At 44.0% G+C, this 57,671-nt stretch carries 47 protein-coding genes (2 of these 47 only partly in view); 24 read left to right on the top strand and 23 right to left on the bottom strand.

Annotation, left to right across the window (positions count from 1 at the left end; genetic code table 11):
- Positions 1 to 1,209, bottom strand: the 5' portion of a protein-coding gene (locus F0232_RS01465) for an alpha-amylase family protein (protein ID WP_105058356.1). It extends 192 nt beyond the left edge of the window; only the first 1,209 of its 1,401 coding nucleotides appear in the window; its start codon is at positions 1,207 to 1,209; its stop codon lies beyond the left edge, outside the window.
- Positions 1,210 to 1,495: 286 nt separating this feature from the next.
- On the opposite strand from F0232_RS01465, the gene F0232_RS01460 reads away from it, so the two are divergent.
- Complete coding sequence (locus tag F0232_RS01460; protein ID WP_105058357.1) at positions 1,496 to 2,395, top strand: DMT family transporter; 900 nt, start codon at positions 1,496 to 1,498, stop codon at positions 2,393 to 2,395.
- A 95-nt stretch (positions 2,396 to 2,490) separates the two neighbouring features.
- Here F0232_RS01460 and F0232_RS01455 read toward each other — a convergent pair whose 3' ends face one another.
- Positions 2,491 to 2,910 (bottom strand): VOC family protein, encoded by a 420-nt coding sequence (locus F0232_RS01455; RefSeq protein ID WP_061032287.1) that lies wholly within the window; start codon positions 2,908 to 2,910, stop codon positions 2,491 to 2,493.
- A gap of 395 nt (positions 2,911 to 3,305) precedes the next feature.
- Between F0232_RS01455 and F0232_RS01450 the strand changes: the two genes are divergently transcribed.
- From F0232_RS01450 to F0232_RS01425, 6 genes are all read left to right on the top strand, one after another.
- A complete protein-coding gene (locus F0232_RS01450; protein WP_105058358.1) occupies positions 3,306 to 3,926 on the top strand; it encodes a heme-binding beta-barrel domain-containing protein in 621 nt (206 codons plus the stop codon).
- 579 nt (positions 3,927 to 4,505) lie between these two features.
- Positions 4,506 to 5,591: a DUF692 family multinuclear iron-containing protein gene (locus F0232_RS01445; RefSeq protein ID WP_061032285.1), complete on the top strand. Its 1,086-nt coding sequence runs from the start codon at positions 4,506 to 4,508 to the stop codon at positions 5,589 to 5,591.
- Positions 5,588 to 6,376, top strand: coding sequence for a DUF692 family multinuclear iron-containing protein (locus F0232_RS01440; RefSeq protein WP_105058359.1), 789 nt, complete (start codon positions 5,588 to 5,590; stop codon positions 6,374 to 6,376). The genes F0232_RS01445 and F0232_RS01440 overlap by 4 nt, the downstream gene beginning before the upstream one ends.
- A 534-nt stretch (positions 6,377 to 6,910) precedes the next feature.
- Positions 6,911 to 8,152: an MATE family efflux transporter gene (locus tag F0232_RS01435; protein ID WP_105058360.1), complete on the top strand. Its 1,242-nt coding sequence runs from the start codon at positions 6,911 to 6,913 to the stop codon at positions 8,150 to 8,152.
- A 142-nt stretch (positions 8,153 to 8,294) separates the two neighbouring features.
- Positions 8,295 to 8,564 carry a DUF3081 domain-containing protein gene (locus F0232_RS01430; RefSeq protein WP_105058361.1) on the top strand — a complete coding sequence of 90 codons (270 nt, stop codon included), beginning with the start codon at positions 8,295 to 8,297 and terminating at the stop codon, positions 8,562 to 8,564.
- A 6-nt stretch (positions 8,565 to 8,570) separates the two neighbouring features.
- Entirely contained in the window at positions 8,571 to 9,182 is a 612-nt protein-coding gene (locus tag F0232_RS01425; protein WP_105058362.1) for a CIA30 family protein, read from the top strand.
- A gap of 136 nt (positions 9,183 to 9,318) precedes the next feature.
- Here F0232_RS01425 and F0232_RS01420 read toward each other — a convergent pair whose 3' ends face one another.
- Positions 9,319 to 10,344 carry a zinc-binding alcohol dehydrogenase family protein gene (locus tag F0232_RS01420; RefSeq protein WP_105058363.1) on the bottom strand — a complete coding sequence of 342 codons (1,026 nt, stop codon included), beginning with the start codon at positions 10,342 to 10,344 and terminating at the stop codon, positions 9,319 to 9,321.
- A 192-nt stretch (positions 10,345 to 10,536) separates the two neighbouring features.
- On the opposite strand from F0232_RS01420, the gene F0232_RS01415 reads away from it, so the two are divergent.
- Entirely contained in the window at positions 10,537 to 11,469 is a 933-nt protein-coding gene (locus F0232_RS01415) for a LysR family transcriptional regulator (protein WP_105058364.1), read from the top strand.
- A 120-nt stretch (positions 11,470 to 11,589) separates the two neighbouring features.
- Here F0232_RS01415 and F0232_RS01410 read toward each other — a convergent pair whose 3' ends face one another.
- From F0232_RS01410 to F0232_RS01380, 7 genes are all read right to left on the bottom strand, one after another.
- The gene (locus F0232_RS01410; protein WP_004737837.1) at positions 11,590 to 11,970 is read right to left on the bottom strand and encodes a hypothetical protein; all 381 of its coding nucleotides are present in this window, start codon (positions 11,968 to 11,970) and stop codon (positions 11,590 to 11,592) included.
- A 129-nt stretch (positions 11,971 to 12,099) separates the two neighbouring features.
- On the bottom strand, positions 12,100 to 12,864 hold the full coding sequence (gene fecE, locus F0232_RS01405; RefSeq protein WP_061032278.1) for a Fe(3+) dicitrate ABC transporter ATP-binding protein FecE: 765 nt from the start codon (positions 12,862 to 12,864) through the stop codon (positions 12,100 to 12,102).
- Positions 12,865 to 12,866: 2 nt separating this feature from the next.
- On the bottom strand, positions 12,867 to 13,838 hold the full coding sequence (locus F0232_RS01400) for an iron ABC transporter permease (RefSeq protein ID WP_105058365.1): 972 nt from the start codon (positions 13,836 to 13,838) through the stop codon (positions 12,867 to 12,869).
- Positions 13,838 to 14,872: an iron ABC transporter permease gene (locus F0232_RS01395; RefSeq protein ID WP_061032276.1), complete on the bottom strand. Its 1,035-nt coding sequence runs from the start codon at positions 14,870 to 14,872 to the stop codon at positions 13,838 to 13,840. Before F0232_RS01395 ends, F0232_RS01400 begins: the two co-directional genes overlap by 1 nt.
- Positions 14,869 to 15,810 (bottom strand): Fe(3+) dicitrate ABC transporter substrate-binding protein, encoded by a 942-nt coding sequence (locus F0232_RS01390; RefSeq protein ID WP_105058366.1) that lies wholly within the window; start codon positions 15,808 to 15,810, stop codon positions 14,869 to 14,871. Before F0232_RS01390 ends, F0232_RS01395 begins: the two co-directional genes overlap by 4 nt.
- An 87-nt stretch (positions 15,811 to 15,897) precedes the next feature.
- Positions 15,898 to 18,027, bottom strand: coding sequence for a TonB-dependent siderophore receptor (locus F0232_RS01385; protein ID WP_105058367.1), 2,130 nt, complete (start codon positions 18,025 to 18,027; stop codon positions 15,898 to 15,900).
- A 149-nt stretch (positions 18,028 to 18,176) separates the two neighbouring features.
- Positions 18,177 to 20,213 carry a TonB-dependent siderophore receptor gene (locus tag F0232_RS01380; RefSeq protein WP_105058368.1) on the bottom strand — a complete coding sequence of 679 codons (2,037 nt, stop codon included), beginning with the start codon at positions 20,211 to 20,213 and terminating at the stop codon, positions 18,177 to 18,179.
- A 240-nt stretch (positions 20,214 to 20,453) separates the two neighbouring features.
- Between F0232_RS01380 and F0232_RS01375 the strand changes: the two genes are divergently transcribed.
- From F0232_RS01375 to F0232_RS01355, 5 genes are read left to right on the top strand one after another with little or no spacing between them, the layout of a single operon-like run.
- Positions 20,454 to 21,665: an acetyl-CoA carboxylase biotin carboxylase subunit family protein gene (locus tag F0232_RS01375; RefSeq protein WP_061032272.1), complete on the top strand. Its 1,212-nt coding sequence runs from the start codon at positions 20,454 to 20,456 to the stop codon at positions 21,663 to 21,665.
- Positions 21,662 to 23,473: an IucA/IucC family protein gene (locus F0232_RS01370; RefSeq protein ID WP_105058369.1), complete on the top strand. Its 1,812-nt coding sequence runs from the start codon at positions 21,662 to 21,664 to the stop codon at positions 23,471 to 23,473. The genes F0232_RS01375 and F0232_RS01370 overlap by 4 nt, the downstream gene beginning before the upstream one ends.
- A gap of 6 nt (positions 23,474 to 23,479) precedes the next feature.
- The gene (locus tag F0232_RS01365) at positions 23,480 to 24,688 is read left to right on the top strand and encodes an MFS transporter (protein WP_105058370.1); all 1,209 of its coding nucleotides are present in this window, start codon (positions 23,480 to 23,482) and stop codon (positions 24,686 to 24,688) included.
- Positions 24,660 to 26,525, top strand: coding sequence for an IucA/IucC family siderophore biosynthesis protein (locus F0232_RS01360; protein ID WP_171750656.1), 1,866 nt, complete (start codon positions 24,660 to 24,662; stop codon positions 26,523 to 26,525). The genes F0232_RS01365 and F0232_RS01360 overlap by 29 nt, the downstream gene beginning before the upstream one ends.
- Entirely contained in the window at positions 26,518 to 27,720 is a 1,203-nt protein-coding gene (locus tag F0232_RS01355; RefSeq protein ID WP_105058371.1) for a type III PLP-dependent enzyme, read from the top strand. The genes F0232_RS01360 and F0232_RS01355 overlap by 8 nt, the downstream gene beginning before the upstream one ends.
- A gap of 130 nt (positions 27,721 to 27,850) precedes the next feature.
- Here F0232_RS01355 and F0232_RS01350 read toward each other — a convergent pair whose 3' ends face one another.
- A complete protein-coding gene (locus F0232_RS01350) occupies positions 27,851 to 29,044 on the bottom strand; it encodes a benzoate/H(+) symporter BenE family transporter (RefSeq protein WP_105058372.1) in 1,194 nt (397 codons plus the stop codon).
- 102 nt (positions 29,045 to 29,146) lie between these two features.
- On the opposite strand from F0232_RS01350, the gene F0232_RS01345 reads away from it, so the two are divergent.
- The gene (locus F0232_RS01345; protein WP_105058373.1) at positions 29,147 to 29,707 is read left to right on the top strand and encodes a helix-turn-helix domain-containing protein; all 561 of its coding nucleotides are present in this window, start codon (positions 29,147 to 29,149) and stop codon (positions 29,705 to 29,707) included.
- Positions 29,708 to 29,794: 87 nt separating this feature from the next.
- Entirely contained in the window at positions 29,795 to 30,634 is an 840-nt protein-coding gene (locus tag F0232_RS01340) for a patatin family protein (RefSeq protein ID WP_105058374.1), read from the top strand.
- Positions 30,635 to 30,743: 109 nt separating this feature from the next.
- On the opposite strand, the gene F0232_RS01335 is transcribed toward F0232_RS01340, so the two are convergent.
- Together F0232_RS01335 and F0232_RS01330 are read right to left on the bottom strand one after the other, a co-directional pair.
- Positions 30,744 to 31,937, bottom strand: coding sequence for an acetate/propionate family kinase (locus F0232_RS01335; RefSeq protein ID WP_105058375.1), 1,194 nt, complete (start codon positions 31,935 to 31,937; stop codon positions 30,744 to 30,746).
- Between the two features lie 659 nt (positions 31,938 to 32,596).
- Complete coding sequence (locus tag F0232_RS01330) at positions 32,597 to 34,621, bottom strand: DEAD/DEAH box helicase (protein ID WP_105058376.1); 2,025 nt, start codon at positions 34,619 to 34,621, stop codon at positions 32,597 to 32,599.
- Positions 34,622 to 34,929: 308 nt separating this feature from the next.
- Between F0232_RS01330 and rnb the strand changes: the two genes are divergently transcribed.
- Positions 34,930 to 36,936 (top strand): exoribonuclease II, encoded by a 2,007-nt coding sequence (rnb, locus tag F0232_RS01325; protein WP_105058377.1) that lies wholly within the window; start codon positions 34,930 to 34,932, stop codon positions 36,934 to 36,936.
- Between the two features lie 165 nt (positions 36,937 to 37,101).
- Positions 37,102 to 37,932, top strand: coding sequence for an AraC family transcriptional regulator (locus F0232_RS01320; protein ID WP_061032261.1), 831 nt, complete (start codon positions 37,102 to 37,104; stop codon positions 37,930 to 37,932).
- Between the two features lie 97 nt (positions 37,933 to 38,029).
- On the opposite strand, the gene F0232_RS01315 is transcribed toward F0232_RS01320, so the two are convergent.
- Entirely contained in the window at positions 38,030 to 38,392 is a 363-nt protein-coding gene (locus F0232_RS01315) for a DUF3024 domain-containing protein (RefSeq protein WP_061032260.1), read from the bottom strand.
- Between the two features lie 270 nt (positions 38,393 to 38,662).
- Here F0232_RS01315 and F0232_RS01310 point away from each other — a divergent pair, with 270 nt between their 5' ends.
- Positions 38,663 to 39,478, top strand: coding sequence for a phosphate ABC transporter substrate-binding protein (locus F0232_RS01310; RefSeq protein ID WP_105058378.1), 816 nt, complete (start codon positions 38,663 to 38,665; stop codon positions 39,476 to 39,478).
- A 92-nt stretch (positions 39,479 to 39,570) separates the two neighbouring features.
- On the opposite strand, the gene F0232_RS01305 is transcribed toward F0232_RS01310, so the two are convergent.
- The 3 genes from F0232_RS01305 to F0232_RS01295 all read right to left on the bottom strand — a co-directional run bounded on the left by F0232_RS01305 (position 39,571) and on the right by F0232_RS01295 (position 44,872).
- Positions 39,571 to 40,248 carry a MaoC family dehydratase gene (locus F0232_RS01305; protein WP_105058379.1) on the bottom strand — a complete coding sequence of 226 codons (678 nt, stop codon included), beginning with the start codon at positions 40,246 to 40,248 and terminating at the stop codon, positions 39,571 to 39,573.
- A 320-nt stretch (positions 40,249 to 40,568) separates the two neighbouring features.
- On the bottom strand, positions 40,569 to 43,721 hold the full coding sequence (locus tag F0232_RS01300; protein ID WP_061032257.1) for an efflux RND transporter permease subunit: 3,153 nt from the start codon (positions 43,719 to 43,721) through the stop codon (positions 40,569 to 40,571).
- Positions 43,722 to 43,732: 11 nt separating this feature from the next.
- Complete coding sequence (locus F0232_RS01295; RefSeq protein WP_061032256.1) at positions 43,733 to 44,872, bottom strand: efflux RND transporter periplasmic adaptor subunit; 1,140 nt, start codon at positions 44,870 to 44,872, stop codon at positions 43,733 to 43,735.
- Positions 44,873 to 45,131: 259 nt separating this feature from the next.
- Between F0232_RS01295 and F0232_RS01290 the strand changes: the two genes are divergently transcribed.
- The gene (locus tag F0232_RS01290) at positions 45,132 to 45,575 is read left to right on the top strand and encodes a dCMP deaminase family protein (protein ID WP_004737813.1); all 444 of its coding nucleotides are present in this window, start codon (positions 45,132 to 45,134) and stop codon (positions 45,573 to 45,575) included.
- Positions 45,576 to 45,661: 86 nt separating this feature from the next.
- On the opposite strand, the gene F0232_RS01285 is transcribed toward F0232_RS01290, so the two are convergent.
- From F0232_RS01285 to pepT, 3 genes are all read right to left on the bottom strand, one after another.
- On the bottom strand, positions 45,662 to 46,504 hold the full coding sequence (locus tag F0232_RS01285) for a mechanosensitive ion channel family protein (RefSeq protein WP_105058380.1): 843 nt from the start codon (positions 46,502 to 46,504) through the stop codon (positions 45,662 to 45,664).
- A 427-nt stretch (positions 46,505 to 46,931) separates the two neighbouring features.
- On the bottom strand, positions 46,932 to 47,399 hold the full coding sequence (locus F0232_RS01280; protein ID WP_105058381.1) for a DM13 domain-containing protein: 468 nt from the start codon (positions 47,397 to 47,399) through the stop codon (positions 46,932 to 46,934).
- 76 nt (positions 47,400 to 47,475) lie between these two features.
- Positions 47,476 to 48,708 (bottom strand): peptidase T, encoded by a 1,233-nt coding sequence (gene pepT / locus F0232_RS01275; protein ID WP_105058382.1) that lies wholly within the window; start codon positions 48,706 to 48,708, stop codon positions 47,476 to 47,478.
- Positions 48,709 to 49,061: 353 nt separating this feature from the next.
- On the opposite strand from pepT, the gene F0232_RS01270 reads away from it, so the two are divergent.
- From F0232_RS01270 to F0232_RS01255, 4 genes are all read left to right on the top strand, one after another.
- The gene (locus F0232_RS01270; protein WP_162884312.1) at positions 49,062 to 49,205 is read left to right on the top strand and encodes a hypothetical protein; all 144 of its coding nucleotides are present in this window, start codon (positions 49,062 to 49,064) and stop codon (positions 49,203 to 49,205) included.
- A 343-nt stretch (positions 49,206 to 49,548) separates the two neighbouring features.
- Complete coding sequence (locus F0232_RS01265; RefSeq protein WP_105058383.1) at positions 49,549 to 50,601, top strand: aldo/keto reductase; 1,053 nt, start codon at positions 49,549 to 49,551, stop codon at positions 50,599 to 50,601.
- Between the two features lie 184 nt (positions 50,602 to 50,785).
- The gene (locus F0232_RS01260) at positions 50,786 to 51,520 is read left to right on the top strand and encodes an RNA methyltransferase (RefSeq protein ID WP_017631333.1); all 735 of its coding nucleotides are present in this window, start codon (positions 50,786 to 50,788) and stop codon (positions 51,518 to 51,520) included.
- Between the two features lie 141 nt (positions 51,521 to 51,661).
- Positions 51,662 to 52,687, top strand: coding sequence for an IS110 family transposase (locus F0232_RS01255; protein WP_105058384.1), 1,026 nt, complete (start codon positions 51,662 to 51,664; stop codon positions 52,685 to 52,687).
- A gap of 383 nt (positions 52,688 to 53,070) precedes the next feature.
- Here the strand turns inward: F0232_RS01255 and fdxA are convergent, their stop codons facing one another.
- A complete protein-coding gene (fdxA, locus tag F0232_RS01250; RefSeq protein WP_061032251.1) occupies positions 53,071 to 53,394 on the bottom strand; it encodes a ferredoxin FdxA in 324 nt (107 codons plus the stop codon).
- A 256-nt stretch (positions 53,395 to 53,650) separates the two neighbouring features.
- On the opposite strand from fdxA, the gene F0232_RS01245 reads away from it, so the two are divergent.
- Entirely contained in the window at positions 53,651 to 55,282 is a 1,632-nt protein-coding gene (locus F0232_RS01245; protein ID WP_061032250.1) for an NAD(P)/FAD-dependent oxidoreductase, read from the top strand.
- Positions 55,283 to 55,388: 106 nt separating this feature from the next.
- Here F0232_RS01245 and F0232_RS01240 read toward each other — a convergent pair whose 3' ends face one another.
- Positions 55,389 to 56,852, bottom strand: a complete 1,464-nt coding sequence (locus F0232_RS01240) for a hypothetical protein (protein WP_105058385.1) — start codon at positions 56,850 to 56,852, stop codon at positions 55,389 to 55,391.
- Between the two features lie 199 nt (positions 56,853 to 57,051).
- Positions 57,052 to 57,671, bottom strand: partial view of an ABC transporter substrate-binding protein gene (locus F0232_RS01235; protein ID WP_105058386.1) — the 3' end only. 1,036 nt of this gene lie beyond the right edge of the window; 620 of the gene's 1,656 nt are visible here — the last part of the coding sequence; the start codon falls outside the window, past its right edge; its stop codon occupies positions 57,052 to 57,054.

The following is a 57,671-nucleotide window of genomic DNA, read 5'->3' as shown; positions in this document are numbered from 1 at the left end:
CTTGAACAACAAGGTGCACTGGTCACTTGAAATCATGGTCATTGTTTTGCCTTGCATCGCATTATGGAAGCTCAACATGTTTTTCATTATCGAACTGTTCCACACATTACCCCAACGACCATTATCCTTGTCTTCAGAATCAGGAAGATCATCACTGTAGATCAGCGGCGTGCCGCCATCTTTACCAAGGATATACGCATAAGCAAGCTGCTCATCTTGCGGGTCCATAATTTGGTAACGGAAGCCGTCGTTGGTTGGAATGTCATGTGTGATAGTAAAGGTAATGGCACGGCTATCATCCAATGCTTGACCGTAAGCTTGTGGATCGTGCAATTGGTTTAATCCGCCTCCCATAGAAAAAGCTACTCGAATAGAAGCAAACAACGGGAAATCGTACGCTGAGTGGTTGGTGTTGTTTAAGTAAGGGGCTAAGAAAGACTCATAGCCGCTGTTCCCTGCCCCACCACTGGTAATCACCTCACCAAACACATGCATGTTCGATGTGATTTCAGGCGTAAATACTTGATCGATTTGGTACTGGCTCATGTGTTTCACCGCATCAATGCGGAAGCCCTTGATACCCATCTCTTTTAGCGCCTTCAAATACAAACGTTGCTGTGACACTACCCAGTTGTTTGGGTCGAGATCGGGTAGCCCGGTATCGCCATCAGCACCACACAAACGCCAGTATTGAACATGACCCGGATCGTTCCAGTCTGTAATACAGCCTGCGGCATGAAAATCATTGGCCGAAACAAAACCTTGCGCCAAGTTGCCAAAGAGAGTCTGGTCAGCATAGTAGCTTGAGCGGCTGGCATACTCGTTTAGCACTTCTGTACCAGGGTAGTTCAAGTCACTTCGCTTCCAGCTTTCATTCGCCATGTGGTTAAGTACAACATCCGCGTAAACATCAACACCGACACTTTTCAGCGCAGCAATCATTGCCGCTAAATCTTGTTTATTCCCCAATGGAGAATCAATCGTGCGTAGATCTTGTGGTTGATAACGCGCCCACCACTGTGTCCCACTAGATTTCATTGCCGGAGCAACCAGTACTTTCTTGTAACCAGCTTCGGCGATTTTATTAGCATTGGCTGTCACATCTGAATATTTCCAGTTAAATGCATGCAAAATGGTATCGGCATAAGTCGCTGAACTAAAAGAGCAAAGCGCGAGTGTGGATATGAGTAAGGTATTTATTGGTTTCATAGAACATATCTCTCATTATAAATTCACAAGAATGATATGAGCGATAGAGGTAATTTAAACGACCGATAAATCAGAGTTGAATTAGCGTCACCTTCTGTTGATGTTGATTTTATAAAATTGAGCTATAACCGATATTATGCGAGGCGTTTTGCGGTGTTGTTCTCGTATACGCAAAGAGTGGAAATCAGAATGAATTGAATCAAGTTGACGAGAAAAAGACAAAGGCTTTGGTCGGGTCTCCTAAACTAAGCTATCATTCCTTCTCCCTCAACCGATTGATATTTTTATGCCTTCTTTCTCTTTTTCAATGATCCCTGTTGGGGTTCGATTCATGCTCCTCTCCGCTTTTGGGTTCGCACTGATGTCAGCCTGTGTGAAATACATCAGCAACTATGGCATACCTGTATTTGAGATCGTTGCAGCAAGGGCGTTAGTGTCTTTGATCATTAGCTATATCGACGTAAAACGAAAAGGCATTTCTATCTGGGGTAACAACAAACCCCTGTTGTTTGTTCGGGGTGCAGTCGGCACTGCAGCGCTGATGTGTGTGTACTACGCAGTTACTACGTTACCGCTAGCAGAAGCAACCATTCTACAGTACGTACACCCCGTTTTTACTGCCCTACTTGGCGTGTTATTCCTCAAAGAACGCGTCCAAAAATCGACTATGATTTGCATTGCGTTCTGTCTAGCGGGATTATTGGTGATGGTACAACCAAGCATGAGCAGCAATACAAGTAGTGAGTTACCGTTATTCAGTATTATGGTGGCATTGCTTGGTGCATTTGGTAGCTCAATTGCTTATGTGATTGTCCGAAAGCTGAGCCAAACAGAAGATAGCTCAGTCATCATCTTCTACTTCCCATTAGTAGCTTTACCAATATCGACAGCGCTTATTTGGAACGACTTTGTAATGCCAAGCCTATTCTTAACCGTGATGTTGGTTTTGGTTGGGGTATTCACTCAAATTGGTCAATACGGTTTAACCAAGGCAATGCAAACTCAAGCAGCAGGAAAAGCTTCGGCTTACTCTTACGTTCAAATCGTCTTCTCTGCATTGTTAGGCGTATGGATCTTCAATGAGCTCCCATCAATATGGACATATCTTGGTGGTGGTCTGATTGTCACTGGCGCGCTTATTAATGTGTTTGGGAAACAGCTATTGGTGCCGTTCAAAGCTAAGTAAAACACCGAGCGAAAGAATAGTTAGCTAATCAATCTAAAAAGGCATTGCGGAGTGTTCCACAATGCCTTTTTCAGTTTTCCTACCTAACGATTCTGCTAACTTGTAGCATTTCTCAGCTTAGGATCATCACTCAGATATTCAACGAACTCGATTTCAAAGCCAGCCGGATCTACAAAGTAGACATTTTTTCGATAAGGTTCTTCAGCGCCGGGTTTGGCAATCGGGAAGCCCGCATCGATAAGACGTTGAGTTACGCTTTCGATATTATTGGTAACATAGGCGAAGTGTGCTAGACCAACAGAGTGACCATCTAAATCTCGATTCTCACCCTCACCATGATCACTCATTGCGATATACTGATACTCATCTCCGAAGTGTAACCAGTTACGTGGCTTACCTGACCATTCGCCCTTACCTTCGTCACGAACATACCAATGAGGGAACGCCGCTTTGTAGAAAGTCAGCATTTCTGGGATGTCTTTAACGACTAAATTTACATGTTCAAGTTGGATCATTCTTCTCTCCTTAAAGTATTCTCGTAAGCAACGTTGCATATCCTAATACCTCAAGTTAAGTTGAGGTAAAGCACTAATTTGCATTTATTTCGAGAACGTTTTTAGAGCCCAAACTGTCATATTTTCTGAAATACAAACTTTAAGTTTAGACGACCTCAAACCAGATAACTGGCCTCTACTTCAAGAGAAAAGTAAACCTACTAGATTCCCTCAAATTTGGATAAGAAACCAAGTTTCCTGTTCAATATTTAAACGTATTAACATCCCCTTATTGACTGATACATCAGCTTACACTTCGCTTTCATATTAGCCAGCAACACTGATCTGGGTTAATAAACTGGTTTCACATCACCTTTATTGTTAATTAAGTCAAATAACTATATAAGGAAGTTACAGTGAAAAAAGTATTAGCATTGGGTATTGCAGCAGTAATCTCGGTTCCAGCATTTGCAGATCACAACACAATCGATGGTATGGATTTCGGACCACTAGCAAAGTTAGTTGGTACCTGGAAATCCGTAGAAACTGGTGGTATTGATGTATCACCGGGCCAAGAAGGTACTGAAGTGGGTGCGGGGGGCCCTGCAGTCACGCCATTTTATGAAGTGATGACATTTGAAGTGGCCGCTGATGCAACCAACGCCAGCGACCAATATCTCGTTGCGCTTTACTATAAACAGGAAGTATTCCGAAAGGCTGACGATTCTAAATTCCACGATCAACGTGGTTACTTCATCTATGACCAAGAAAATCAGATCGTCTACAACTCTTACTGTGTGCCACGCACCACATGTGTCACCGCGGAAGGCCCTGCTGGCGACACAATGACGTTAGTCGCGTCTAAGCGCGGTATCGCTGAGTCTGAATACATGACAGACAACGCAACTACCACAGACTTCACAATGAACATCAGCATCTCAGACGACACGCTGACTTACTCTCAAACCACTGGCTTAGAGATCTACGACAAAACCTTCGCACACACCGATTCAAGTACACTAATTAAAGTGAAGTAGACTCAAATACAAACGCCTTTCACAACGAAGTGAAAGGCGTTAATTGCGACTATGGTTATCACTATCGAAACAGCTATTCTCTACTCTTGCCATCATGACTACCCTCTATGATTTAAACCAACCTATCATCGTGAGTGAAGATCACTTTTTATAGTAAAAACTAATCCATTACATTGAAAATTTCAAAGTAACCTCTTCACCAAAGAAGCATATCCTAAATTAGATAAAACAAATATAGCTACTGTTTAAACCAATTATATTTACAATTCTAAAATTAACTCCAAGTCAACAAAGCTATATTGATAATACAGTAAATTTATAGCGCAAATAACTCTGGTGACGATCAAACTTTTAACCATTTTGTTAATTTATAGTTTCAATAATGTTGAAAAGTAACCTTGCAAATATTAAATTGATTTTCGTCTTATTAACAAGGCAAATTCAATTATAAAGGATATATAAAATGAACAGCGAAAAAAAAGTAGTAGTTAAAGTTAAAGACAAAGAAATGACTTGCGGAAGCTACAACAAGTAATTTGATATGGCCCTTTAGTAATAAAGGGCCATTGAGGTATTTTCATGAATTTAGCTTGTAGTTATAATCATCACTTTTCAACAGGGAAACTCTACCCTTCTAACGACGTAAGACTTATCGAACTTGGTTTCAAGGCATACCAAAGTTTATTTGTTAATAATCTACCATCTAACAAAATAAGCTCCACACCTCTATCATTACATATATCAAGATCTCCAATCACTGAACCTGAGATTTATCAAGATCAATTCATCAACGAAAAACTAATTGACAAAAAAGATGACAATAGAATTATTAGTCTTGGATTTCACTTATGTGGAGATAGAAATACTAACATAGGAAAACTGGGGTTTTCATCGCACTATAAGCACAACGATGACAGTGAAAGCAATGCTATTCGTTTCTTGACTAAAGTACAACAGGTAACAAAAAAACCGGTTTGGTTAGAAAATGCAAATTTTTACTCTTCTTCAGTCAATGAAATCATATCAAATTGGAAGAGCTTTAATCGTGTAGTTAAGGCTTCCGGTGCTGGAGCGATAATTGACCTATCCCACCTAATTATTGACTGCAGTAACAATAATATAAGTCCACTCTCTATGATTGGTTTCATTGATTGGAATTCAGTTGTCGAGATCCACTTATCTGGAATTATCGAGGGTAAGGATGGAGCTTTACATGATGGTCACGGCACACAAGTCCATTCATCTGTATGGGAATTACTCCAGCAACTCCTAAAGTTAGAGTTATTAGATAAGAATGTTTTTATTAATATCGAGCACAGTGATGATGTTTGGTCTAATAAAACAGAGCTCTACAACAGAGACTTCGATATACTCAAAAAACTACTAAATGAACCTATAAAGCAAAGTAGTAAAGCAGAGCATGCGCAAATGTATGCGCAATCTTATCTAAGAAAGATATTAACCCAAGAAGTAGAAAATATAGAGGAAATATCAGAGTTCTTTAATATTACACCCTCAGATCTTTTGAATGAGTGGATGGAGTATGTCATCAATGTGGATAAGAGAATTGCACTTTCAATCGATGATATGGACTCATTAATAGAAAAAAACTCTATACATTTTATTCAGTCATTTACAGAATTCGTAGATTATAAACAACAATGAAAGTAGGTATTAACTGGTCAGGACAAAGAGAGTTGGCCTGCATGAAGGAGTTATTCGATAATAGAGACATAGAATTTGTTGAGCTATTAATAGATAACTTTTTAACAACAGACACGAACTCAATAAAGAAAATCCTTGATGGGCGACTCTGTGCGTTTCATATCATGAACTCTCAGTTTCTCCACAGAGATGAACTAGAGTTGAAAAAAATGGCCGAGATAATAAACAACTTAATAGTAGAACTCAATCCTATATATATTTCTGACCATATTGGTAAGTTCTATCATAACGGTCAAGCGCTACCCCAAATGCTAGAAATAGACTACGAGAAAGATACTGAATGGGTTCTAGAAAAATTAACTTACTGGTCAAATCTTTTAAATGGTCAATTACTACTAGAAAACTATCCATCGATAATACCTCAATCGGTAACACAGATATGCTTTTTTGAGGAAGTATTATCTAAAACTCACTGTGGTCTTCTTTATGATCTTTCAAATGCATTTATAGCTGAGAAGAATACAGGTCAAAAAAAAGATGCTTGGCGTGAACTAATCAAAAAATGCGAACATTTTCATATCGCAGGATTCGAAAATGGGCCTGAAGGAGAGTTCTTAGTAGATACCCACAATCAATGTATCGATGAATTGGTATTAGACTACCTCGAACAACTAACCCAAGAGCATAATATCAAAACAATCTCTGTGGAAAGAGACGACAACTTTAACGCTCATGAATGGATTCTAGACATCGATAATGTAAGAGGCTGCCAATACCATGGATAATATCTTAAATTCTGTTGTTGCTCCCTTTTCTAGTAAGCCCTTAAATCACAGGGAAGCTCTCTATACCTCTCTCATCATAGATGCTTCATCCAACTTAATTTTGAGCGGATGTCCAAGCTTGAATGAAAATAAAATATTATGCTCAAGTCATTTATATACCGAATTCGTTAACTGGTGCTTCCTACATCAAAAAAAGATGGACTGGAGACTCTCACTATCGTTCTACGACTATTTAGTCGATTTAAATGAACTCGTGACCAAGGAAGCTCATATGGAATTAATTTTCTTAGCCTGCTCCCAATGGACATACAACGACAAAAGTGCAAATCAAACCTTCGTGCTATGTCATACCTCACTACCTTCGTGTGTATTTGGCAGCAATAAATCTCTACGAGCCGAAAGTTCCCGTGAAGTCTTCTATTACGAAACAAGTCAACTAAACACGTTCTTAAGACACACTCAACCTCAACACACTTTCATGTATTGGATACTTGAAAACGATAACAGCTTCCCTACATCATCAGGAACTTTAATATGATCGCAACTTTCCTTAAGCGAGCCCTAATAATCTCAGCAACAAGGTTTGTTGCACTGTCTCTCGCGATGGTCGATATGATCATGTTAGGACACACAAATATGCTGGCAGTGCAAGATTACACCTTGGCTTCACAAGTCGCTCAGGTTTTCGTAATCTTGGCTGTCGTGCTCAGTATTGGTATCAATATCGTCATTGGACAGAACAAAGAGGCACCTCGTCAAACCGCTCAAGAAATACTTGGATATTCAATATGTCTTGGCGTGGTTTTACTTGTTATAAGCCTTCTTGTGGGCCAATTTTTTGATGCTTCAAACTACGCAACTCAAAGTTATTTTATACTTTCCATTAGTATTTTCCCGTTGGCTATTTATGTTGGATTATGCAACATTTTAGAAGCACAAGGCTTAGAGAAAAAAGTGCTAGCGGTAACAATAGTCAGTGCAATAGCGAATATCGCTTTTAACTATATCGCAATAGCTAACATAGATAACGCTTCTGTAGCGGTATCAATATCGACACTAGCAATACGCGTTTTAACCTTATTACCTGTCATATATCTAGGTTTCAAAAATCAGCTCATCGCTACGCCACGATTCAACAAGGAAAAGGTCGGAATACTTGTTAATTTTGGTCGCACAGAAGCATTGACCAGTATCTGCTTCACTGGCGGTATTTCAATTTTGGTTCTTACGTTTGCCAGTCTTTATAACCAAGAGCATACTGCGTATCTTGGGTTTGCCCTCAACTTTATGAATAGCTTTTCCGTGCTCTATGTAGGGTTGGTGATATCTCTGTCCATTTCACTCTCTCAAATGGACAAATCCTCTAATGAACCTTACTCAATGCTCACGATTATGTTCGGTTATATCCTCGTGAGTGCATTTGGGTTAATTTTACTTGCTGAGGCTATTTCTCAGATCTATACACCTACTGCAACAAATGAATTGGTAAAAGCATTAAAACTCTCAGTCGCAGTGATCGCAATTGATGGTATTGCTCTTGTGTTTATATCTTGGTTAAGAGTTAGAGGCTTTTCTCAACTCCCGCCGCTATTTCGACTTGCAATGATCTTTGTTGGGCTACCAGGAGCTTTCTTTATTAACGCTTTCGATAATCCTGTTCTCAATGTCATCTTTTTCATGGCCCTCGGTAACCTTATCGCTGCTCTAGCGTCAATGGTCTATTTTGTGTTTCGTATCAAGCATAAATCTGAAGCTCTTTTAGGAGCTCATCAGTAGATACATTTCTCTACTTCCATACCGCGAGCACAATCTAAAAGTGCTCGCGTCTCTCTTAGTGATCGGAACCTAAAAGCAAACCGTAACGATTTAAATACAAGTGCTTAGCTGTTTATCGTCGATCACACCGAGGGAGCCACACATGGACAACAGGATCACCATCATTGAGTTTCTTAGAGTATTCGAGTTCATTCGCTCTTCCGGGGAACAACTGAACAACAAATATCAAGTTGGTGAGATGATAGCTTGGCATGATTACGATGGTTACACCTGTTGGCTAAGCTACAAAGGCGTCACCGTGACACTGATGTTTCATGGTTCGCTGAAAATTGAGTACGAAAACGCGTCAAACTACTCTGAGTTCATCGACCATTGTCTAGGAATTCTCGCCACGGAATCTTGCGCGGACTAATGAGTAATGGAGAAAATCATGAACGAGTCGGACTTCACAGCGTCTTCACTGCGTAAGCGAATAACGCCTTTGTGGTTAACCCTCAGCCTTTCTTTGTTATGGTCTGAAACGTCAACAGCAGGAATAGAGATGATTGATTTCACGCAAGCAAGCGAACACCAGAAATGGTCTGCAATCAACGATAATGTAATGGGTGGCATTTCAACAGGTGGGCTCATTTACGATAGCAAGCAGAGCCTATTTAAGGGAGACCTATCATTAGAAAATAATGGTGGATTCAGCTCAATAAACCGCTCTCTTGAATCGTTAAATCCCGCGGTTAACAACGTAGAGTTATCCTTTGTTGGTGATGGACGCACCTACCAGTTAAGGTTCACCACATGGAAAGACGGCTATAGAACCAACTACAAGCACAGCTTTGAGACCATCAAAGGCGAGCAACTCAAGAAAGTGTTCAGACTAGAGGACTTTCAAGCCGTGTTTAGAGGCCGATTACTCAACAATGCACCAGAACTCAAAGCTCAAGACATCAAACAGTTCGGCTTTTTGATTGCAGACAAACAGCCTTTGCCCTTTGAGTTAAAACTGCTTCAGATTCAATTCAAAGCATCCGAATAAATTGGAAAGATCACAGATGAACAAAGCCCCAGACACCAATTTCTTTGCGAAAAATGTCTGGGGCTCTTCTTGTCAAGCGTCAAGACTCAACCAATGCTCAAGGGTTCAAAACGCCTATATTCTAGGTCATTAACACTTAGTATTTGATGGCAGTTTTACCAATCGATGCGCTGCTTTCAATACGTTGATGCGCCTCTTTCAGCGTATCTGAACTCAAACCATTAAGTGTTGTGGTTAGCGTAGATTTAATACGACCTGCATCAATCAAGTTCGCCGTTTGGAACAAGATATCTTGCTGCTTCTGAATATCGTCGGTGTTGAACAGCGAACGCGTAAACATGAGCTCCCAAATGAAGCCTACTGACTTACCTTGTAGTGCCGATAGGTCAATCTCACTGTCAAACTCAACAATCGAACTGATCATGCCTTGCGGCGCAATCAACTCTACCATCGCGTCCCAGTGGCCTTTTGTGTCTGCAACATTAAAGATGTAATCCACATACTGGATGCCTTGTTCACGCACTGATTCAACTAAGTTACGGTGGTTCACTACGTGGTCTGCCCCCATGTCTTTTACCCACTGCTCGGTTTCAGGTCTTGACGCTGTCGCAATAACGTTAAGGTTGGTTAATTGCTTCGCAAGCTGAATTGTAATGGAACCAACACCACCAGCACCGCCAATGATCAGGATAGATTTTTTCTCTTCAGGGCGAACACGCAGACGATCAAATAACGCTTCCCATGCAGTAAGCGTTGCAAGCGGCATAACAACCGCGGCTTCATCCGTTAAGCTTTGTGGCGCTTTAGCGGTGATGCGATAGTCAACGGCTTGGTATTCTGCGTTAGCGCCCATGCGTGTTACGTCACCCGCATAGTAAACACGATCGCCTAACTCGAAGCCTTCAACGTTTGTGCCTTTGCCAACCACTTCCCCAACAGCGTCGTAGCCCAACACTTTTGGTTGCTCAAGTGTTTTATCTTTTGCGTTACGAATACGGATTTTCGCGTCTGCAGGGTTGATAGAAGTCGCACTCACTTTTACCAGTAAGTCATTCTCTTTTAATTCCGGCAGGCTCGTTTCAAATTCAAACAGGCTTTCTGGTTCTGTAATCGCTAGCGACTGAGTAAATCCGATGGCTTTCATTGTAGATGGTAGTGACATGATGCTTCTCCTTACATTCGATAATTGAATCTTAGAGATTTCTCACTTTAGATAAACAGCCTAATGTTTGAATTATTATCAAATTATTTTTGATAATAAGGTGTGTGTACGCAAGAAAAACACTAAGATTAGAAAAAGCCAAACTTATGGCAAACAGAGCAACCGATTCTCGGCTCAGAACAGGGAAATGAAATGCTTCTTGAAGACTTACAAGTAATTTTAAAGGTAGCGGAGTTTCGCAGTATCACAGCAGCCGCCACTAACCTAGACATGCGGACAGCAACGGCAAGTGCGGCGGTGAAACGCGTTGAAGCGGCACTCGGTGCAGAGCTTTTTGTAAGAACTACTCGTCATCTTCGTCTCTCTCCCGCTGGAGAACGATATTTACCAGAGTGCGAACAAGCGTTGAAAATGTTGGACCAAGCGAAACTCAATATACGCGAGGAGCTTGGTGTCATTGATGGCGAAATTCGAATCGCGCTTTCATCAGATTTAGGGCGAAACCTCGTCATACCTTGGCTAGATGAGTTTCTATTTGATTACCCTCAAGCGACACTTCGAACGAGCATCAGCGACAGTAACATCGACTTTTATCGTGATTCTGTGGATATGGCGCTGCGTTATGGTTCACCAACTGATGCCAACATGTACGGCTTCAAAATTTGTGATGTGCCAAGAATATTATGTGCTTCGCCTGAGTATCTCGCAGAAAAAGGCAGCCCAGACCATCCAAGTGATTTGGCTGAGCACAACGGACTGCTGTATCAACTCCATGACATGTTACAGGATGAGTGGGTCTTTAACGACGGCACCCAAGACCACAAAGTAAAGCTCAAAGGGAACCGTGCATCCAATGACGCTGACCTAGTTAGGCGATGGTGTGTTGCAGGAAAAGGCATCGCGATAAAGTCTTGTTTGGATATGTCGAGTCATTTGCTGTCTGGCGATGTAGTCAAGATCATGCCCAACTATGAGCCGACACCAACAGAGCTGTGGTTGGTATGCCCAAGCCGTCAATCCATCACGCCAACCGTTCGTCTACTAAGAGATTTATTCCGTGAGAAAACGACAGAGATCCTTTCCCAGCTAAATAAACAAGGTGTCATCAACAGCAAAGCATCTTAGTGCTGAATTTCAAACTGGATACAAAAAAGGCGCTAGCGAACCATTGTTCACGAGCGCCTTTTGCGAATGGCCTATCACCAAACATGGCAAACCGATTCGCGTACTTTAGAAGATACTTAGTTACTCTTCGATGATATCGCAATCAGCACAACACTGAAGCGCTACTTCATGTTCGAACTCAATCGTGTCTTTACCGTCTTCAAGCAGCTCTGCGATCTCGTCAGCGACTTCTTGCTCATCATCCGCCTCGATTTCACCTTCAAGCTCTTCTTCTGAATAACCAAAGAAGTTCAACAGCAGGTACTCGCGAGCTTCTTCTTTAGTGCACACAACGTTCGCAGTAAGGTCAGGGGTAATCTCACCTTGTGCAAGTGTTTCAGTCAGTTGCGCTAAAACCACCTCTTTCATCGCTGGCGTTAACCAACCAAGATCTGTGCTTACTGTCGTTTTTTTGCAGTCAAAACAAGGCAGTTGGTGAAAGTAGTATTGAAACGTAGTCATAGGTAATATCTTCTTTAAATGTTGTATAGCGAGATTATGCGCGTTTTTTAGCAAAATACTATCTCAATCACAACTCCGAATGACTGAATAGCTAGCTGTCGGTCAATAATTGCTTCAAACAATCACTACCTAAATCGCTACACACATCGGCGTATTCGAAATCGGATCGCGGAATACTTTCGCATTTAGGTCAAACACATCATCAAGTAACGCCTCTGTCATCACCTCGTCGGGCGAGCCTTCTGCCACAACACTACCCTGCTCTAACACCACCAAATGATCGCAGTAACGACACGCTTGATTTAGATCGTGTAGTACCACTACCACCGTTTTACCTTTGGCGTTCATTTGTTGCATCAAATTCATTAACTCCACCTGATGCGACATATCTAAATACGTGGTTGGCTCATCAAGCATAACGATGTCCGTATCTTGTGCTATCACCATAGCGATCCACGCTCTCTGCCTTTGTCCCCCTGATAAGGATTCTACTGGCTTATCAGCATATTCAAGTACGCCTGTATCACGCATCGCTTGCTCAACAATGGTTTGATCGTCTTTTCCTAACTTTCCCCAGTGAGATACATAAGGAGAACGTCCATACTCAACCAATTTTCTAACAGTAATACCTTCAGGACTAACAAGGATTTGTGGCAGAAGCGACAAAGAACGTGCAAGCGACTTATCGCCATAACTCGATAATGGTTTACCTTCAAACAACACCTCCCCCGACATTGGTTTATTGATTCTTACCAAGGTTTTTAACAAAGTGGATTTACCGCATCCATTAGGACCAATTAGTGCGGTAATTTTCCCTTTAGGGATTGAAACCGTGAGGTTTGGGATGATCGTCTGTTTGCCGTACGCGACGGAAAGGTTCTGCGTTTTTAGCATGGTTACCAACCTCGATAACGATAAAGAAGAAAAATGAAATAAGGTGCGCCAATCACTGACGTCAGCACTCCAGCAGGCAGTTCTATTGGAGGACTCAAACCTCGTGCGAGTGCATCTGCGCAGGTGACTAAAATGGCCCCTAATAAAGCAGACGCAGGGATTAGCAACTTATGATTATGCCCAAACAATAAACGCGCTAAGTGAGGCGCCAATAGCCCGACGAAACTGATTGTCCCGGCTACTGACACGCTGACACTTGCAAGTAATACAGCGGCCAACAACGCGAGAATCTGAATCTGTTTTGGTTTGATACCCAAGGTAGTGGCACTTTCCTGACCCAGTCCCAATACATCTAATCGCCAAGCAAGCCATAATGCCATTGGTAATAGTAAAACCAACGCCCCCCAGATAAATGGGACTTGCTGCCAGTTCCTACCCCAAAGGCTACCAGTGAGCCATACCATAGCGGTATTGATCTCGATAGGGTTAGTGACGAGTAAGAAATCGATACAACTGGCCAGAAACGCACTCACTGCAATACCAATCAATGCCAGTTTGGCCGGTGTTGGCTGGGACCACCATGCCAATAAGGCAATCAATCCAGCTGCAAAAACACCACCAAACATCGCAAATATAGGAAGCAAACTCACCGGCGCATTCGGAAACCAAACCAAACTCGCTGTTGCAGCAAGGCCTGCTCCGGCGCTAATTCCCATCAAGTCAGGAGACGCCAGAGGGTTTCGTATTACACCTTGTACTAACACGCCTGAAAGCCCTAACCCTGCACCGACACTGATTGCGAGTAACATACGTGGCAACCGATACTGTTGGATAACAAAATCGTCACTAGAGAAAGCAATCAGATGTTCCATCACTTGAGAAATAGAAAGTGATGCTGCCCCAACAAACAAGCCAGAAAAGGCCATCAGCATAAGCAGCCCAAGTAACAACAATACCTTCGCATTATGATGCATTAAGACTTCCTCGTAGCTATGAGAACAAAACAAGGTGTGCCCAATAAAGCGGTAATGACACCCACTGGCGTTTCTGTCGGGAAAGCAATCGCTCGTGACAACGCGTCTGACCAAGATACCAATGCGGCACCTGCCATCGCGGAAACGGGAATTAACACATGGTAATTATGCCCAACCATAGGACGAACTAAGTGGGGAATTAACAATCCGACAAAGCCAATAGGCCCGGCAATAGCGACACTCGCGCCCGCCAGCAAAACAATGGTCACACTACAAATGAATCGCGTAAGCCGGATGTTGCTGCCTAGCCCAACCGCAACCTCCTCACCAAGCGCCAGTAAATTAAGGTTGCGCGCCAAGCTAATAGCTAACCCTAGCCCAACAATTATGGGCGGCCACAACATTCGCCATTGTTCATCATCCACGGTAGATAATGAGCCTGTAAGCCAATGCAGCACGCTATAAGCCATATCGTCGGCAAGAATCAATGCTGCTCGAGTCAACCCAATCAGTAGTGCCGTAATGGCGATGCCCGCTAAAACCAAGCGCAACGGGTGAGAACGTGCGGAAAAAAAACCACCGAGGATCATCACAGCACCGCCACTTAACGAGGCACCGATAACAGCATTAAGAATGGGATTTAGTTCACTGACAACAGGCACGCCTATGGCAGCTAAAGCCATAAAACAGGCAGCGCCAGAATTAATACCAAGAATAGAAGGAGATGCGAGTGGGTTTCTTGTTAAGCCCTGCATCAATAAGCCCGCAACCGCTAAACTCGCTCCAATCAATAACCCAGCATAGGCTCTTGGCGCTCTCAGAGTCGCCAAAATTTGATGAGTCATATTGCTCGTATCAAACGCAAACCAATAGTCAACTAAGTCACTTAGGGTTAGAGAAAAGTTAGACCATCCCAGCATAGAAGCCGCATAGCCAGATAGCATCAAGCACAACACTGACAACGTAAATACAGTGACTCGCCACGGTAATATTGGCAGGTTTCGCATTCCGCTAGATATCGATATCGTTCTCATGATCGTTCCAAGATCTGCTCTAGATTTTTCGCCATCTGTTCAGCCGCTAGCATGCCTCGGTTTAATGACCAAAGTGCTGGCGACACTTCAACAACTTGCCTATTTTTTGCTGAAGTCATTAGGTCGAATAGCGGATTTTTCTCCCAATCGTTGACCACATTAGGATGCGAGTAAGCGCCCAATAGCAGCCAGTCCGGATTGGTTTTTAGCAGCAACTCAAAGCTTGTTGGCAAATACGCTTTTTCAGTGAGTTCTTCAATCGGGCTCGCAATTCCTAATGTGGTCAGTACTCCTCCTGCATAAGATGCTGGACCATGAAGCCACATGCCTTTATCCGAAACGACAGCAAACTGGACGGTTTGCTTTAGAGAAAAGTGGCTCTTAAACTCGAGCATCGCTTGATGATGTTGTTGAATTCGCTGCTCCATATCTGATTGTTTATCAAGAGCAACACCAATTTTGAGCGCTGATTCCAAGTTTTCTTGATAAGTTTCGCCTCGGCTTTTTAATAGCAAAGTAGGTGCAATTCGTTGTAGATCTTGATACACAGCTCGATGGCGTTCCGCATCTGCGATGATCAAATCGGGCTTGAGAACGGCAATCGCTTCTAGGCTAGGTTGAGAGCGCATACCAACAGACTGCCAAGGGTCAACCAACGCTCTTACCGCTGGAATCACTCGTGTTGAGTCATTGTCGTCAGCCACACCCACAGGAGAAACGCCTACCGCGGCTAATGCATCAACAAATGAGAATTCCAGTACAACGATACGTTGTGGCGTGGTGTTAATCTCAAACTGACCTTGCTCATCTTGGACCATCCTTGTTTTGGCCAAACTCGAAAATGAGATTAAGCACATCACCAATGCAGCAAGACTTAACCATAATCTATTCATTGGGCGTAATGTATTCGTCGAAACTGGTTGAGAGTCGTTTCCCATATTAAATTATCCTCTAACGCTAGAACCGTGAAAGTCGCCAAGTGTATTGGCGACTTTTATTCGTTATAATTTTCAATAAATTACTGATTAGAACTGGTAATTCAGATCCAAGGTATAAGATCGCCCTGGCGCCGGATAGCGACCAACAGGGCTGGTATCAATGCCTCGGAAGTAATAGTCCTCATCAAACAAGTTGTTGACCGCAAAGTTCATGCGCAGTTTGCTACTCTCATCCTTGTATAGATCGGAGCCCAAATTGAAGTTCCAAACCATATAGGCTGGAACTTTGCCCGTCGCCCCGCTAGCATCCTCGTTACTCGTGTTCGCATTGTCAGAGTATGACTCGCTGAAGTAGTAGCCAGACAAGGTGGTATCTAGCTTGCTAAATGAGTAAGTCGCATCCCAGCTAAATTGATGTGTTGATGTGTAAGGCAGTTGATTGCCCTTGTTTGCACCGTCTTCTTCAATCGTTGCGTCTAGGTAGTTATAGCCCGCCCCTAAGCTCAGAGCCTGAAGAGATTCCAGCGTGTAACGGCCAGAAAGCTCAATACCTTGGTGAAGTGTTTTACCAATGTTGTCAAAAGTTTGGGTCGCACTTTGCCATTGAAGCTGGTCTTTAAAATCGATTCGGTATAGCGCCACATTGAAACTGGTTGACTCTTGGTTGTAGCGAGCACCCAACTCATAGTTCCATGCGAGTTCACTGCCCTCTTCACCATGAAGTTTAATGTTGGATATTTGAGGGGCACGCAACGATTTCTGTGCATTGGTGTAACCTATCCATTGCCCAGTAAGATGGTATGCAATCGTTAAACCAGGCAACCACTCAGTCACCTTATTATTTTTTTTCTTTCCTTCACCTAAATCACTATATGCCATATCAATTGATTCATAGCGAATGCCTGGTGTTACCTTTAACACATCATTAAACAAACCAATTTCATTACTGATATAGCCAGCAAAAGCGTCGGTATCTAAGTGCCAATCACGTGGCGTTGTTGTTACACCACCAGCGATCGGCGTTTGAGTAAGCTTGTAATCGATATCTTCGTTGACGTAGCGTGCCCCAACAATTACGTTTTGGGTCACTGTATTGCCGTCAACATAGATCGCGAGTTTCGGCTCTATCCCATACACCTTAAATTCACGTGGTGACGTACGAATATCGGTCGACGGAAGTGCTGGATCAGCCCAATGACCATCGGCACTATTAAATCCCCATTGGAATAGACGCTCAGAACGATGGCCAAAGGTCAGTATTTCTAGCTCTGCACTATCCGCAATATTCAAATCATGTAAATACTTTAAACTCCAACGCGTCGATTTGCCTTGGTACTCATCATAAGGGCGCTTGGATTGGGTACGATCATTTTCGTAATCTTCTGGCGATAAAGCGCCCGGCATTTGCGTATCGGCATCATATCGCTGCACAAAAGCTTGCAGTTCTTGAGTATCACTCAGTAACCACTGCAACTTCGCTTGGAAGTTTTTGACGTCTGTGTCTGAATGCTCACGGAAGCTTTCTCCTTTTAAGAAGTTACCTTCCACTTGAAGTGCCAGCGTATCATTCAGCCAACCACCAGTTCGCAGATAAATATCGTTCAACGGGGTATCGCCATCTTCAAAAACAGTCAAGCGATTACTGATTTCCGTTTGCCATTGGTGAGGAATAGGCTTGGTCACCAAGTTGATCACACCACCCACGTTGTTTGGTCCGTATTGAACCGCCGCACCACCACGCACAATATCAATACGATCAAGCATAGAAAGCGTCGCTGGGAAAATAGATTGTCCAGTATGACCATAAGGCGCTAGAGTGAGCGGCACACCATCCATTAGAAACTGAGCATGACCACTTCGACTTGCCTTTAAACCACGAACTGAGATGTTAGGCAGAACACCTGTGCCCGTTTCATCTTGAACTTTAATACCCGGTACACTTTGAAACGCTGAATCAATCGAAAGCGCACCCGTTTTTTTAATCTGTTCATTGGTCAAAACGGTACGAGCGCCAGGATACTCTTTTACATCCTCGAGCTCTGAGTTGCCGATCAAACTACCGGTAACAACAACCGTCTCCATGGTCGTTGTTTGAGGCTCAGATGCGGCAAATGCGCCCATGGACGTCACGGAAGCGATGGCCATTGATAGAGCACTTAGACGCAACTTTTTGTGCGATTGAGTACAGGGGTTACCATCCAAGTTCTGGTAAGGCATGAAAATCTCCTAAAAAGGCAGGTTAAGGTCAAAGGCACCGTTATCGATTCGATGTGTCCTTTGACCTTTTGGGCTAAACGGCCTGAAATTAAGGCCAAAACTGTTTGCTATTTGCTAGCAAACACAACTGTTTGAAGCTGAGTTGGCATTTAGAACTGGTAGCCGTAGCTGAGCATAAATTCAGCTGGTGCACCGTAGCCAATCTGGTTGGTACCAGACGTACCATTGGTTGCTCCGAGAATGTATTTCTCGTTCAGCACGTTGTAAGCATTTGCTTGGACTTTGTGACGACCAGTGGTGTACGCCGCCATCAAATCAACCGTGGTGTAATCTCCCAATGCGACAGCTTCGTCATTACCCGCATAGCGATCGCCGACATATTTCACACCGCCACCTAAACGCCAGTTGTCGTCTAGCTGGTAGGTACTCCACAGTGAGAACAAGTGATCAGACACGTCGTTCGGCTTCTTGCCTGTCTCTTTGTCTTCAGCATCGAGGAAGCTATAGCCAATCGAAATATCCCATTGCTCAGAAATCTGGCCGCGAGCTTCCAATTCAATACCTTGGTGACGCGCTTCAATCTTGTTGACAACATCCCCGTTAGTGTTGGTTTCAGGCTGTTCTTGATCAATTTGGAATACTGCTGCATTGAGCATCAGAGCGTTATCTAAAAGGTAAGCTTTTGCACCGACTTCCTTTAGATCGGTACGGAAGAACTCCGCTAGCTTCGGATTGATATAAATACCTGAGTAAGGTAATTGCCACGAACGAGCTAAGCTTGCGTAGACCGACGTGTCATTATTGATTCGGTAAACCAAGCCACCACGGTAGCTCACCTTGTTATCATCTAAGTGCTCTTTAGCTGATCCTGCCTTTTGTTGTTCCAGTTCCATTGAGTCGTAACGTACGTTACCTATTACTGATAGGTCGCCAAAGGTATAAACATCTTGAATGTAAACACCAGTGGTCGTTGTGGTGTTATCACGGAACGGTTTAAAACCCGGATCAGGTGTTGGCCCAGCAACAGGGTTGTATATATCTTTTGGAGGTAGAGTTTTATCGCTTGCAAGCGTAAGGTCGATATTGATTTGATTGTAGTCGGCACCAATCATCATTTGATTAGAATCGGTTTCCCAAACGAGTTCCGATTGCAAGGTCGTCGTGGTACGTGGGTCGTAGCCGAAGTTGTTCACGGTTTGAGAGACTTGATCCCCTGTTACCGTTCCTTGACGCGTGCCCTTTTGTTCTAGCTCGATATGATTGTATGCAGCACGGTTGGTCCATGACCACTCACTGTTCAAAAGCCACTCGTAATTAACGCCAACACGAATGCTATCCGACTCTTGGTAATCGTTGGTACCGCCGTAAAAAGTACTTTCAGAAACATCGACTGGTTTACCATTTTTGGATGGAACACCACGATAAGGCACTAATTCTTGGTGAGCATATTCAACATCGAGATCAATAGTGTGTCCATCAGAAGGCATCACTCGAATCGTTGGAGCAATAAAGAAATCGTTAGAATCAACATGATCGACATAAGAATCGGCTTGACGATGCTCCACATTGATACGGCCATTAACCTTGTCTGAAAAAGCCATAGAACTATCAACTTGTCCGACAAACTGGCTGTTGCTGCCCACACTACCATTTACATTGGTGAAGTTATCACCGCTTGCGCGCTTAGTAACTAAATTGATAATACCGCCAGCAGAGCCTCGACCATAAAGTGCACCAGCCGGTCCTTTGACGACTTCAACACGCTCAATGTTTGCGAGGCTTCGATATGACTGCAAGGTCCCATCATCACGCATACCATCACGATACATGTCATTGAGTGAGTCAAAACCACGGATAACGAATTGGTCTCGACTGCCTTCTCCTAGAGTATTATTTACTCCAGCTACACCATCGAGCGCATCCACTAAACGTACCGCGCCTCGGTCTTCCATTTCTGTCTTCGTGACCACAGATACCGCTTGCGGTACGTCCAGCCATTCGACATCAGTCTTAGTTCCTGACTGAGGCATATGCTCGGCATACCCTTCGTATTGGTGACCAATAATTTGCAGCGTTTCATCCACTTGGGCTTGTTCCTCTGCCACCGCATTTTGCATGCCAGCCGCCACCGCCAATGCACCTCCAATCGCGAGAGCAAGAGGAGATAAGTTCAATCTAATATCCATTTTCTAATTCCGTTTTAATTTATAAATTCACCACGACGCGAATGAAAACAAATATCATTTATGTTTGCAATAAATATTTTTTGATCTATATTTGCCCAGCAATATGCAACTGCACTATTAATAGCATTGCCAATAAAAACAATAACATAGAAAAAAGCCTTCCCTAAAAACAAGAAAAAGGCCACTTGAATGCAAGTTGTGAGCAGGTAACAACAACGTTTTATAAATTAGGAAAGCCCAATGAAATCTACGATTATTATTGTGAGTCACGTCGTCAATGACGCAGTCACTCACGGCTTCGTACCGACAGCAAAAGCGATGGGGCTTAACGTCATTCTGATCACAGATCACAAGCTCAGCCACCTAAAATTGAGTAACGATGACGAGCGTTTTAGCCCAGACGCAATTCTTGAATGTGATGTGTTTAATCCACTTGAACTTATCGAAACCATCACAGAAAAAAACCTGAAACCTAGCGCTATTTTTAGTAACAGTGATCACTTGCAAACCTCTACCGCTATCTGTGCACAATTCTTTGATTTACCAGCAAAAGATTGGACCGTAACGTTACAGGCAAAGAACAAGCACCTCACTCGCCAAGTTTTGAGTGAAAAATCTTTACCCAATGTGCGAAGTGAATTGCTCTATCAGGACACTGGCTCTACGTTGAACTTTACGTTTCCTGTCGTCGCCAAACCCAAAGAGGGCGTGGCAAGCATAGACGTCCAGCGTTGTAACTCTAGAACTGAGCTTGAAAATTATTGCGAACGCTTTTGGCAGAAACACCCGACGAACCCAATCTTGGTTGAAGATTTTTTGCAGGGCCCACTGATCACCCTAGAAACCTTGGGAGACGGAGAAAACTTAGCTGCACTTGGTGGGTTTGATGTGGAACTCTCTGAGCCTCCATTCTTTATTGAAACTGCTGCGACTTGGAATGGCGACAACAGCACTCAATTCAAGAATGAGTGTGTCAGACAGTTGCAGGCATTTGGCGTAGGCTTCGGTGTTTGCCACAGTGAATTCATTATCACAGAGTCAGGCCCTGTATTAGTTGAAATTAACTATCGCAGTATTGGAGATGGTCGTGAGTTCCTACTCGACAATCTAAGTGGAGGAAAGTGGTTCAGCACCATCTTAAGCCTACACCTCGGCAGCAAGCTAGACCCTTCATTCCAAATAGCCGGTAGTGCAAGTGTCCACTATGTTGTGGCAAAGCAGAGTGGTGTCATCGAGGGGACATCAACGTCTTTCATTCATCAAGATGGCGATATTGTCACGCAGCAGCAGGTACTCAAACACCCGGGGGATACCTTCCTACAAAGCTTTTCAAACAAAGATTACTTAGCGCGAATTTCTATAGCGTCGCCTTCAGGACAGACGCTAGATGCTGCTCTTCAACACACCGTTTCTCGATTCGATCTAACACCAAATAATGAGGTGACCGCATGAATGTCAACGCTTCATACCTAACTCAGCGACTCATCGATACGTGCCTTCGTGAAGACTTATTTGGCTTAGTGTCTAAAAGTCAGTTCACAGCCAGAGCGCCTGCTAACCTTACTAGTTCGAATTACCCAGGTGAACAAGTATGGGCTATCTTTTCCCATTCTGATTTCACGCTTTACCTACCCGTCACTCCAAGTTACTACATGCAGCGCTGGGTATACGGTTCTCCAAATGGGGTAGATGGTAGTGGTTGGTTAATCGAGAAAAAGGGCCAGTTTGAACTTCAGAATGACTATCATGATTGGATTCAATTACTAAAAACGTGTGCACATGAAAGCTCTTATCCATTGTTAAACGGTTACTTGCAAGAACTTGAATGTGCAGAGGAGCACAAGGCACTATGTGATAACGCTTTCCAGCAACACTCAGACTCATTAATGCAGCCGATTTCTCAGCTGAAGCATTGGAACCAAAAATTACTGCGCGCTGATCAAATCGCGTCTTACCTTGATCACCCTTATTATCCAACCGCTCGCGCAAAATTTGGTTTGAGTGATACAGATCTCGAGAAATATGCGCCAGAGTTTGCACAAAGCTTTGCTCTGCGTTGGCTAGCGATTGATAAGTCACTCGTCACTTTGACCAGTTCGCAGCCATCATGCTGGCCAACCATGGAGCAAGTGGGTCTACCGGGCGACTTTGCTCTGAGTCATCATTTATTCCCAGCACACCCTTTAACACTGCAAAGCCTTGAGTCTCTTCCAGAAGGTATTATTGAGGCCCCTACTCCATACCTTGATGTTACACCTACACTATCGGTACGCACCGTTGTCGTGAATTCTGCACCACATATTCACATCAAAGTACCGCTTATCATGCGTTCTCTAGGTACCAAAAACATTCGCTTAATCAAGCCTTCAACTCTTTATGATGGACACTGGTTTGAACGCCTATTAACGCACTTAGAGCAAAATGATGCCGACTTACAAGGCACGCTATTTCATTGCAATGAGAAACACGGTGGACACGTAGGAGATGACAAGAGCTTCGCTTACATCGTGCGTGAATATCCATTGAACCATTCGCAAGATAAAGCACTCGTTCCCGTTGCCGCACTTGCTAGCCCAATGCCCGATGACCGCTTGTTCTTAGAGCACCTCGCCGAACAGTATTATCACAATGACACGTTAGCTTGGTTTAAGGATTACGTTGATCTGCTTTCAAAAGTGCATCTGACATTGTGGCTTCAATACGGCATTGCATTGGAGTCCAACCAACAGAACGCCATTATAGCGTTCGATGCTCAGGGAAAAATGACCTTAGCGATGAAGGACAATGATGCAGCGCGGATTTGGCCTGAGCGATTTAAAAACTTCGAACACCTCTCACCGGTTAAGTGCGATCAATTGCTGGATCAACGCATTAAAGTAGACGATGAGCTGGCTCTTGGTCAGATGTTCACGACCATCACGTTACAGCTTGATATTGCAGCGATTGTTGAAGCAATGGCCGCACAAGCTATTGCGCCATCGGCTGACCTTTACAAAATAGTGGCAACTAGCCTTTCACTACAGCTAGAGCAACTTCGCAATCAAGGTCATGACGTTTCACTTGCCAATGAGTTGCTATTTGAATCACCGAATCTATACGCCAAGTATTTATTAAGCTCAGGCAGTTTGCTCTCGAAAGAAGCCTCCGGTGCTAGCGATATAAACAAATTTTATGGGTTATCGGCTCCGAACTTCTTACTACTTACCAGTGAAGAAGCACAACACGCTTACTTAGAGTCCATCAAACAGAGCGTGAACTAATCCACCATGACCAAACTCATTTATTGTGTGCTGCTCTGCCACTTCATAGCGGCATTCGCAGCCTTAGGCATGCCTCTGTTTTTACCTATGGTATTACCGACACTTGGCGCACATATCGATTCAGATTGGGCAGGCATTTTATTTATTTTGCCAACCTTTTGTACCGCGGTAGCTGCACGATTTTGGGGGCAGTTTGCTGATAAATTTGGCAGACGTCGCTCTCTGATACGAGCACAACTAGGGCTTGCTGCAGGGTTTGCTCTGTGTGGTTTGGCAGACAATCTGACAATGTTTGTGTTTGGTCTTATTGTTCAAGGAACCTTTGGCGGCACCATGGCCGCCTCTAATAGCTACCTATCAAGTCAAATTAAAGACGCAAAGACCCTCGGTACCTCACTGAATAAGACCCAGCTTTCTGCTCGTTTGGCATTGATTGTCGCGCCCATCGGCCTAGGTTGGACATTATCAGACACGAGTCCGCTCAATGCGTATCTGTGGTTGTCTGCCTTGCCCTTGTTAGCATTGGCAATCACGCTAACGCTCCCTGCTGATAACTTAGTGAAATCAGATGTAGAGAAAGAAGCAAAAGACCAAACAACGAGTCAAAGAGAACAAACAACACACAAGCCGTTACACAACCTCTACTGGGTGTTCGGTGCACAGTTCTGCTTTGCTTTTTCGATGGTCGTCACCTTCCCCTATTTCTCACCTTTTGTGCAGCAATACGGTGTAACAAACCAAGCGTGGATAGGCTTTTTATACGCCCTTCCACACGGTGTCTACTTACTCTTTGCCGGAAAAGTTCATCTGTTTTCAGAGAGGCTCAACCACCGTCATCCACTTGCTACTTTGTACCTTGGTTTTGGCTTGCTCTCAGTCAGTACAGCGATGCACCTAATACCCGATCAAACAACGCTAATCATCGCGCGAGTTGTTTTTGGACTTGGGATGGTCTGTTGCTACCAAGGGCTGCATCAAGCCTTAGCCAACCAAATCGACCGACAACAAAGTGGCAAGATATTTTCACGATTTGATGCCATGTCTAAATGGGGTGGTGTTGCAGCAGGGTTAAGCGCATCTGTTATATCAAGCTTAGGGTGGCTTGAGGTTCCTTTCTTACTTTCTACTTTGATCAGCTTTAGTACTGCTATCGCAATGATCATTCTTTCAAAATTTGGACATCGACATGTTAAACACTCATTCATCTCCAACTGAGCACCGAGCTGAAAACAAGACGCAAATAAATCACAGCCAGGTTCAGCTCAATCAAGAAAAAGCCCAATTAAATACCATCATGGGCGTAGTGAATTGCTATCTGCGTGAATACGCAATACCGAACAAGCAAGTAGATTGGTGCTTCAGCTCAGCATCACTTCCGCAGACATTAAAAAGAAACTTTACGGCCAAACAACGTGTGGCAATACATCTACCTCAGCAAAATCAGACGCAAGAGAGTGGCTTGTTAGTCTTGCCTGTTGAATACGTCAGTAAGCTAGGAAAAGTAAAACTTTCAGCTACACCTTGGTCGAAAACGGCTGGTGCTGGCTGGTCTAAATTAGACGCAACTCAAACCCTAACACTGTTACTCAATTACCTTAAACAAGTGTTAATGATCCCGTTCAACCATGAGTTGATAAAACAAATGCAGAACAGCTTGCTGGTAACCGAGCAATTCCTAAACACCGACAGCCCACTCCAGCAGCATAATGCCTTTATCGCGTCAGAACAGTCACTGCTCTGGGGACACACTTTTCACCCAACACCAAAAAGTCGTTCTGGAGTAAGTATGGATGACTTACTGGCTTGCTCCCCGGAAGTTGGCGCAAAGGTGCCTCTATACTGGTTTGAGGTGGAAGCAGCTTTACTGGATGTATTGCACTCAGACACACGCACATCACCAAAAACGATGCTCGAGCAATTGGCACCGAGAGAAAGTGATTCAGAATCAAAATTACTTTATCCGTGCCACCCATGGGAAAGCTACACACTTCTACAAAACCCAGCAGTTCAACGCGCGATTGAACAAGGCAAAATTACACCATTAGGCTTAGGTGGAGACAAACTGTTACCCACTTCCTCCGTGCGCACTCTTTATCACCCAGATATGGAATGGTTTGCTAAGTTTTCCATCAATGTACGTTTGACCAACTGTGTTCGCAAAAACGCATGGTATGAACTCGACAGTGCCGTACAGTTAACTTCTATTCTACGTTCGATAAAAGAGAGCGAACAGCTACGCAACCCCATATTCAAAGTGATGAGTGAGCCGTACGCAACAACACTCAATCTAGAATCTATCGCAGGGCAGGAGCCTGACGACATCATAAAAGCTCGAGAATCATTTGGCATTTTGTATCGTGAAAACTTCTCACTTAGTGAAACCGACATTCTACAACCGACGTTGGCAGGTTCGCTGTTTGCTTATGATCGTGAAGGAAACAGTTGTATAGCTACCCAGATAAAACAAAAAGCGAAAGCTACACAAAGCCAATATAAGAGTGTCGCTACCTTGTGGTTTGAGCGCTACTTGCATTGCTTGATTCCAGGCGTGTTTAACTATTACTTCAAACACGGGGTCGCATTTGAACCTCATCTACAAAACACGCTGATTGGTTTCGAAAAAGGTATGCCATGCTGCGTGTGGATTCGTGATTTAGAAGGTACAAAATTGTTACCTGAGTTTTGGCCTTCAGAGACATTACAACAGCTTTCAGAGCGAGCCCGACAATCGGTTTACTACAGCCGAGAGCAAGGCTGGAATCGTATCGGTTACTGCACCTTTATTAACAACATTAGTGAGGCCATATTCTTTATTGCTGAGGGAGACACCAAACTCGAAGTTATATTGTGGGAATTATTGAAAGAATCCATTGTTCGTTGGCAGTCAATCAATGGCAAGCAACCAGAGTTAGTTGCGTTACTTGATGGCGGCTTCTTCCCAAGTAAGAACAACTTCACCACTCGCTTGATGCAAAATGCCGACAAAGAGTCGGGGTACACACTAATTGCGACACCATGGGCGATTCAAAACACAGGAGAGTGTCATGACTAAGCCAACTCAGCTTCCCCCGTACATCGAGCAAGAAGTAAAACAGCTCGCGAAGCAGCAAAGTCAGCCATTGTGTGCTTACCTGTATGACCTAAATGCGCTTGAACAGCACATCAAGCAGATGCGCCATGTATTACCCAAAAACGTAGAGTTGTTTTATGCCGCAAAGGCCAACCCTTCTGCGCCTATCTTGAGAACCTTGGCGCCTTACGTTGATGGGTTTGAAGCGGCATCTGGCGGCGAACTTAGCCACCTTCAACAGCAACTGCTTAATAAACCACTGATCTTTGGTGGCCCAGGGAAAATGCCAAGTGAATTAGAACAAGCGATACAACTTGATGTCGGTGCCATCCATGTCGAAAGTATTACAGAACTACAGCGTATCGGAGCTTTGACACAAAAGTTGAATCGACCTGCTTCCATCTTTCTGCGCATGAATATCGATATTGGTGACATCACGCTCAGCAAGCTAGCCATGGGCGGAAAACCGACTCCATTTGGTTTCGATGAAGCTGAATTGGATAACGCCATCATGTATCTACGTGATTTCCCGCTAATAGAGTTGAAAGGCTTCCACTTTCACCTGATGTCTCATCAACTCGATGTTGGTCGTCACTTAGCACTCGTTCAACGTTACTTCCAGGTGGTTAAACAGTGGAGAGAACTATACTCTCTTGAAGAACTCATTATTAACCTCGGTGGAGGCATGGGGATCAATTACCAAGATCCTAGCCAACATTTCCCGTGGATAGAATTTTGCGACAAATTAGAATTCTTGATCGCTGAAGAACATATGCAAGATTGGAAACTGCGCTTTGAGTGTGGACGCTATATCTCAGCTCCTTGCGGCTACTATGTGATGGAAGTGTTAGACATCAAACAGAATCTTGGCGAAAACTTTGTTATTGCTCGTGGCGGCACGCATCATTTCCGTACACCAGCAGCACAAAGCCATGATCACCCTTTTGCTGTCGTCCACAATCAGCAGCACTCAAACATTTCGAACCCAATACACCACACTACTGCCAATTTAGTTGGTCAGTTGTGTACACCAAAAGACGTACTCGCTCGAAACCAAAACATTGAGTACATCGACATCGGTGATTATCTTGTATTCACCTTAGCAGGAGCATATGCGTGGAACATTTCTCACCAGAACTTTTTGATGCATGAGCCACCTATATTTCACTACTTTTAAGCTTCGAGGAAACCAAGATAAAGCTTTGGAACTTAATCTCATCCAAAAACGAGCTGTCATCTAGGTAATACCTCGTAAACAAAAAGGCGCTAGTAAACCATCGCTCACTAGCGCCTTTCATCAAGCATCACTATGACTGAGCTTGTGAAGCTCTATTGTCCCCATTCGTTCTGACTTTGTAATTGTGTAACCAGCAACAAAGTAAACCAATACAAAGCCCCCAGAACGCACTTCCGATACCCAATAAATTCGTACCAGAAGCTGTAAATAAGAACGTAAACAACGCAGGCTCTCTGTAGTGGTTGTCTGCCATGGAAACAGCTAAACAGTTCATCAATGTAGGCATCACCGCTAACCCCGCGACAGCGATGACTACCGCTGAAGGAACTGCGCTAAACAAAGACACAAATGACATCCCCATCACTCCAGCTAACAAATAAAACACGCCCATCGAGATTCCCGCCATATAACGCGTTTTGGGATCGTCATCGGCATTGGGGCCCATACAGATCGCTCCGGTGATTGCCGCAAGGTTATACGCAAAGCCCCCGAGCGGCGCTAATAGTAACCCTGTCACACCCGTGGTAGTGATGATCTTCGATGAATCCACTTGGTACCCGTTTGCTTTTAGCACCGCAAACCCCGGTAAGTTCTGCGAAGCCATCGTCACGATAAACAATGGGATACCAACACTAAGCAAAGAAAAGAATTCGAAATCAGGCATGATGAATACCGGTGTCGTTAAACCTAGCGTGACTTGACTGACATCGAGCTTTCCAAAACCAACGCACATCACCAAAGCAATGACGAAAATACTTGGGATCAACAAGTTTCCTAACCTCGACTTAGCCAAGATAAACACAGCAAGCATCACCGCCACTATCTGAACTTCTTCCATTAACGATGTAAACAAGCCCAAACCGAACTGCAATAAAATCCCCGCTAGCATAGCCGATGCAATCGACGTGGGTATCTGTTTCAGTACTTTCTCAAATATCCCAGCCATACCGACTAGCGTGATCAACAACGAACTAAACAGGAATACAGCAACTGCCTGATTCATCGTCAGACCTTCAAGCGAAGTAATCAACAGTGCTGCTCCCGGTGTCGACCAAGCCGTCACAACCGGTTTCTTGTAGTAGAAAGAGAGCAATATCGTGGTTGCCCCCATACCAATTCCCAACGCCCAGAACCATGACGCAACCTGCTCTTGAGTTGCTCCGGCACTCATCGCAGCCTGGTAAATAATCGCTGCAGCACTTGCATACCCAATAAATACAGCAATAAAGCCCGTACTAACGTGGGAAAATTTTAGCTTAGTCATGTTATTTTGTTCCTATGTGCGTTATAACGTCCATAAGCTAAACCTAGCACTTGTGCGCTATAACGCACAAGCTATTTATAGAAAAAATCTTGTAGAAAAAGTATGCAAACAGAAATTAAAGTCGGCACTAACTTAAAACGCCTACGCCAAGAAAAGGGCTGGAGCCTAGATAAAGCAGCAAAAGCGACAGGCGTAAGTAAAGCGATGTTAGGTCAAATTGAACGTGGGGAGTCCAGCCCAACCGTCGCTAAGCTCTGGCAGATCGCATCTGGGTTTGAAGTGTCATTTTCCAGTTTCATCACAGAAAGTTCGAACAATGAGCTGACGAGTTTATTCAGAGATGCAAACGAGTTAAGGCGTGAGGAATATAACGTTGGTTTCTTCGTCAGCTTATTATTTCCTTTTGAGGAAGCATTAGGGTTTGAGATCTTCGAGCTAACCCTCGCACCTGGCTATCAACATGAATCCTACCCGCATAACACTGGCGTTACCGAGCACATATTATGTATCTCAGGAGAGATGGCCGTGCTTTTTGATGGTGAATGGCAAACATTACAAGCAGGGCAAGCCGTTCGCTTTAATGCTAACCAAAAGCACGGATATAAGAACCTCGGTGAAGACAATGCGATGTTCCATAACGTAATTCACTACCCTGTAAAATAATGGTTAGCCTACACATCCGACCATTTATCTAGTATTAATAACAGTGAAAGGATATGCATCTATAAGAATTAGGGAGCCCATAATCAAATGACTCTAGAATCAAAACATGCCCTAGTTGTGGAAGGTGGCGCAATGCGTGGCATCTTTGCTGCTGGCGTGTTAGACGGCTTTATCGACCACCAATACAACCCGTTCGATTTCTGCATCGGCGTCTCTGCGGGCTCAACCAACTTAGCCTCTTGGTTGTCTAACCAACGCGGCCGAACCTATACGATTATCTCTGACTACTCATGCCAACCTGAATTTATTAACTTCAAAAAGTTTGCCAAAGGTGGACACTTACTTGACCTCGACTGGCTTTGGGATCATATCGCACAGCACTATCCATACGATATGGAAGCCTTTGATAAACAACCGCTTCCCTTTCAAGTCGTGACCACGGATGTTGAAACCGGTGAACCGCTTTACACGCAGGGTGAAAAAGATAACCTAGAAGAACTCCTCAAAGCTTCCTGCTCTGTCCCTATGGCCTACCGCACGCCTCTGAGAGTAAATGGTCGAAAAATGATAGACGGCGGTGTGGTCGATTCAATTCCAGTGATTGAGGCTTATAAACAGGGCGCGAAGCAGATCACAGTGATCCTCTCGCAAAAGCAGGGTTACAAAAAGCGCCCACCTAAAGCACCTTGGCTATTACGTCGCCTGATGAAAGAGACACCTCAACTGGCTGAGGCCATGATCACTCGTGCAGAGCAATACAATCAAACCTTAGAATTTATCGAGAACCCACCTCATGATTGCACGATTAAGGTTATCGTTCCTGATGATGGCTTCGCTGTGGGACGATTAACCACAGATAAAGACAAGCTTGAAGCCGGTTACCAAATGGGCCTAAAGGCAGCAGAGCGATTCGTTACACAAGAATAAAGCAGTTACTGAAGCTAAGTAGCCGGATTTAATCCCCCTGCTCTCTAGCTGCAAAGCAAAAAAAGCGAGCCACTAGGGCTCGCTTTTCAATATTTGGTTTTAAGCTAAATTACAGAAGTTCTACCGACTGCTGAGCAATCACAAACTCTTCATTAGTTGGGATAACCATTGCTACTGCATCTAGCATCTCAGACTTAGCGATGATGCCTTCAGCGCCAAAGCGAGCAGATTCGTTACCAGCAACATCTTCAACAAAACCTAGGATCTTAAGGTTTTTAAGGATCTCACGACGGATTGGTAGAGAGTTCTCACCGATGCCACCTGTGAAGATGATGCCGTCTAGAGAATCTAGTGTTGCAAGGTAAGAAGCAACGTATTTAGCTACGCGGTATGTGAATACTTCGAAAGCCAGCTTAGCGCCTTCATGACCCTCTTCCATAGCTTCTAAAATGCCACGAGCATCGCTCGTTAGACCAGACACGCCTAGGAAACCAGACTCCTTGTTAAGAGAGTTGAAGACTTGCTCTTGTGACCAACCTTTCTTAAGAAGGTATTCGATGATACCTGGGTCTAAGTCACCACAACGTGTACCCATCATAAGGCCAGAAAGTGGTGTGAAGCCCATTGATGTATCAACACTGTTACCATCTTTGATAGCACATACCGATGCGCCGTTACCTAGGTGAACAGAGATGAAGCTAGATTCTTCAACAGGCTTGTTTAGCATCTTCGCAGCTTCACGGCTTACGAAGTAGTGGCTAGTACCGTGGAAACCGTAACGACGTACACCGAAGTCTGTGTATAGCTCTTTAGCAATAGCACCAGTAAATGCGCGTTGTGGCATTGTTTGGTGGAAAGCTGTATCGAATACAGCGAACTGAGGCAAAGAAGGGAAAGCTTCAATCGCAGCGCGGATGCCGATAGCACCAGCTGGGTTATGAAGTGGAGCAAGATCAGATAGGCTTTCAATCTCGTTCGTTACTTCTTCAGTAATACGAACCGTTTGAGTGAACTTCTCACCACCGTGAACGATACGGTGACCGATAGCCACGATATCTGCCGTGAAACCAAGGTCTTCCATCAGGCCTACCAATTTGCCAATAGCAATCTTGTGGTGGCTACCTTCACCCTGAATAGCAATTTCAGTTTTCTCGCCTTGGTATTTCCAGCTCATACGAGCATCTTCAAGACCAAAACACTCCCCTAGGCCACTTAATACTGCTTCACCAGAAACAGAATCGATTACAGCAAATTTAAGGGATGAACTACCCGAGTTAATAACCAGAACAAACGAATTAGACATTGGATATGGATCCTGTTTCAGTACGAATTAGATGAAGCGTTTACTTCAATTTTAGTTAAGCCCATTATTCAATAATTTTTGAATCTTTCAACTTTTGTTTTGAAAAAATCACCAAATGAACACAATTAAGTTGATCTTAGTCATTAATTTATTTATTTCTAGAGCAAAATTAAAAAATAGTTGAATAAGAAAGTAAATAAACAAGTGACGCAAACGACTGCTAAAATTATTTTTAGCTAGATTTAGTCAATTTGGCGTGTTGTTCAAAACGTCACCGCTATTGAGTTGAACCAGCGAAGTTCCGATACCTACCTCCACTAAACATGACCTCAGCCTTCCTCCTAATAAACCACCTCCCGGCAATTTAAACAGCTTTCACTCGTTTGGCCCCTAGCTTGTAGCACGTCATTTAAGTATAGCCTTACAACGCGATACAGGTACGTTCACGGCGCTAAAGAGAGTGCTTTACCCCCTTCGTAAAGAATCGGGGGCGTTCACTTTTAATGTTGGCCTAAAGGGATATCAATTTTGGCGTGAGATGGGGGGTTAACTGCAAGCGATGCGATCGGAAAGAGAAACGAATAGGCACAAAAAAGCCGAGCATGATGCTCGGCTTTTAAATTCAGTGTCTAGACTAGAGCGTCTAAGCTAAAGGTTGGTTAACCTTCGTTGCGCTCTGGACGACGACCACGGTTACCGCCGTTGCCATGGCCACGTTCGCCACGGTAGTTGCCACGGTGATCGCCACCACGGTTACGGTCGAAACGACGCTCGCCATCACGGCCGCCTTCACGGTTGCCATCGCGGTTACCGTCACGGTTGCCACGGTATCCACCGCGACCGCCTTCACGATTACCATCGCGGTTGCCATCACGGTTTCCGCGGTAACCACCACGACCACCATCACGACCGCCACGGCCACCGTTACCACGACGTGGTTCACGGAAATCGTTGAAGTCTACAACAACAGCACCAGCTTCTTTTTGACGGATGCGTAGCTTGCTTAGTTTACCAGCAGTTTCAGAGTTCATTGCTTTTGGCAGTTGAACGTAAGTTGAACCTTGGTCAAGTTTGATAGCACCGATAGAACCTTTAGTTAGGCCAAGTTCGTTTGCAAGTGCGCCAACGATATCTTTAACCTGAACACCTTGCTCACGGCCAACTTGTAGTTGGTAAGTATCCCAGTCTTGAGTATTGAAGTCACGGCCACCGTTATCACGGTTTTCACGACGCTCTTTACGACGGTTCTTGTCACGCTCGATAGCAGCGATCATTGGGTCTTCACCAATGTAGAACAGTGGGCTCTTACCTTGCTGACGCTTAAGAAGCATTGCAGCTAGAGTAGCAGCATCAACGTCTAGAGACTCTTGCAGGGTAGTAATAAGACCTGCGAAGTTTTCTAGAGCTTTGCTTTCTTTCTCTGTTTCAAGCTCAGCGCCTAGCTTAGCAACACGTGCTGCAGCAACTTGGTCACGTAGAGGAAGTTGGATTTCTTCCATTGTAGACTTAGTTACGCGCTCGATAGTGCGAAGCATACGAATTTGGTTTGTGCGAACTAGAAGGATCGCTTTACCTTTACGTCCAGCACGGCCAGTACGACCAATACGGTGGATGTAAGATTCAACATCGAATGGGATGTCGTAGTTGAATACGTGAGTGATACGTGGAACATCAAGACCACGAGCTACAACGTCAGTTGCAACTAGGATATCGATAACACCTTGTTTGATGTGATCAACAGTACGCTCACGTAGAGACTGAGGAATATCACCGTGCAGTGCAGCAGCTTTAAAGCCACGTGCAGATAGCCAATCAGCTAGACGCTCAGTGTCTTGACGAGTACGTACGAATACGATTGACGCGTCAGTTTCTTCAGTTTCTAGAAGACGAGACATTGCTTCGTCTTTTTCTACGCCTTTAACAACCCAGAAGTTCTGCGCTACTTTGTCAACTGTGTGGTTAGTACCAGCAACGTCAACTTTTGCAGGGTTACGTAGGTAACGGTCAACAATAGTCTTAACCATTGGAGGCATAGTTGCAGAGAAAAGTACACGTTGTGCAGTTTCTGGAGCTTGCTCAAGAATCCAAGTAACGTCATCTACGAAGCCCATTTTTAGCATTTCATCTGCTTCATCAAGAACAAATGTGTGTGCTTCATCTAAGTGTAGACGGTCACGAGTAAGTAAGTCTTTAACACGACCTGGAGTACCAACAACAATGTGAGCACCACGGCTTAGAGCACGCATTTGGTCAACAATTGAAGCACCACCGTAGATTTCAATAACTTTAAGACCTTTGATGTCACGGCCAAGGTTTTTGATTTCCGCAGCAACTTGGATCGCTAGCTCACGAGTAGGAGCCATGATGATTGCTTGTGGTTTGTGTTGGTTTAGGTTGATTTTGTTTAGTAAAGGCAGAGAGAATGCTGCTGTTTTACCAGTACCAGTCTGTGCTTTACCTAGTGCGTCACGGCCTTCAAGAAGAAGAGGAATAGCTGCTGCTTGGATTGGAGTCGGAGAAACGAAACCCATGCTATCAAGAGCTGAAAGAATGTTTTCGTTTAGGGCTAATTCATTAAATTGAATTACAGATTCGGACATTGGGATCCCACTATATATAAGTAAACAAAAGGTCCCGGGAGCTCTACCATTTCCAATACTGATCCAATCAGATACTGATTCCATTCAGAGTTACGAAGCAGTAATAAAACACTTCAAGCCATTAGGGACGTCTAAGGGAGGCGGATTATTCCTTAAATGCATAAAAAAAGCCAGAAAAAATTGAATTACATCACATATTTTTCGGTTTTCTTTCAATACTGGCTATCATATCGTCAAAACTTGATGAATATCTCGTCATAGCCGTTTACATCAATTGAATTGAACCTAGTAAATAAGAAGGTAATTTATTTGCTCTCCCTTCGGCTTTAAGTAGTAATCAGGCCCCGCAATGATTATAGTGTGCTCAATTGTTCTCGTAAGATAAAAGTAAGATGTTTCAAGATAACCCTCTACTCGCTCAGCTTAAGCAACAAATCCAAGAAACCCTCCCAAAAAAGGAAGGCACAATCAAAGCCACTGAAAAAGGGTTTGGTTTTCTAGAAGTCGACAGCAAAACAAGCTACTTCATCCCGCCTCCATACATGAAGAAATGTGTGCACGGTGACAAAGTGATTGCCATCATTCGCACCGAGAAAGAGCGTGAAGTTGCAGAGCCAGAAGAATTGGTTGAACAAGGTCTTACTCGCTTTATTGCACGAGTTAAGCTTTTCAAAGGCCGCTTAAACGTTGTACCTGACCACCCTCAGCTTAAAAAGCTGCAACTAAAAGCGAAAGCAAAGAAAGGCCTAAACCCAGAAACGCTTAAAGAAGGCGACTGGGTTGTTGCTCATATCATTCAGCACCCATTGAAAGGTGACAACGGCTTCTTAGCTCAAATCTCAGAAAAGATCACTGACGCTGACGACAAGATCGCACCTTGGTGGGTAACACTTGCACAGAATGACCTACCAAATAGTGAACCTGAAGGTATCGATAATTGGCAAATCAATGACGATGCTGATTTAGAACGTGTAGACATGACTCACGTTCCTTTTGTGACTATCGATGGCGAAAGCACAAAAGATATGGACGATGCACTTTACGCGAAGAAGAAAGAGAACGGTGATTTTGAACTGACTATCGCGATTGCTGATCCTACCGCTTACATCTCTCCTGATGACGCAATGGACAAAGTGGCACGCGAACGCGGCTTCACGATTTACCTGCCTGGTCGTAACATCCCAATGTTACCTCGTGACCTTGCAGACAACCTATGTTCGCTTATCGAGAACGAAATTCGCCCTGCCCTATGCTGCACAGTAACCGTGTCTAAAGATGGCGTTATTGGCGATGACATCAACTTCTTCGCGGCGAACATTAAATCTCACGCTCGTCTGGCGTACGACAACGTATCAGACTGGCTAGAAACCGGTGCATCAGAGAAGTGGCAACCATCTGAAAAAATCGCAGCGATTGTTTCTGACCTACACGAATTTGCACAAGCACGTTCAGCATGGCGCTCAGCAAACGCAGTGGTATTCCCAGATCGCCCTGACTACCGCTTTGAACTTAGCGAAGATAACGATGTTGTTGCGATTCACGCAGACATGCGTCGTAGTGCGAACAAGTTGGTTGAAGAGTCGATGATCAGCGCAAACATCTGTGCAGGTCGAGTATTAAAGGAAAGCTTCAACCAAGGTGTGTTTAACTGCCACTCTGGCTTCAAAGCCGAGAAAGTTGCAGACGTTCTTGAACTGGTTAATCCACAAGCAGAAACACCGTTCACAGAAGAGCAAATTATTTCTCTTGAAGGCTTTGCTGCACTTCGCCGCTGGTTAGGCTCTTTAGATAATAACTACTACGATAACCGTATCCGCAAGTTCCAAGCGTACAGTGAAATCAGCAACGAACCTGCACCACACTACGCGATGGGTTTAGACATTTACGCGACTTGGACTTCTCCAATTCGTAAATACGGCGACATGATTAACCACCGTATGCTGAAAGCACATATCCTTGGTAAAGCGCCAATTCAAACACCAGATGAAACGATCGGTGATGAACTTGCACTACACCGCCGCCATCACGGTATGGCTGAGCGTAATGTTGGTGATTGGTTGTATGCTCGCACGCTAGCTAACGCACCAGCAGAAGAAACACGCTTCCAAGCAGAGATCTTCGACATTAACCGTGCTGGTATGCGTGTTCGCTTGCTAGAGAATGGTGCCGCTGCATTTATCCCTGGTTCTCTCATTATTGATAATAAAGAAAGAATCGAGTGCAACAGTGATATGGGTACTGTATCTATCGATAAAGAAATGGTATACAAACTGGGAGACGTTTTAGAAGTAGTTCTCTCTGAAGTTAATCAGGAAAGCCGTAACTTAGTAGCAAAACCTACTCAAGTATTTGCGGACTTGCCTAGCGAGCCTGAAACAACAAATGAAACCGAAGCTTAATAGCTGTAAAGGATAGGCCTTTCAAGGTCAAAGCTTTCAAGGTCATAAGCTTCAAAGGTTCACTTCTAAAGGCGCTAATTATTAGCGCCTTTTTTGTAAATGTCTCATGCTTAAACAATACTAAAATTAATAAGCAACTCGTTTACAACGTCAAAGAAGCACATTATGTCATCAATAACAGTTACTCAATTCAGAAACTTCATCCCCAGGAAACGAGAACGGTACCCCGCCTCTAAAAATGGTATTTTCATCGTTTCAAAAGGCAGTATCTCTTTCGTGCTCCCCGATGGCACCGAAGCCTCATTGCAGGCAGGCGATTTCACACTTTATAACTCAGGCCAAATCAAAGACATCACAGTAGATACAGAAAACGGCGAATTCAGCGCAACCTGCTTAGATTTTGATTTAGATATTTTCCAGAAGTTCATCAACCAATTCAGCGACCTAGAATCCACTCGAGTCCCCAACCAGTACATCAAATTCAACCAAACTGATACAGAGATCTGCGAGCTGAAAGATCTCATCATGTCTTTAGCTCATTCTTCAGCTAAAAATGACTACGCACTCACTCAATTAGGGTTAGGTTTGCTTTCACTGATGGTCGAACAATACCCTGCTCTGCTGGTTATCATCGCACGAGCTTCAAGGTTAACGGTGACGCAAAAAGTCATTCACTACATTGAACAGAATATTGAGAATAATATCTCTTTAGACACACTAGCCAGCTACATGGGAATGTCGCCAGCCACACTGAAACGCCGTTTATCGGCTGAAGATCTTTCATTTTCAAACTTATTAAAGATTAAACGTATTGCCCATGCCGCAACGCAACTTAGAACGTCGACTAAATCCATTACTCAAATCGCGTACGAGTCTGGCTTTAAGAGCGCTGCGCACTTCAGCACAGCCTTTAAAACGTATCATGGGAAGACACCGAAAGATTTCCGTTCTCTCATCGCACAATCTCAATTACAAAGCATGAAACCACAAGTGTAAGACGCGGCCTGATACCTAGAGCAAACTATTTGCTTGATTGAGAATGAACAGAAGGCGTAGCTCTAGTGCCACGCCACCAGCGAGTTAAAACAGACCTTTATGACCAAAAATACGATTTAGGGTCTTTTTCTATTTCAGACAACACAGCATCAAGGTCTTTGGATTGAGGAAGGTACGGATAAGGCCCCCAAGCGATAATATCGGTCGTTTCATCACTTTCTAATGGCACAGTAACTAACCAGCAAGCAGAATGCTCATCAAACGTCACGCAGGCAATGTCGTTTGTGTAATCACTATGAGATGAGTCGAGCAGATAATGAGCCTGTGAAAACATCACGCCGCCCTTACACTCTTCATATAACGATTTACCGAGTTCGACAGGTAAACTGCTATTACGGGAAGTACAGAGCTTTTCAGCCCCAACGAGAAGGCGATTAAGTTCGATATGAATGACGGACATAACACTCCTTGTAACTTCATAGGCATTCTCTAAATATGAATCCCTTACATTAGCTTAGGACTCAACCAACATTTTAGCGAACGTCCTCATACAAAATCACAATCACGCTCCCATTAACGGATTTTGTGTGAATAAACTTACCATTGTTATTGCTGAATTACGTGTTCATTGACTCATTCAACCACCATACAAAGAGCGTATGGAATTTCACAAAAGTGTCATATAACCGACCTATCATATGCGACAAATGTTATTAACTAGGAGTTGTTTATGTTACGAGTCGCGCTTGCCTCTCTTTTATCCTTAGCCCTGTCTTCTCAAGCTACTTTTGCACAAGAAACCAATATTTCGGGCTCCACTTCTGTTTCTCGAGTGATGGACGTATTAGCTGAGGAGTACAACAAGACTCACCCTGATAACTACATTGCCGTTCAGGGCATCGGCTCGACAGCGGGTATTACCATGGTTAATAAAGGTGTGGCTGATATCGGCATGAGCTCACGCTACTTAACTGACCAAGAACAGAGTGACAAACTCAAGGTATTCCCTATTGCCTTTGATGGTCTAGCTGTTGTAACTAACCGCTCAAACAGCGTGAGTAACGTTTCTCGCGAGCAACTGTTTGATATCTACAAAGGTAAAATCACCAATTGGAAAGAAGTAGGTGGTGCCGATCAACCTATCGCGGTTGTGACACGTGAAGCGTCTTCAGGTTCACGCTACAGCTTCGAAAGCTTACTTGGTTTAACAAAGATCATTAACGACCGTTTAGTGTCTGACATCAACCCAAATAACTTAGTTGTTAACAGCAACAGCATGGTGAAAACGATCGTAAATCACAACCCACACGCTATCGGCTTTATCTCTGTTGGTTCAATCGACCGCTCTATCAAGGCCATCACTTTTGAAGGCGTAGAGCCGACATCTAAAAACATCGCAAACCACAGCTATGAACTGGCTCGCCCATTCTTGTTGCTGCACAAGAAGGATTCAGTTTCTGAAGAGAGCAAAGACTTCATCAAGTTCGTGAAATCCAAACAAGGCCAAGACCTGATTGAAGAGTACGGCTACACTCGCATCAAATAAGTGAGTAACTTTTATCTTATGAAAACAAAAAGAGAGAGCATCACGCTCTCTCTTTTTTTTGAATCTTTATAAATCGCTTACTTTCAAACCACTTAGAAGTGAAGTTGAATCACTGAAACGATAACAGCGCCAGGGCGACGAACACCTTCGATTTCTACACGAATCTCGCGCTCAATCTCTAGGCCTTTCTTAATAGGCGTTACTTTAGTTAACGTACTTTTTGCACGAACGTTGCTGCCCGATTTAACAGGGTATGGAAAACGAACCTGGTTAAGGCCAATGTTCACAACCATTTTCGCTGTTGGGAATTGAGATTTGTCGGGATCAACGCTATCGGTTAGACGCGGAAGCAAAGACAAAGTTAAGAAACCGTGTGCGATGGTCGTTTTGAACGGGGAATCAGTTTCTGCTTTCTCTGGCTCAGTATGGATCCACTGCATATCTTCAGTCACAAGACCAAATTGGTTGATGCGATCTTGGCTTACATTGATCCAATCGCCAGTATGAATAACTTCACCAATCTTCTCGTTCAGCTCATCAAACACAAGTTGTGCTTCTGGCTTTAGTACGATTGGTTGCTCTACTGGCACATCTTCGTTTACCGCAGGTTTATGGTGATCACGAACCCATGCAAAGAAGTGACTATTTTGTGTACGGTTCAGAAAGTCGCCCCAGTACTCTCTAAGAGCTGGAGACATCCATTGCATAAACTCTGAGTGTTGCGATGACAAGCTGTCGCCTCGGTGTTTAAATAAATCAATGACCTTCATAAGAACCTCAATGCACAAAAAATTTCAATATAACTTCGTAATTTTGAAACAGTTCACACTATTGTGCAAATAGTTTCGAGCATACAAGCGTTAGCTGAACACCTGTATTTCATTATTAAACAGCAACTTACCAATAAAACATCATTTTATTAGAAAACACAAAATAGAGTGTTAGCTCTATCACATAATAAAGATTTGATTATATAAAAAGCATTTTTATTACTCTGACGCATAAAAAAAGGCTTAGCACACTGCTAAGCCTCAGTTTTTACAAGGATTTAGTCTTTACAAAGAATCCGCTTTATGAAGAGTGACCTCTTCTACTCATCATCAAGTGGCACTAATTTAGTGTTACCACCGTGTGCTTTTTCACGTTTACGCTGCACAAATGCATAGAAGCCTGGGATTAGGAACGTACCTGCTAGTAATACACATAACAGACCACCAATCAGTGAAATACCAAGAGAGTTCTGACTCACGTGACCAGCACCCGCCGCAAAGATAAGCGGGAAGATACCTAAAATGAACGACCAAGACGTCATGTTTACAGCACGGAAACGTAATGTTCCGCCCTTCACGGCTGCATCTTCAATTGGTGCATCTTTCTCTTCACGCTCAACTTTCGCGAATTCCACAATCAAAATTGCGTTCTTTGCGGCCAAGGCTATCAAGAGAACCAAACCTATCTGCGCGTAAAGGTTCAACGGTGTGCCTGTTAGGTTCAATGCCAAGAAAGAACCTAAGGTTGCCACGGGTACAACTAAGATAATCGCAATAGGTATTGTCCAGCTCTCGTATTGAGCCACCATAAACAAGTAGATGAAGATCAGTGCCAATGCGAACGCGAAGATCGCTTGGTTGCCTGCTAGTACTTCTTGGTAAGCCATACCAGTCCATTCGTACTGGTAACCTTGTGGCAGAACTTCTGCCGCTACACGTTCCATCGCCGCGATCGCATCACCACTTGAGTAACCCGGTGCTGGCTGGCCTTGGATTACTGCACTGCGGTACATGTTGTAACGCCATGCTACATCGGGTTCAAAGATCTGATCGTAAGTCACAAGCGTACTTAGCGGGATCATCTCACCAGCAGAAGAGCGTACGTGGAATCGTTGTAGGTCATCCATGCTGCTACGGTGGTCACTGTCTGCTTGCATGGTTACACGGAAGTTCTTACCAAACATGGTGAAGTCGTTCACGTACAACGAGCCAAGGTTACCTTGTAGCGTTTGGAAGATTTCCGACAACGGAATACCTAGCTGCTGCGCTTTCTCACGGTCAATATCGACATAGTAGTGAGGTACGTTGGCGCGGAAAGTACTGAATGTATGTGAAATCTCAGGCTGCTTGGTCGCCTCAGTAATCACGTCATTCATCACCATCGCTAGGTCAGTTCGGCTACGGCCTAAAGTGTCTTCAAGGACAAATTCAAAACCAGACGCTGCACCCATACCTGGTACCGCAGGCGGTCCCATTGCAAATACAATCGCCTGAGGCAGTTCAGTCGCAGCGCGTCCATTAATACGCTGTGAAATAGCCTGTGCTGAATGTTGACCATCCAGTGCGTTACGCATGTCCCAATCGTGAAGCTTGATGAACATCGACGCACCATTCGACGCAGAAGCGCCCGTCATGAATGCGTAGCCGTTAACCAGTGTCACACCATCAACACCCGGTTCTTGCTCAACCATCTCTAGTAATTGCTTGGTTACATCTTCAGTACGAGACAAGGATGCCGCATCTGGAAGCTGAACGTTAACCAGCAGAATACCTTTATCTTCTTGAGGTACGAACGCCGTAGACGTTGTCTTCGCAAAGTAAGTCACAGCCGCCAAAGCCACGATGAAGAAAGTGAATAGCAGCACGCCTTTCTTAACTAAGAAACCTGCCACTTGACCGTATTTGTTGGTAACGGATTCTAGGCCACGGTTAAAGGCTTGGTACCAACGAGCAGTGTTACCACCACCTTGTTTAAGAACCAATGAACACAGTGCTGGTGACAGCGTTAATGCGTTGATCGAAGAGATAACAACCGCGATACAGATAGTCAGCGCGAACTGACGGTACATGATGCCAGTAATACCCGGAAGCATTGCAACTGGAATGAATACCGCGAGTAGCACCAAGGTTGAAGTAATAATTGGGCCCGTCACTTCTTTCATCGCGATCAGCGTAGCTTTACGCGGTGAAATCGTTGGGTCTTTAGCCATGGTGGTGTCGACGTTTTCGATAACCAATATCGCATCATCTACTACGATACCAATTGCCAAGATCAAACCAAACAGAGTTACCGTGTTGATGGTAAAGCCCGTCATCTGCATGATGGCAAATGTACCAATCAAAGATACAGGAATCGCAACAACAGGAATCAAGGTTGCACGAGCACTACCCAAGAACAGGTAAGTAACTGCGATAACAAGCAAAATAGCTTCGATCAGCGTTTTTACTACCCCTTTGATCGACTCAGCAACGAAGACTGTCGTGTCGTAACTCGCTTCATAAGCAACACCTTCAGGAAAGTTTTTGCTTAGGTTGTCGAGCATCGCCATTACGGCTTTACCACTTTCCAGTGCGTTAGCGTCTGACTGAAGTGACAGCGTTACGATTGACGCATCTTGACCACGGTATTTACCATTGCCATCGTAGAACTTTTTACCAAGCTCGACACGTGCAATGTCTTTTAGATAAACCGTTGAACCATCTTGAGTGGCACGAAGTACAACGTTCTCAAACTCTTCCGCCGTTTCCAGTCGGCCTTTTGTTACCAAGTTGAATTGTACTTCTTGTGCGTTGTTATAAGGTGCAGCACCAATACGACCAGCAGCAACTTGAACGTTCTGTTCCGCCAAAGCACGGTTCACGTCAGAAGTGGTGATATTGAGGTTAGCCATTTTCTCAGGATCTAACCAGACACGCATCGCGTATTCACCACCACCTAGCACGTTAACTTCACTGATGCCCTTCACACGAGCCAGTTGGTCTTTAATGTTTAGGTTAACGTAGTTGATCAGGAATTGATCGTCGTACTCACCATTTGGAGAATAGAAGTTCAATACCATCAAAAGGTCTGGCGAACGCTTTTTAACAGTGACACCCACCATTCGAACTTCTTGTGGAAGCTTCGATTCGATTTGAGCAACTCGGTTCTGAACGTTGACCTGAGCCATATCTGGGTCAGTACCAACATCAAAAGTCACGTTAAGGTTGTATGAACCATCGTTAGCACTCTTTGAAGACATGTAGATCATATCTTCAACACCGTTCACCGACGTTTCTATGGGGTCGGCTATCGCCTGTTCCACTACTTCTGCACTTGCACCTGTGTAAAAAGCAGACACACTTACCGAAGGTGGGCTAATTTTTGGGTATTCCGCCACAGGCAAGATAGCGAGAGAGATCGCACCTGCCAGCGTCAATATTATGGATATAACAAGGGCAAACTTAGGCCTTTGAATAAAGAAACGACTTAACATATCTACGCCCCTTACTCTGCTTGCTCAGTCGCAGAAGGTTGAATGCGAACAGACATACCGTTACGAACACGCTGAAGGCCTTGAGTAATAACGGCATCGTCTTTCTCTAGACCAGAGTGGACAATCACACCCCCTTCAACCTGTCGACCCATCTCAATGTTTCTACGCTCAGCGACAGGAGCTGCTTCACCTTCAACTAGCACCATAACAAAGTCGCCTTCAAGGTCGGTTTGAACCGCGCGGCGAGGAATGGTTACAACATCAATAGATTGCTTCTCACGCAGCTCAACACGAACGTGCTGACCAGGAAGAAGTTGCTGGTCTGGGTTATCGGCAATCGCGCGCATCGCGATCGTACCAGTGTTTAGGTTGATACGGTTGCCCAAGAAATCGAGCTGACCTAGGTGTTCGAATGCTTCGCCATTTTCAAGCATGATTTGCACCTCAACACGATCAGAATCGCTGCTGCCGTCACCTTCAATACGGTCCATACCTAACTCAATACGCTCACGCTCACTGATACTGAACGATGCATGGATTGGGTCTAAGCTAACTAAAGTCGTTAATACGCCAGAAGATGGAGAAACCAGATCACCCGTGCTCACTTTGGTATCGCTAATACGTCCAGAGAAAGGCGCAACAATCTTAGTATGAGAAAGCTGAACGTTAGCGGCATTTAGCTGAGCTTGACCAGCTTCAAGCTGTGCTTGAGAACCTAATAGGTTTGCCGTCAATGCATCGAATTCCGATTGAGAAATACTGCCTTTAGGAAGTAGGTTCTTACCACGGTTGAAATCTAGTTCAGCCTTTTTAAGATTGGCGTTAGCTTGAGCAACGGCCGCTTTAGCACTTGCGACTTCAGCTTCAAATGATGAAGGCTCAATCGAATAAAGCAGCTGCCCTTTTTCGACCATTTGCCCTTCATTGAAATGACGGCTTTGAAGATAGCCAGAAACCTGCGCAGTAATTGCCGTGTCTTCAACCGCTTCAATACGGCCGATGTACGACTTACTTTGCTGATGAGAAATAACGCTAACATCCTGTACAGCTACGAGAGGTAATGGCGCTTGCTTGGCATTCTGGGCATCTTGCCCACATCCAGCAAGAATAAGAGAGCTTGCAAGAGCCGTAAGGATTAACTTTTTACGCATGGTTATACCGTCACTTATGAGAAATTGAACAGCATAAAAGTTACGTAACACAATTGCTTCAAATGTCCGAGGAATATCAATTATAACTCGCAAAAGTGTTTCAACTTGTAAATTGAAATTGGATATATATCAACCCTTTACAAACCATCAACAATTCATGATCAAATATACGTTTGTTACTTCCCCTCTCTGTATATATTGTCTAACATAATATGGTTTCAATAATAAAAACTCATACTTCCTTGTTAAGGTAATTCGAATGATTTCAAAATGGGCAAAACGTTTCTATCAAATGGCGGAATTAGTCGGTTCCTGGAGTAAAGATCCGTCCACTCAGGTTGGTGCAGTTATCACCAAACACAACCGTATTGTTTCAGTTGGCTTTAATGGCTACCCTCATGGCGTATCGGATAGTGCTGACACTGATGATCGTGAGATGAAATACCTAAAAACGCTTCACGCAGAAGAGAACGCAATCTTGTTTGCTAAGCGTGATTTAGACAGCTGTGAAATCTGGGTGACTCACTTCCCTTGCCCAAACTGCGCAGCGAAAATCATCCAAACCGGTATTTCAGCTGTTCACTGCCCAGAGCAAAGTGAAGACTTTCTTTCTCGCTGGGGAGACAAAATCAAAGTGAGCCAAGATATGTTTGAACAAGCAGGCGTACAAGTCGATTGGTTACCACTGGCTGACCTAGATTAAACGAACAGATAGTTAGAACAAAAAAGCCGAGAGTCGATATTATCGCTCTCGGCTTTCTTTTGTTTGGGGCTCAGCGGACTGCTGGATTAAGCACTGATAGGAAATGCTTCAGCGTATGCTTCCATGAAATCTTTACGAATCTCTTGCTCTAGATGAACCGCCTTCTCGGTTGGACAGAAAATCATAAAATGGACTTCTTGCTCACTGGTTGAACTGCTTGTGATGTGGATATGCGGCTCAGAGCCAGGAAGGTCGACACCAGCGTGTTTTTCGATAACGCCGTTATAACGACGAGCAACATCGATAAACTCTTCACAATGCTCTTCAATTTTGACAATAAGACCCGGCACCATTGGGTACAGGTTAACGAAGTCTTTCACCGTCACCGTAAAGCTATGGTAAACGTAACGCTTCATGAAGTTGAGGTTCTTTACAGGATAAGTAAAGAACATGCTGTTAGGCAGCGTAGCGGTCTTGCCAGTGAAGTGGTATTGCCCATGATACAAGTCGATTTCTTGAATCACAGTCGCCATCAAGTTGTGTTCAATCACCTCACCACTGATTTTACCCACTTCAATCCAATCACCAATTCTAAATGAGCGTGAGCTAGCACGTTGAATAGAGCCGGTGAAACACAAGATGATCTCTTTTGACGCCACCACTATCGCAACGGCAATTGCTGTTACTGAGAGAGCAAACTCACTGATTTCAGATTTCCAGAGAAGAAAAAGCGTTATAACAATAATCGCAAAGGTGCCGTTTTTAGTACGGGACATCCAATTACGTTGGTCTTCGCTAAGGAAAGCAACGTCACCCCTAATTTGAGATAAGGTGATTCGGCGGATGATTAAAATAAGACTGATAATCAGCGCACTAAAAATAAACTTATGAGCGAGTAGGAAATCTATTACTTGCCACACTTTTTCCATTACTTAATCCTTAGCATTACAACATTTAGCTTTACAACGGTTAGCTTTACAAGAAAGCCGCTAATATCAGTGCTATGAAAAAGCGCTCAACTCCAGAGCGCTCGTGTTCATTCTGATATTAACTATTAGGGCGTGTTGACCTTTCGCGGTTAAATTTCGTTCGGATGGGGACGCCTAGTCAAAAGCGTTTTAATCGCGGCGAGGGAGATGTAGCATAATCATTCTAAGCAAATATCCCTCACAAAGAGTAAAACGCTTTTTGCGGGTCGCCCAGCTCGAACCCTTCGGGCAGCGTTTGCTGGTCATTTCTACTACGTTATCGGCTTCTCATGTAGGCTAGCAACACATCGACGCCTCTGCCTTGTATAAATACCCAGCAACTCGCTGCGAAAATCAACTCGAAAGAGCAACACGCCCTAGAAGGCTATCATTTTATCTTGGCAGAAGTAATAAATTGACCAAAAGTTTCACACCAAATCACAACGGTATTAAATCGATTAAGATCAGTACCTTCCGGTAGTTTAACCATAAACCGGTCAAATGTTTTGACATCTCCGACTCTGAGTAACTCGCTCTTACTGTCATTAAAGGCTTGCTCGGTTTCAATGAACTTAGGAGATAGATAGACCTTGTAGTCCGGTCCAGGAGCAAGTTCGCCTTCAAACGCAATCGCGCTTTCTGAGACCGACACGACCCCCTCGCCCCAGTGCAAGAAATCGCTATCTTGGCGGTCTTTAGTGAACTCACCAGTATAAATCGCCTGCTGGCTGATCGCTTGCACTGAGCTCGAAGATGGAGAATCAGGCTCAATTAAGATGGGTAATGCGTAAACACCAAGCCCAAAACCAACAGCACCCACGGCTAAGTGGGTGCAAAGTAAAACTAACTTTTTCATCGCGTACTCCCTTATGCTTAAAGAGAGTATTATTGAATACTCTCAAAAATACAAAGAGATATCGCGCTAAAGGCCGCTATTTTTGGTAGTGAACGGCTGTGCGTTGTGACAGTTCAACAATCACTTTCACCGCTTGTTCCATGCCTTGAATGGTAATGAACTCGTGAATACCGTGGAAGTTGTAACCGCCAGTAAAAATATTCGGGCATGGTAAGCCCATGAATGACAAGCGAGCACCATCTGTACCACCTCGGATCGGTTTGATCATCGGCTCCACATCGCACTCGATCATCGCTTGCTTAGCCAACTCAATAATGTGCTGATGAGGTTCAACCATCTCTTTCATGTTGAAATAGCTATCGGTAAGAACCAGTTCAACACGGCCTTTCTCAAGACGCTCATTTAGCTCATCCACTTTTTGTTGCATGAATGCCTTACGCGCTTCTACGCCTTCGCGCTCAAAGTCGCGAATGATGTAGCCAAGCTCAGAGCGAGCGACACCCATTTCCGCTGACTTCAAGTGGTAGAAACCTTCATAGCCTTCAGTGCATTCTGGCGTTTCTTGTGATGGCATCATCAATTGGAACTGCGCAGCAATGTTCATCGAGTTCACCATCTTACCTTTCGCAGTACCAGGGTGAACGTTCACACCGTGACAGATAACATCAGCACTCGTGGCATTGAAGTTCTCAAACTCCAGCTCACCAACGGGGCCGCCATCAATGGTGTACGCCCATTCGGCGCCAAACTTTTCTACATTAAATAAATCAGCACCACGACCAATCTCTTCGTCTGGCGTGAAACCAATGCAAATATCACCGTGTTTAATTTCAGGATTTGCTTTTAGGTAAGCGATAGCACTGATGATTTCAGCGATACCCGCTTTATTGTCGGCACCAAGCAGAGTAGTACCATCGGTTGTAATAAGGTCATGACCATGAAGAGCATCAAGATCTGGGTATTGGCTTGGGTTTAAGCTCTCACCACTTGTGCCTAATTCTATCGTTCCGCCTTGGTAATCTCTAATCACCTGCGGTTTCACGTTCGCACCTGATGCGTCAGGAGCGGTATCTATGTGCGCGACAAACCCAATCGCAGGTACTGGATAATCGACGTTCGACGGCAGTTTCGCCATCAAATAGCCATTTTGATCTAAAGAGACATCAACTAGCTCTAATGCGATCAATTCTGATTTTAAGACTTCTGCAAAGGTGATTTGACCCGCTGAACTTGGGCACTGTGGGTTAGAAGGGTCGGATTTAGTATCGAAAGTAACGTAATTCAGAAAACGTTCTACAAGCTTTTCCATAATTCATCTCACCATGGATTAAGTAATTGATTTACTGACTTAATAGTTAGGCGCATTGATAAGTAATTTGTTATTAGAAAAATACGCACGCAGAGTCAGTAGCGAGGTTTTTCATCTTACGCCCCTGACCATCTATGTATTTGCTCTAAATCATTATTGTGTGAAATTAGAGAGGCTTCCTATACTTGAAAACAGAGGGTTTCGTCAGTTCCAATATTGCATACGGATGATAAGCGGTCGCTTTGTACGCATTCTACGCCCTTCGCTCTCAGCCTAAAAAAAGTACAAAGTGGATGATGATCACAGTTTATCCTTGATGCAGAATCTGTCATACGTTACACGGAGATATAGTTATGACGATTAATAAATATTTCATTTTCTATCCTCAAGCCTCTGAGGAAACACTTCAGCCAGTATTAACTGAGAAAGAAGTTCAAAGGCAGGAAGCTCTAAAGCAGGCGCAGACCCAAGGTGGGTTCGATACAAACGCAGCCTAGTAACTGAATGGATCTCTAGTACCATTAAGACCCCTATAAAAACGCTCTACTCACTATCCGGTAGAGCTTTTTTATTTCTAATGCAGTACTCATTACTCGGCGTTCGAATGCGCTAAAACTGTCGTTACATTACCTTTTCCACTAATCCCTTTTTGCATACCATTTTCACAACTAATGCTTGCTGCTCACAGCGCTGAGAAATGACTCATTAAAGTACCTCAAGCCATACCTTGTCTTACCATTTTGTGCTAATAATTCATATTCGTTTTCATTCCTCACTCGCCCTCTTTTCAAAACTATAATGCGAGTACCAGAGAACCCAACAACAGGAATCCTGAATTCAATGGAATATTCAAAGTTAGGAAGTAGTCAAATTCCCGTTTCCCGAATCTGTCTTGGTAGTATGACTTGGGGGCTGCAAAATACTCAACAACAAGCTGACCAACAAATCGAATACGCATTAAGCCAAGGTATTAACTTTATTGATACGGCAGAAATGTACGCAGTGCCGCCCTCTCCTGATACCTATGGCAAAACCGAGGCGATTATCGGTGACTGGTTATCACGCAATCCAAAGCGTCGCCAAGAATTGATCATTGCCAGTAAGATTGCCGGCCCTGGCTTACCTTGGGTCCGTAACGGTGGCCCTATCACAGGTGAAGCGGTGATCGCCGCAGTTGATGCATCACTAAAGCGTTTGCAAACAGACTACATCGATCTGTACCAACTTCACTGGCCAAATCGTACCACCCCTCACTTCGGTAAACATTTCCCGAATCAGATTCGTTTTAGCGACATCGACCGACAACAGCATGAAGCTGAAATGTTGGAGATCTTACAAGCTCTGGCAAGCTGTATTAAAGCCGGCAAAATCCGCCACGTTGGTCTATCCGATGACAGCACTTGGGGCATTAACACTTACCTTAAGTTAGCCGAGAAGCATGACTTGCCGCGTATGGTCTCTATCCAAAATGAATTCAGCCTGCTACACACGAAAGACTGGCCATATTTGATTGAAAACTGCGTGCATGAAGACGTCGCTTACTTACCGTGGTCACCTTTGGCGGCCGGTATGCTTAGTGGCAAATACATTGATGGTGCAAGGCCGGAAGGCAGCCGTTGGACTTACATGCAGCGCAAAGGCATTTTCCGTGATACTGAATTGGCTAATGAAGCAGTTAAAGGCTACGTAGAAGTAGCAAACGCTCATGGATTCACGCCGAGTCAACTCGCCTTAGCATGGTGTAACCAAGTGGATGGCGTTACCTCAACCATTATTGGTGCAACCACCATGGAACAGCTCAAAGAGAACATAGTAGCGTTCAGCAAGCCGCTTTCTGAAGAGATTCTGACGGATATCAACACCGTCTTTAAGCGCTATCCTGTACCGTATTAAGCAGTAGGCTAAGCTTATCAGGTTCTGTTGAGCTTAAGTTGATCCTATAAGAGCGCACTATTTAGTGCGCTTTTGTTTTTTAAGTGGGTCGCTTTTGCTTTTATATGGATCGCATTGGCTTATCGCACTTTTGGTTATCTAACCTTTGCTCTATAATGCGCGGGCTTATATCTAGGATAAAAACATGATTTCAAAAAACCAATTAAAACTCCTTCGTGCTTTGGGCCAAAAGAAACAACGTAAAGCCCACGGCCTGTTTCTAGTTCAAGGTGAAAAGAACGTTCTTGAGCTATTCAATAGTGACTTAGTCGTGAAAAACGTCTTTGCTACTGCTGATTTCTTATCTGAAAATCACGCATCACTGATTGAGTTTGATTGTGTTGAAGCCTCGCTAGACGATCTGACCAAAGCGAGCACTTTGGTCAGTAACAATGCGGCAATTGCCGTGGTTGAGATTCCAAAGGTTGAATTACCGGAAGCGACAGGTTTGATGATCGCGCTTGATGGTGTATCTGACCCGGGCAACCTAGGTACGATCATTCGAGTAGCAGACTGGTATGGCATTAAACATATTGTTGCGAGCAGCGATTGCGCTGACCCATACAACCCTAAAACGATCAGTGCGACCATGGGTAGCTTTGGCCGAGTACACGTAAGCCAAACAGACTTACCGGCTTACTTAGAGCAAGCTAACCTGCCAGTTTACGGCGCGTTTTTAGAAGGTGAAAGTGTTCATAAGACTGACTTCACTGCAAATGGCATTTTGCTGATGGGCAGCGAGTCTCACGGTATCCGTGAACATGCGGCTAAGTTCGTGACAGACAAAATCACCATTCCAGCATTCGGTGGCGCTGAATCTCTGAACGTAGCAATGGCGACAGGTATTATTCTCGACAACATGCGTCGTCAGCATAGCTAATCGATTCAAGAGAAACAGCTAGCCAGAATTAGCGGATACAAAGAGCAAGATTCCCTATCTTGCTCAATGGTATGGACTCCCCACCTCAACTGACAGCGTCAGCTAAGGTTACAGGTGCGAACCAAAACAGGAGCCCATACCATGAATAAATTTAACACAATCTCGATTGATTTAGCCAAATCCGTCTTTCAAGTCGCGGTATTTAACTGCCATGGCAAGCGTAAGTTGAACCAAGCTATGTCTAAAAAGAAAATGCTAACGGTCATCAGCCAACACCCTGGCGCGACCATTTGCATAGAGGCCTGTTCGGCATCTCATTATTGGGGACGAACGTTTCAAAGCCGTGGTCATACCGTCAAAATGATACCTCCCCAAAAAGTGAAGCCATATCGCTGTGGTAATAAGAACGATGCTAATGATGCTATCGCGATTTACGAAGCTTCCTTACGCTCCGATATTCATGCTGTACCAGTAAAAACACCTGAGCAGCAAGATATCGCTATGCTGCTGAGTTTAAGACAAAGCTATATAAAACAACGCACAGCAGTAAGTCTACGGATCCGTGGCTATACAGCGGAATGTGGCATTACCTTCCCACAAGGAGCCAATAAACTGCGAGAACTGCTCCCTTTCGTTATCGAAGATGCAGAGAATGAATTAACACCGACAACTAGATTCGTTCTCCGAGAATTACATGCCCAGCTACTAAATCTTGATGAGCCTATCGAGAGAGTTGAATCGCAACTTATAGACTTTGCAAAGCAAATACCCGCTTGCCAGTTATTAATCACTTTACGAGGTGTACGTTGGGTGATTGCAAGTGCCATTTTTTCCCGTCTAGGTGATGCTTCGGCCTATAGAAATGGTCGAGGGGCTAGTGCGAGCTTAGGTTTAGTTCCGGCTCATACTGGCAGTGGTGGTAAGAATAAAAACCACGGAATAAGTAAATCAGGTGATAAAACCTTACGCTCTCTTGTCGTTCATGGAGCAAGAGCTGTGGTAGCGAACATCCGAGATAAAGAAGATCGCTTAAGTTGCTGGATACGAAACCTTTTAGAAAGAAAGTCGTTTAACCAAGTGGTTGTCGCCCTTGCTAACAAAACGATCAGAATGGCTTGTGCCATGCTGAAGAGCAATCAATCTTATAATGAGACGTTAATCGCTTAACAGTTGATTTATAAGGTTAAGGGAGACATCAATCCCCCACATGTAAGCAAGTAAATTATGGTAAAGAGTAAGCATAGCAAGCAAAAGAAACTCTGAGAGGAACGAAGGTGATAATACACCACACGCTCGATAAGAACTTTTGCTGAGTGGATTAAGCCATAGAGGTTCGGGGTAGCTCCCCATAAAGAAACCGAATATACGTGCACTTGCGTACCTTTACTCGTTTCCTTGCAATACTAGGGGAGTCCATATACGTCCCTCACATTAGGGAATGACGTAAAAAAGAGAATCGAAGTAAAGTTTACTTCAGCCGTCATCCTCAAGAAGGAGGGACGACTGAGTTGGGGATCTTTTTTGGGGAAGGTTTATTTCAAGTAACAGAATTACTTTTCTAGCATTGCCAATTTATCAGCGACACCATTCCACTTTTCAGCGTCATCCATTGCTGGTTTTACTTCCGTTTGCACAGGCCAAATCTCAGCAAGTTCTGCGTTCACTTCGATAAAGATCTTTTGATCTTCTGGCAACTCATCTTCTTGGAAGATCGCTTGAGCATCACATTCAGGTACACACAAGCCACAATCAATACATTCGATTGGGTTAATTACCATGAAATTTGGGCCTTCATGGAACGCATCTGCGGGACACACTGCCACACAGTCTGTGTATTTACATTGAATACAATTATCGCCTACGACAAATGCCATGATGCTCTGCTCTATAAGTTAGTCAAAATTGAAGAATGGGGATAATACTCATCCCAAAGCAAAATTCAACATCATACGGCTCTAATATCATGTCTATTTGCTTCATGTTTCCAAATTAGTATGACAGATAAATCAAATTCTCGTAAAATGCGCGCCATTGTGAGCTTATCGCTTCTTCCCAACATCAGTGTTACACCAAACTCTGCATTCACTAGAAGCGGTCTAGCTAAGACACCTATAAGAACGAGACATCGAAATGATACGTTTAACCGAAATTAAACTTCCACTAGACCACGAAGAGTCTGCCATTCAAGAAGCGATTGAAGCGAAGCTTGGCATCAACTCAGATCAGGTTATCTCTTTTAATATCTTTAAACGTGGCTACGATGCTCGTAAGAAATCAAAGATCCTGCTTATCTACACCCTGGACGTTCTCGTTGAAAACGAAGCTGAGCTACTAGAAGCCTTTATCAGCGACCCACACGTAAAAGTGACTCCTGACATGGAGTACAAGTTTGTCGCTAAAGCTGTTGAGAATCAAACTGAGCGCCCTGTTGTTATCGGCTTTGGCCCTTGTGGTCTATTCGCTGGTCTAGTGCTTGCTCAAATGGGTTTCAACCCAATCATCGTTGAGCGTGGTAAAGAAGTTCGTGAACGTACTAAAGATACTTTTGGTTTCTGGCGTAAGCGCACTTTGAACACGGAATCAAACGTACAGTTTGGTGAAGGTGGCGCTGGTACATTCTCTGACGGTAAGCTATATAGCCAAGTAAAAGATCCAAAGCACTACGGCCGTAAAGTAATCGAAGAGTTCGTTGCAGCTGGCGCACCAGAAGAGATCCTATACGTAAGTAAGCCGCACATCGGTACCTTCAAACTGGTTACCATGATCGAAAAAATGCGTGCTTCTATCATCGAACTAGGTGGCGAAATCCGCTTCAGCACTCGTGTAGATGACCTTCACATGGAAGATGGCCAAATCACTGGTCTAACACTTTCTAACGGTGAAGAAATCAAATCTCGCCACGTTGTACTGGCTGTTGGTCACAGTGCTCGTGATACATTTGAAATGCTGCATGACCGTGGTGTTTACATGGAAGCGAAACCTTTCTCTGTTGGTTTCCGTATCGAACACAAACAGTCAATGATTGATGAAGCTCGTTTTGGTAAGAACGCAGGCAACCCAATTCTAGGTGCTGCGGACTACAAACTGGTTCACCACTGCAAGAATGGCCGCACTGTATACAGCTTCTGTATGTGCCCAGGTGGTACTGTGGTTGCAGCAACCTCTGAAGAAGGTCGCGTTGTAACTAACGGTATGAGCCAATACTCTCGTGCGGAACGTAACGCAAACAGCGCAATCGTTGTTGGTATCGATCCAGAACGCGATTACCCAGGCGACGCTCTAGCGGGTATCCGTTTACAACGTGAACTAGAAAGCGGCGCGTTTGTACTAGGTGGCGAGAACTACGATGCTCCAGCACAGAAAATTGGCGACTTCCTGAAAGGTCGCGATCCAAGTGCTCTGGGTGATGTACAACCATCATTCACACCGGGTATCCACCTAACGGACATTTCAAAAGCGCTGCCTGACTTTGCAATCGAAGCGATTCGTGAAGCAATCCCAGCGTTCGAGAAGAAGATCAAAGGTTTCTCTACGCCAGACGGCCTACTAACGGGTGTTGAGACTCGTACGTCTTCTCCGGTATGTATCAAGCGTGGCAAAGACTTCCAAAGCATCAACCTAAAGGGCTTCTTCCCTGCAGGTGAAGGCGCAGGTTACGCAGGTGGTATCCTGTCTGCTGGTATCGACGGTATTAAGGTTGCAGAAGCACTTGCACTGTCTATGGTAGAGCAGAACCAAGCTGAGAAGATCGAAATCGCTTAAGAGCGCGTTTAATATTATCTAAAGCTAAAAATCCAGTGTCTGATGACACTGGATTTTTTTATTGCGTAAAGCTCTTTATAGTTATTGAGTAACGACTTCGTCAGCGTTACTTACAAGTATCTTTTGACCAATTCACACCATCATCTGAACATTCCATTCGACTTGTTCCATTCTGGTAATAATAACCTTTGGTCCAGTTACCTTGAGAGTATTTAGACGTTATCGTTTGAGTGTAATCAAACGGTGTATTCTCAATATACGCATACTTATGTCTGTTCCAACTATCAGAGCCATAAGAACTATTGTCGTCAAAGTTTACCGAGAGATAATTGAGCGCATCAAAGTCGCTGCGTGAAACGCTACCCAATGAATCACCCAGATTCACCCATTCTGGATGTGGTGCATTATTCTCAAAATTAAATTTCGCTTGTACCTGAGTAAACTGATCTTTGTAGTCACCGACAACATCTGCCGACAAGGTTTGCATGAAGCCCGCTCCAACGTCTTGGCGTGAACAACTTTCCCAATCAGGTTGTTGAGACCAACCACGGTTCAACACACCGAAAGTCGTCAGTGAGTCGGGTAAAACTTGCTGTTTGATGGTCTCTTGCACTGAGCATGAGTATTGCGTCCCATCGCTACTCAATGAAAACCAAGCTTCCTTGTCATATTCCAAACCATTTTTTTTCTGACCATTACGCTCAATGTGTTTGTTTAACACTAGTTCTGTCTGCAAGTCGGCTGAAACTTCATGTTCGATAACAATAAGCTTATCTGCAGTCATCACTGTTTTAACTTTGTACCACTTATTGATTTCGTTCTTTTTGGAGTAATCCCATTGCTCCCAGTAATAATCCACATACGCTTGTTGGGCTGTCGGGTTCTCTTTTTGAATCTTTTTGGTCTCTTGGTACGACTTTTTGATCGCTGGCATCATTTTCTGCGCTAAATCGTAGAGCTCGGTATTTTGAGCCTTAACGAAATCACCATACAAATCTTCCACTGCGATGTTGTATCGATTCGCAATTCGGAAGTCATGCTCTTTCACATTTTGGACAATGCTATTTTGGGTGTTTACAGCTTGCTTTAAGGCAGAACAACTGTTTAAGCCACCTTTGTATAGGTCGGCTTGAATTTCATTCCATAGAACGGTTGTCAGCGGTGTTGTAGACTTAATTTCTTGATCAGAACTCACCGTCATTACTGGCGGAAATACTAGCTGATAAGGTTCAGTAATAGGTGTGTTGGGGCTATCCGCATCAATAGCGCCTACTGGCACGTTCACTACGATTGGGGCGTAGTCCATACAGTCTGAGTTAGAGCCCGTCAAAGATAGCTCATAACTGCCCTCATGGTCCGTGATGCTTCTAGGCTCACCCTCATCTAGAACACCGTTATAATTGATGTCTAAAAACGCGGTCGCCCCTGAAATATAACCATCGATAGCCACACCTTGTAAGGTTTTCGTTTGCGGCGCTGCCGTGTTGTTACTACTGCTACCACCGCCCCCTCCGCCACAGGCCGTAAGGCCACCAGCGATAAGTGCGATAGAAATAAGCTTAAGTTTCATTCGATTAGATCCTAATGGAATAGAGTTATGAGTGGAAGTGTCATTGGGGGGATGACCGGGAATGACTTTGATAGTCATACTGAGCCATAGTAACGACCGGTGTTAAAAATAAACATGAAAGGGTAATAGACAATTCATGCATGTTTTCCTTTTGACCGCAAAGCTAGCTAGGAAAAACACACACTCAAAGATATATGGATTACTTCTCGCTCGAAGATATCCAAAGCTTATAAAAATCACTATAGCCAGTTTGATTTATCTCTACACCATGAACCTCAACACTGTTAGATACCTTTTCTTTACCGTGGAATAACGGACAAAGTAACTTCTGTTGATAGAGCGACTGTTCAATTTGTCTCAGCTCGTCAATTGGACTATCGCTACCGACAGCTGAGCGAACTTTCTCACAATGTGCTTTCATCTCTGCTCTGTTAAAAATAAATCTGAGTCCAGACGAGGCAAGCAACCAGTCGTAAAGACCATACTCTTTTGGCTGTTCAATTATCTCTTCGATAAACAACAAGTCTGCCGACTCACTCATTGAACTAGGATCACTAATATTTGGAAGTTCAATGACTTCAATCATCACACCCGTTTTTGCAATAGTGTTCTCTAGCCAGTCTGCCATATCTTGAAGCAAAGGAATCGTCATTTTAGGTCGTGTTAATACAACCGTTCCCTTCAAAGCCGGAATCTGATTATTGGGCGTTAACGCGCTAGAAGAAAAAGACAAGTCATCAATTACCATATCAGCATCAAACTCAATACTGCTGGATTTGATGAACGAAACTAATCTGTCTAAATCTTCACAGGCAATTC

The sequence above is a fragment of the Vibrio sp. T3Y01 genome (assembly GCF_013114525.1).
GTDB lineage: Bacteria > Pseudomonadota > Gammaproteobacteria > Enterobacterales > Vibrionaceae > Vibrio > Vibrio chagasii_B.
The sequence above is the reverse complement of the archived record's forward strand: the minus strand, read 5'-3'. Positions and strand labels throughout refer to the sequence as shown.

Bases quoted from the DNA above. Each gene is read 5' to 3' on its own strand.
- rnb (WP_105058377.1), top strand. From the start codon at position 34,930: ATGTTTCAAGATAACCCTCTACTCGCTCAGCTTAAGCAACAAATCCAA.
- F0232_RS01340 (WP_105058374.1), top strand. From the start codon at position 29,795: ATGACTCTAGAATCAAAACATGCCCTAGTTGTGGAAGGTGGCGCAATG.
- F0232_RS01280 (WP_105058381.1), bottom strand. From the start codon at position 47,399: ATGAAAAAGTTAGTTTTACTTTGCACCCACTTAGCCGTGGGTGCTGTT.
- F0232_RS01295 (WP_061032256.1), bottom strand. From the start codon at position 44,872: ATGCGTAAAAAGTTAATCCTTACGGCTCTTGCAAGCTCTCTTATTCTT.
- F0232_RS01440 (WP_105058359.1), top strand. From the start codon at position 5,588: ATGAAAGTAGGTATTAACTGGTCAGGACAAAGAGAGTTGGCCTGCATG.
- F0232_RS01415 (WP_105058364.1), top strand. From the start codon at position 10,537: ATGCTTCTTGAAGACTTACAAGTAATTTTAAAGGTAGCGGAGTTTCGC.
- F0232_RS01335 (WP_105058375.1), bottom strand. From the start codon at position 31,937: ATGTCTAATTCGTTTGTTCTGGTTATTAACTCGGGTAGTTCATCCCTT.
- F0232_RS01360 (WP_171750656.1), top strand. From the start codon at position 24,660: ATGTTAAACACTCATTCATCTCCAACTGAGCACCGAGCTGAAAACAAG.
- F0232_RS01305 (WP_105058379.1), bottom strand. From the start codon at position 40,248: ATGAAGGTCATTGATTTATTTAAACACCGAGGCGACAGCTTGTCATCG.
- F0232_RS01255 (WP_105058384.1), top strand. From the start codon at position 51,662: ATGAATAAATTTAACACAATCTCGATTGATTTAGCCAAATCCGTCTTT.
- F0232_RS01300 (WP_061032257.1), bottom strand. From the start codon at position 43,721: ATGTTAAGTCGTTTCTTTATTCAAAGGCCTAAGTTTGCCCTTGTTATA.
- F0232_RS01445 (WP_061032285.1), top strand. From the start codon at position 4,506: ATGAATTTAGCTTGTAGTTATAATCATCACTTTTCAACAGGGAAACTC.
- F0232_RS01330 (WP_105058376.1), bottom strand. From the start codon at position 34,621: ATGGAATCAGTATCTGATTGGATCAGTATTGGAAATGGTAGAGCTCCC.
- F0232_RS01310 (WP_105058378.1), top strand. From the start codon at position 38,663: ATGTTACGAGTCGCGCTTGCCTCTCTTTTATCCTTAGCCCTGTCTTCT.
- F0232_RS01385 (WP_105058367.1), bottom strand. From the start codon at position 18,027: ATGCCTTACCAGAACTTGGATGGTAACCCCTGTACTCAATCGCACAAA.
- F0232_RS01390 (WP_105058366.1), bottom strand. From the start codon at position 15,810: ATGGGAAACGACTCTCAACCAGTTTCGACGAATACATTACGCCCAATG.
- F0232_RS01435 (WP_105058360.1), top strand. From the start codon at position 6,911: ATGATCGCAACTTTCCTTAAGCGAGCCCTAATAATCTCAGCAACAAGG.
- F0232_RS01265 (WP_105058383.1), top strand. From the start codon at position 49,549: ATGGAATATTCAAAGTTAGGAAGTAGTCAAATTCCCGTTTCCCGAATC.
- F0232_RS01425 (WP_105058362.1), top strand. From the start codon at position 8,571: ATGGAGAAAATCATGAACGAGTCGGACTTCACAGCGTCTTCACTGCGT.
- F0232_RS01350 (WP_105058372.1), bottom strand. From the start codon at position 29,044: ATGACTAAGCTAAAATTTTCCCACGTTAGTACGGGCTTTATTGCTGTA.
- fdxA (WP_061032251.1), bottom strand. From the start codon at position 53,394: ATGGCATTTGTCGTAGGCGATAATTGTATTCAATGTAAATACACAGAC.
- F0232_RS01420 (WP_105058363.1), bottom strand. From the start codon at position 10,344: ATGTCACTACCATCTACAATGAAAGCCATCGGATTTACTCAGTCGCTA.
- F0232_RS01400 (WP_105058365.1), bottom strand. From the start codon at position 13,838: ATGCATCATAATGCGAAGGTATTGTTGTTACTTGGGCTGCTTATGCTG.
- F0232_RS01380 (WP_105058368.1), bottom strand. From the start codon at position 20,213: ATGGATATTAGATTGAACTTATCTCCTCTTGCTCTCGCGATTGGAGGT.
- F0232_RS01365 (WP_105058370.1), top strand. From the start codon at position 23,480: ATGACCAAACTCATTTATTGTGTGCTGCTCTGCCACTTCATAGCGGCA.
- F0232_RS01260 (WP_017631333.1), top strand. From the start codon at position 50,786: ATGATTTCAAAAAACCAATTAAAACTCCTTCGTGCTTTGGGCCAAAAG.
- F0232_RS01430 (WP_105058361.1), top strand. From the start codon at position 8,295: ATGGACAACAGGATCACCATCATTGAGTTTCTTAGAGTATTCGAGTTC.
- F0232_RS01240 (WP_105058385.1), bottom strand. From the start codon at position 56,852: ATGAAACTTAAGCTTATTTCTATCGCACTTATCGCTGGTGGCCTTACG.
- F0232_RS01320 (WP_061032261.1), top strand. From the start codon at position 37,102: ATGTCATCAATAACAGTTACTCAATTCAGAAACTTCATCCCCAGGAAA.
- F0232_RS01345 (WP_105058373.1), top strand. From the start codon at position 29,147: ATGCAAACAGAAATTAAAGTCGGCACTAACTTAAAACGCCTACGCCAA.
- F0232_RS01245 (WP_061032250.1), top strand. From the start codon at position 53,651: ATGATACGTTTAACCGAAATTAAACTTCCACTAGACCACGAAGAGTCT.
- F0232_RS01355 (WP_105058371.1), top strand. From the start codon at position 26,518: ATGACTAAGCCAACTCAGCTTCCCCCGTACATCGAGCAAGAAGTAAAA.
- pepT (WP_105058382.1), bottom strand. From the start codon at position 48,708: ATGGAAAAGCTTGTAGAACGTTTTCTGAATTACGTTACTTTCGATACT.
- F0232_RS01370 (WP_105058369.1), top strand. From the start codon at position 21,662: ATGAATGTCAACGCTTCATACCTAACTCAGCGACTCATCGATACGTGC.
- F0232_RS01410 (WP_004737837.1), bottom strand. From the start codon at position 11,970: ATGACTACGTTTCAATACTACTTTCACCAACTGCCTTGTTTTGACTGC.
- F0232_RS01290 (WP_004737813.1), top strand. From the start codon at position 45,132: ATGATTTCAAAATGGGCAAAACGTTTCTATCAAATGGCGGAATTAGTC.
- F0232_RS01315 (WP_061032260.1), bottom strand. From the start codon at position 38,392: ATGTCCGTCATTCATATCGAACTTAATCGCCTTCTCGTTGGGGCTGAA.
- F0232_RS01375 (WP_061032272.1), top strand. From the start codon at position 20,454: ATGAAATCTACGATTATTATTGTGAGTCACGTCGTCAATGACGCAGTC.
- F0232_RS01285 (WP_105058380.1), bottom strand. From the start codon at position 46,504: ATGGAAAAAGTGTGGCAAGTAATAGATTTCCTACTCGCTCATAAGTTT.
- F0232_RS01460 (WP_105058357.1), top strand. From the start codon at position 1,496: ATGCCTTCTTTCTCTTTTTCAATGATCCCTGTTGGGGTTCGATTCATG.
- F0232_RS01270 (WP_162884312.1), top strand. From the start codon at position 49,062: ATGACGATTAATAAATATTTCATTTTCTATCCTCAAGCCTCTGAGGAA.
- F0232_RS01455 (WP_061032287.1), bottom strand. From the start codon at position 2,910: ATGATCCAACTTGAACATGTAAATTTAGTCGTTAAAGACATCCCAGAA.
- fecE (WP_061032278.1), bottom strand. From the start codon at position 12,864: ATGCTAAAAACGCAGAACCTTTCCGTCGCGTACGGCAAACAGACGATC.
- F0232_RS01395 (WP_061032276.1), bottom strand. From the start codon at position 14,872: ATGAGAACGATATCGATATCTAGCGGAATGCGAAACCTGCCAATATTA.